Source organism: Streptomyces sp. NPDC001450 (assembly GCF_053597295.1).
The window spans coordinates 1-56,358 of the sequence record NZ_JBSFHY010000044.1 but is presented as its reverse complement, the minus strand read 5'-3'; the positions used below and the strand labels follow the sequence as shown (position 1 = coordinate 56,358).

Annotated in this window: 49 protein-coding genes and 1 pseudogene (1 of these 50 only partly in view); 13 read left to right on the top strand and 37 right to left on the bottom strand. The window is 71.4% G+C overall.

Going from position 1 to position 56,358, the window contains the following annotated elements; all coding sequences use genetic code 11:
* Positions 1–1,618, bottom strand: the 5' portion of a protein-coding gene (locus tag ACWC5O_RS36690; protein ID WP_450590236.1) for a carbohydrate-binding module family 20 domain-containing protein. The gene continues 452 nt to the left of window position 1, outside the view; only the first 1,618 of its 2,070 coding nucleotides appear in the window; it begins with the start codon at positions 1,616–1,618; its stop codon lies off the left edge, out of view.
* A 201-nt stretch (positions 1,619–1,819) separates the two neighbouring features.
* On the opposite strand from ACWC5O_RS36690, the gene pulA reads away from it, so the two are divergent.
* Positions 1,820–7,228 (top strand): pullulanase-type alpha-1,6-glucosidase, encoded by a 5,409-nt coding sequence (gene pulA / locus ACWC5O_RS36685; protein WP_450590237.1) that lies wholly within the window; start codon positions 1,820–1,822, stop codon positions 7,226–7,228.
* Between the two features lie 33 nt (positions 7,229–7,261).
* Complete coding sequence (locus ACWC5O_RS36680; protein ID WP_390772832.1) at positions 7,262–7,624, top strand: 5-carboxymethyl-2-hydroxymuconate Delta-isomerase; 363 nt, start codon at positions 7,262–7,264, stop codon at positions 7,622–7,624.
* A 13-nt stretch (positions 7,625–7,637) separates the two neighbouring features.
* Here the strand turns inward: ACWC5O_RS36680 and ACWC5O_RS36675 are convergent, their stop codons facing one another.
* The 5 genes from ACWC5O_RS36675 to ACWC5O_RS36655 form a co-directional block, all read right to left on the bottom strand.
* Positions 7,638–8,327, bottom strand: a complete 690-nt coding sequence (locus ACWC5O_RS36675; RefSeq protein ID WP_450590238.1) for a TetR/AcrR family transcriptional regulator — start codon at positions 8,325–8,327, stop codon at positions 7,638–7,640.
* A 68-nt stretch (positions 8,328–8,395) separates the two neighbouring features.
* A complete protein-coding gene (locus tag ACWC5O_RS36670; protein WP_450590239.1) occupies positions 8,396–9,418 on the bottom strand; it encodes a PDR/VanB family oxidoreductase in 1,023 nt (340 codons plus the stop codon).
* Positions 9,418–10,314, bottom strand: coding sequence for a metal-dependent hydrolase (locus ACWC5O_RS36665; RefSeq protein WP_450590240.1), 897 nt, complete (start codon positions 10,312–10,314; stop codon positions 9,418–9,420). The genes ACWC5O_RS36670 and ACWC5O_RS36665 overlap by 1 nt, the downstream gene beginning before the upstream one ends.
* A 118-nt stretch (positions 10,315–10,432) precedes the next feature.
* Complete coding sequence (locus ACWC5O_RS36660) at positions 10,433–12,355, bottom strand: hypothetical protein (RefSeq protein WP_450590241.1); 1,923 nt, start codon at positions 12,353–12,355, stop codon at positions 10,433–10,435.
* A gap of 61 nt (positions 12,356–12,416) precedes the next feature.
* Positions 12,417–12,935, bottom strand: a complete 519-nt coding sequence (locus ACWC5O_RS36655) for a tetratricopeptide repeat protein (RefSeq protein WP_450590242.1) — start codon at positions 12,933–12,935, stop codon at positions 12,417–12,419.
* Positions 12,936–13,032: 97 nt separating this feature from the next.
* Between ACWC5O_RS36655 and ACWC5O_RS36650 the strand changes: the two genes are divergently transcribed.
* Positions 13,033–13,425: a hypothetical protein gene (locus ACWC5O_RS36650; RefSeq protein ID WP_450590243.1), complete on the top strand. Its 393-nt coding sequence runs from the start codon at positions 13,033–13,035 to the stop codon at positions 13,423–13,425.
* A gap of 138 nt (positions 13,426–13,563) precedes the next feature.
* On the opposite strand, the gene ACWC5O_RS36645 is transcribed toward ACWC5O_RS36650, so the two are convergent.
* The 7 genes from ACWC5O_RS36645 to ACWC5O_RS36615 all read right to left on the bottom strand — a co-directional run bounded on the left by ACWC5O_RS36645 (position 13,564) and on the right by ACWC5O_RS36615 (position 20,934).
* Positions 13,564–15,087, bottom strand: coding sequence for a DUF1996 domain-containing protein (locus ACWC5O_RS36645; protein WP_450590244.1), 1,524 nt, complete (start codon positions 15,085–15,087; stop codon positions 13,564–13,566).
* 174 nt (positions 15,088–15,261) lie between these two features.
* A complete protein-coding gene (locus ACWC5O_RS36640) occupies positions 15,262–15,915 on the bottom strand; it encodes a response regulator transcription factor (protein WP_450590245.1) in 654 nt (217 codons plus the stop codon).
* Positions 15,900–17,177: a sensor histidine kinase gene (locus tag ACWC5O_RS36635; protein ID WP_450590246.1), complete on the bottom strand. Its 1,278-nt coding sequence runs from the start codon at positions 17,175–17,177 to the stop codon at positions 15,900–15,902. The genes ACWC5O_RS36640 and ACWC5O_RS36635 overlap by 16 nt, the downstream gene beginning before the upstream one ends.
* 31 nt (positions 17,178–17,208) lie before the next feature.
* Entirely contained in the window at positions 17,209–18,255 is a 1,047-nt protein-coding gene (locus ACWC5O_RS36630; protein WP_450590247.1) for an NAD-dependent epimerase/dehydratase family protein, read from the bottom strand.
* 66 nt (positions 18,256–18,321) lie between these two features.
* Positions 18,322–18,909 (bottom strand): winged helix-turn-helix domain-containing protein, encoded by a 588-nt coding sequence (locus tag ACWC5O_RS36625; protein ID WP_450590248.1) that lies wholly within the window; start codon positions 18,907–18,909, stop codon positions 18,322–18,324.
* Positions 18,910–19,234: 325 nt separating this feature from the next.
* Positions 19,235–20,266: a glutamine synthetase gene (gene glnII / locus ACWC5O_RS36620; protein ID WP_450590249.1), complete on the bottom strand. Its 1,032-nt coding sequence runs from the start codon at positions 20,264–20,266 to the stop codon at positions 19,235–19,237.
* Between the two features lie 200 nt (positions 20,267–20,466).
* Entirely contained in the window at positions 20,467–20,934 is a 468-nt protein-coding gene (locus ACWC5O_RS36615; protein ID WP_450590250.1) for a MarR family transcriptional regulator, read from the bottom strand.
* A gap of 69 nt (positions 20,935–21,003) precedes the next feature.
* On the opposite strand from ACWC5O_RS36615, the gene ACWC5O_RS36610 reads away from it, so the two are divergent.
* Positions 21,004–21,870: an alpha/beta fold hydrolase gene (locus tag ACWC5O_RS36610; RefSeq protein WP_450590251.1), complete on the top strand. Its 867-nt coding sequence runs from the start codon at positions 21,004–21,006 to the stop codon at positions 21,868–21,870.
* 3 nt (positions 21,871–21,873) lie between these two features.
* On the opposite strand, the gene ACWC5O_RS36605 is transcribed toward ACWC5O_RS36610, so the two are convergent.
* From ACWC5O_RS36605 to ACWC5O_RS36595, 3 genes and pseudogenes are all read right to left on the bottom strand, one after another.
* Complete coding sequence (locus ACWC5O_RS36605) at positions 21,874–22,632, bottom strand: hypothetical protein (RefSeq protein ID WP_450590252.1); 759 nt, start codon at positions 22,630–22,632, stop codon at positions 21,874–21,876.
* Between the two features lie 119 nt (positions 22,633–22,751).
* The gene (locus tag ACWC5O_RS36600; RefSeq protein WP_450590253.1) at positions 22,752–23,120 is read right to left on the bottom strand and encodes an arsenate reductase family protein; all 369 of its coding nucleotides are present in this window, start codon (positions 23,118–23,120) and stop codon (positions 22,752–22,754) included.
* Positions 23,080–23,562 (bottom strand): annotated as a pseudogene (locus ACWC5O_RS36595) (maleylpyruvate isomerase N-terminal domain-containing protein); the annotation flags it as partial. The gene ACWC5O_RS36600 and the pseudogene ACWC5O_RS36595, both read right to left, overlap by 41 nt.
* Before the next feature lie 230 nt (positions 23,563–23,792).
* Here ACWC5O_RS36595 and ACWC5O_RS36590 point away from each other — a divergent pair.
* On the top strand, positions 23,793–24,107 hold the full coding sequence (locus ACWC5O_RS36590; protein WP_450590254.1) for a hypothetical protein: 315 nt from the start codon (positions 23,793–23,795) through the stop codon (positions 24,105–24,107).
* 49 nt (positions 24,108–24,156) lie between these two features.
* Here the strand turns inward: ACWC5O_RS36590 and ACWC5O_RS36585 are convergent, their stop codons facing one another.
* On the bottom strand, positions 24,157–25,341 hold the full coding sequence (locus ACWC5O_RS36585) for a winged helix DNA-binding domain-containing protein (RefSeq protein WP_450590255.1): 1,185 nt from the start codon (positions 25,339–25,341) through the stop codon (positions 24,157–24,159).
* A 178-nt stretch (positions 25,342–25,519) separates the two neighbouring features.
* Here ACWC5O_RS36585 and ACWC5O_RS36580 point away from each other — a divergent pair, with 178 nt between their 5' ends.
* A complete protein-coding gene (locus tag ACWC5O_RS36580) occupies positions 25,520–26,887 on the top strand; it encodes a DUF2252 domain-containing protein (protein WP_450590256.1) in 1,368 nt (455 codons plus the stop codon).
* 8 nt (positions 26,888–26,895) lie between these two features.
* Here the strand turns inward: ACWC5O_RS36580 and ACWC5O_RS36575 are convergent, their stop codons facing one another.
* Complete coding sequence (locus ACWC5O_RS36575; RefSeq protein WP_450590257.1) at positions 26,896–28,578, bottom strand: alpha/beta fold hydrolase; 1,683 nt, start codon at positions 28,576–28,578, stop codon at positions 26,896–26,898.
* A 90-nt stretch (positions 28,579–28,668) separates the two neighbouring features.
* On the opposite strand from ACWC5O_RS36575, the gene ACWC5O_RS36570 reads away from it, so the two are divergent.
* Positions 28,669–28,938: a hypothetical protein gene (locus tag ACWC5O_RS36570; protein WP_450590258.1), complete on the top strand. Its 270-nt coding sequence runs from the start codon at positions 28,669–28,671 to the stop codon at positions 28,936–28,938.
* Between the two features lie 16 nt (positions 28,939–28,954).
* On the opposite strand, the gene pspAB is transcribed toward ACWC5O_RS36570, so the two are convergent.
* The 4 genes from pspAB to ACWC5O_RS36550 form a co-directional block, all read right to left on the bottom strand.
* A complete protein-coding gene (pspAB, locus tag ACWC5O_RS36565) occupies positions 28,955–29,539 on the bottom strand; it encodes a PspA-associated protein PspAB (RefSeq protein ID WP_450590259.1) in 585 nt (194 codons plus the stop codon).
* A 34-nt stretch (positions 29,540–29,573) separates the two neighbouring features.
* On the bottom strand, positions 29,574–30,491 hold the full coding sequence (htpX, locus tag ACWC5O_RS36560; protein ID WP_450590260.1) for a zinc metalloprotease HtpX: 918 nt from the start codon (positions 30,489–30,491) through the stop codon (positions 29,574–29,576).
* Positions 30,492–30,609: 118 nt separating this feature from the next.
* Positions 30,610–31,980 carry a hypothetical protein gene (locus ACWC5O_RS36555; protein WP_450590261.1) on the bottom strand — a complete coding sequence of 457 codons (1,371 nt, stop codon included), beginning with the start codon at positions 31,978–31,980 and terminating at the stop codon, positions 30,610–30,612.
* A 12-nt stretch (positions 31,981–31,992) separates the two neighbouring features.
* On the bottom strand, positions 31,993–32,250 hold the full coding sequence (locus ACWC5O_RS36550; RefSeq protein WP_450590262.1) for an SCO2583/SCO2584 N-terminal domain-containing protein: 258 nt from the start codon (positions 32,248–32,250) through the stop codon (positions 31,993–31,995).
* Positions 32,251–32,521: 271 nt separating this feature from the next.
* On the opposite strand from ACWC5O_RS36550, the gene ACWC5O_RS36545 reads away from it, so the two are divergent.
* Positions 32,522–32,764, top strand: a complete 243-nt coding sequence (locus ACWC5O_RS36545) for a hypothetical protein (protein WP_450590263.1) — start codon at positions 32,522–32,524, stop codon at positions 32,762–32,764.
* 85 nt (positions 32,765–32,849) lie between these two features.
* On the opposite strand, the gene glnA is transcribed toward ACWC5O_RS36545, so the two are convergent.
* Positions 32,850–34,259, bottom strand: coding sequence for a type I glutamate--ammonia ligase (gene glnA / locus ACWC5O_RS36540; protein ID WP_450590264.1), 1,410 nt, complete (start codon positions 34,257–34,259; stop codon positions 32,850–32,852).
* Between the two features lie 208 nt (positions 34,260–34,467).
* Here glnA and ACWC5O_RS36535 point away from each other — a divergent pair, with 208 nt between their 5' ends.
* Positions 34,468–34,935 carry an RDD family protein gene (locus ACWC5O_RS36535; protein WP_450590265.1) on the top strand — a complete coding sequence of 156 codons (468 nt, stop codon included), beginning with the start codon at positions 34,468–34,470 and terminating at the stop codon, positions 34,933–34,935.
* A 64-nt stretch (positions 34,936–34,999) separates the two neighbouring features.
* Here the strand turns inward: ACWC5O_RS36535 and ACWC5O_RS36530 are convergent, their stop codons facing one another.
* From ACWC5O_RS36530 to lipB, 4 genes are all read right to left on the bottom strand, one after another.
* On the bottom strand, positions 35,000–35,701 hold the full coding sequence (locus tag ACWC5O_RS36530) for a DUF4191 domain-containing protein (protein WP_450590266.1): 702 nt from the start codon (positions 35,699–35,701) through the stop codon (positions 35,000–35,002).
* Between the two features lie 62 nt (positions 35,702–35,763).
* The gene (locus ACWC5O_RS36525) at positions 35,764–35,961 is read right to left on the bottom strand and encodes an SCO2195 family GlnR-regulated protein (protein ID WP_450590267.1); all 198 of its coding nucleotides are present in this window, start codon (positions 35,959–35,961) and stop codon (positions 35,764–35,766) included.
* Between the two features lie 225 nt (positions 35,962–36,186).
* The gene (lipA, locus tag ACWC5O_RS36520) at positions 36,187–37,176 is read right to left on the bottom strand and encodes a lipoyl synthase (protein ID WP_450590268.1); all 990 of its coding nucleotides are present in this window, start codon (positions 37,174–37,176) and stop codon (positions 36,187–36,189) included.
* Positions 37,177–37,299: 123 nt separating this feature from the next.
* Positions 37,300–38,097 (bottom strand): lipoyl(octanoyl) transferase LipB, encoded by a 798-nt coding sequence (lipB, locus tag ACWC5O_RS36515; RefSeq protein ID WP_450590269.1) that lies wholly within the window; start codon positions 38,095–38,097, stop codon positions 37,300–37,302.
* A 238-nt stretch (positions 38,098–38,335) separates the two neighbouring features.
* Here lipB and ACWC5O_RS36510 point away from each other — a divergent pair, with 238 nt between their 5' ends.
* Positions 38,336–39,799 carry a regulator gene (locus ACWC5O_RS36510; RefSeq protein ID WP_450590270.1) on the top strand — a complete coding sequence of 488 codons (1,464 nt, stop codon included), beginning with the start codon at positions 38,336–38,338 and terminating at the stop codon, positions 39,797–39,799.
* Positions 39,800–39,803: 4 nt separating this feature from the next.
* On the opposite strand, the gene ACWC5O_RS36505 is transcribed toward ACWC5O_RS36510, so the two are convergent.
* Together ACWC5O_RS36505 and ACWC5O_RS36500 are read right to left on the bottom strand one after the other, a co-directional pair.
* Positions 39,804–41,168 carry an NAD(P)/FAD-dependent oxidoreductase gene (locus ACWC5O_RS36505; RefSeq protein WP_450590271.1) on the bottom strand — a complete coding sequence of 455 codons (1,365 nt, stop codon included), beginning with the start codon at positions 41,166–41,168 and terminating at the stop codon, positions 39,804–39,806.
* A 216-nt stretch (positions 41,169–41,384) separates the two neighbouring features.
* The gene (locus ACWC5O_RS36500) at positions 41,385–42,278 is read right to left on the bottom strand and encodes a TIGR01777 family oxidoreductase (RefSeq protein ID WP_450590272.1); all 894 of its coding nucleotides are present in this window, start codon (positions 42,276–42,278) and stop codon (positions 41,385–41,387) included.
* Between the two features lie 83 nt (positions 42,279–42,361).
* Here ACWC5O_RS36500 and ACWC5O_RS36495 point away from each other — a divergent pair, with 83 nt between their 5' ends.
* Entirely contained in the window at positions 42,362–42,850 is a 489-nt protein-coding gene (locus tag ACWC5O_RS36495; RefSeq protein ID WP_450590273.1) for an N-acetyltransferase family protein, read from the top strand.
* Positions 42,851–42,856: 6 nt separating this feature from the next.
* Here the strand turns inward: ACWC5O_RS36495 and ACWC5O_RS36490 are convergent, their stop codons facing one another.
* On the bottom strand, positions 42,857–44,050 hold the full coding sequence (locus ACWC5O_RS36490; protein WP_450590274.1) for a MarP family serine protease: 1,194 nt from the start codon (positions 44,048–44,050) through the stop codon (positions 42,857–42,859).
* Positions 44,051–44,247: 197 nt separating this feature from the next.
* Between ACWC5O_RS36490 and ACWC5O_RS36485 the strand changes: the two genes are divergently transcribed.
* Entirely contained in the window at positions 44,248–45,111 is an 864-nt protein-coding gene (locus tag ACWC5O_RS36485; protein ID WP_450590275.1) for a peptidoglycan recognition protein family protein, read from the top strand.
* A 65-nt stretch (positions 45,112–45,176) separates the two neighbouring features.
* Positions 45,177–45,380 carry a hypothetical protein gene (locus ACWC5O_RS36480; protein ID WP_450590276.1) on the top strand — a complete coding sequence of 68 codons (204 nt, stop codon included), beginning with the start codon at positions 45,177–45,179 and terminating at the stop codon, positions 45,378–45,380.
* Here ACWC5O_RS36480 and ACWC5O_RS36475 read toward each other — a convergent pair.
* From ACWC5O_RS36475 to ACWC5O_RS36445, 7 genes are all read right to left on the bottom strand, one after another.
* The gene (locus ACWC5O_RS36475; RefSeq protein ID WP_450590304.1) at positions 45,370–45,888 is read right to left on the bottom strand and encodes a DUF4240 domain-containing protein; all 519 of its coding nucleotides are present in this window, start codon (positions 45,886–45,888) and stop codon (positions 45,370–45,372) included. The genes ACWC5O_RS36480 and ACWC5O_RS36475 overlap by 11 nt on opposite strands.
* Positions 45,889–45,954: 66 nt before the next feature.
* Entirely contained in the window at positions 45,955–46,941 is a 987-nt protein-coding gene (locus tag ACWC5O_RS36470) for a helix-turn-helix transcriptional regulator (RefSeq protein WP_450590277.1), read from the bottom strand.
* A gap of 76 nt (positions 46,942–47,017) precedes the next feature.
* A complete protein-coding gene (gene aceE, locus ACWC5O_RS36465; RefSeq protein WP_450590278.1) occupies positions 47,018–49,729 on the bottom strand; it encodes a pyruvate dehydrogenase (acetyl-transferring), homodimeric type in 2,712 nt (903 codons plus the stop codon).
* A gap of 286 nt (positions 49,730–50,015) precedes the next feature.
* On the bottom strand, positions 50,016–50,639 hold the full coding sequence (locus ACWC5O_RS36460; protein WP_450590279.1) for a GntR family transcriptional regulator: 624 nt from the start codon (positions 50,637–50,639) through the stop codon (positions 50,016–50,018).
* Positions 50,640–50,839: 200 nt separating this feature from the next.
* Entirely contained in the window at positions 50,840–52,606 is a 1,767-nt protein-coding gene (sucB, locus tag ACWC5O_RS36455) for a 2-oxoglutarate dehydrogenase, E2 component, dihydrolipoamide succinyltransferase (protein WP_450590280.1), read from the bottom strand.
* Positions 52,607–52,668: 62 nt separating this feature from the next.
* The gene (gene lpdA / locus ACWC5O_RS36450; RefSeq protein ID WP_450590281.1) at positions 52,669–54,057 is read right to left on the bottom strand and encodes a dihydrolipoyl dehydrogenase; all 1,389 of its coding nucleotides are present in this window, start codon (positions 54,055–54,057) and stop codon (positions 52,669–52,671) included.
* A 290-nt stretch (positions 54,058–54,347) separates the two neighbouring features.
* Entirely contained in the window at positions 54,348–55,874 is a 1,527-nt protein-coding gene (locus tag ACWC5O_RS36445; RefSeq protein ID WP_450590282.1) for a leucyl aminopeptidase, read from the bottom strand.
* Positions 55,875–56,358 lie beyond the last annotated feature (484 nt).

The following is a 56,358-nucleotide window of genomic DNA, read 5'->3' as shown; positions in this document are numbered from 1 at the left end:
ACCAGATCGGGTAGCCGGAGGACGACAGCTGGACCGCCTTCGAGGTGTCCCAGCCGCCCAGCGCCGAGATCGAGCCGACGACGTAGACGTTGGTGCCGGACGTGGTCGACGCGTACTCGTCGAAGGTCGCGCTCACCGTGGACGCCGAACCGCCGCCGCCGGTGTCGTCGCAGCCCACCGTGCAGGTGTAGGACGCGTTGTAGAAGGCGACCGCGCCCTTCGCCGGGACGGTGATCGACGCGCTGCCGCCGGAGACGGTGACCTTCGTCGCGCCGCCGTCGACGACGTTGCTGTACGTGCCGTCCGCCATGCCCGTCGCGAAGGTGTACGTCGCCGACGACGAGCCGTTGTTCAGGGCGAAGAAGCCGGCGCCGCTGCGGCCGAAGCCGATCACGGAGGAGGACTTGGTCTGCCAGTTGGAGACGGCGGCCGTGTCGACCGCGTTGTGCCAGGCCACCATGCCGACGACGGCCGTGTCGCGGTCCAGGCAGTACCAGCCGTTCGAGCAGTCCGTGCCGGTCACGAAGCCCGACGAGTTCGGCGGGGCCTGGTCGCTCTGGGTCCACTCCCAGCTGGCGTACACCGTCGGCGTCGACCACTTGTAGGCGAGCTGGAAGAGGTTGGCGAGCTTGTAGGTGTCGCCGTCCTTGTACGACATGTGCAGGCCGTTGCGCTCGGTGTCGTGGTTCGTCACGAAGGACACCGAGTTGGCGGCGGGCAGGATGCCGGAGGAGGACAGGGACTCCAGGTCGCTCACGTTGCCCTGGAACGCCGACTTCAGCTTGCTGGCGTAGGTGAAGTCCAGGACGTCACCGGAGGCGTAGTAGTCCGACGGCTGCGGGGTCGAGCCCGGGTACACCTCCTGGAAGACGTACGGCGCCGAGCCCGACGTGGTGTTCGTCAGCTTGGACTCGATCGCCGCCAGGTCGGCCTCGGGGATGTGCTTGGCCGCGTCCACCCGGAAGCCGTCGACGCCGAGGGCGAGCTGGCTGTTGAGGAAGTTCGCGATGCCCGCGCGGACCGTGTCCGAGCCGGTCTTCAGGTCGGGCAGGCCCAGGAGTTCGCAGTTCTGGACCTGGGTGAGGTTCGAGTAGTCCTGGATCGTCAGGTCGGAGGTGGGGCACGACGTCGAGTCGTGGTAGTCGGCGCGGTCCCAGTCGGGGGTGTCGTACTTGCTGGTGACCGTCGTGCCGCTGTAACCGGTGCCGGTCTGCGCGGAGGTGTGGTTGATCACCGCGTCCGTGTAGACCTTGACGCCGGCCTGGTGGCAGGCGGTCACCATCGACGCGAACTTCGCCGCCGAACCGAAGCGGCTGTTCAGGTTGTAGGAGTACGGCTGGTAGACGTCCCACCAGTAGTAGTTGGTCTGCTTCAGGGACTCGGCCGGCGGGGCGACCTGCACCGCGCCGTATCCGGCGGGGCCCAGGACGTCGGTGCACTCCGAGGCGACGGAGTCCCAGTTCCACTCCCACAGGTTGGCGATGACGTCGCCCTTGGTGGTGGTGTCCGCCTGCGCGGGTGTCGAGGGCAGGGCTATGGCTCCCGCCAGTGCGAGGGCGCCCGCGGCCGCGGCGGTCGCGGTGCGGCGAAGGACACCCGGGGGTCGGTGTCTGCTCATGTGCGGCTCCGAAACGAACTTCGAGAGAAGGAGACAGAGTTCAACAACCCGTGAGCGTGGGGCAGTTGAGAAGGAGACGTCAAGGTTGACGCTGAAACTTCTTGCTATGAATTTCAAGGGTCTTGCTGTAAACCTTTCGGCAGCGGTACGGTCGCGCGGGGTCGGACCCAAGAGAGCCGCAATCGCAAGGAGTTCCCGCCTGTGATACCGAGATGGCCGGCGCCCTCGACGCGCCGTACCGCCCACGTCAGACGGGTCGCGGCCGTCACCGTCGCCGCGCTCGCCGCCGCCCTCGTGACGCCGCTCGCGGCCCACGCGGACACCCCGCCGCCCGCGCCGCCCTCGGACGCCAAGCTCGCGGCCCAGCCCGCCCGGCACGACGACACCCGCGAGCAGTTCTACTTCGTCATGCCGGATCGTTTCGCCAACGGTGACAGGTCCAACGACCGGGGCGGCCTGACCGGTTCACGCCTCAGCACCGGGTACGACCCCACCGACAAGGGCTTCTACCAGGGCGGCGACCTCAAGGGCCTGACCAAGCGGCTCGACTACATCAAGGGCCTCGGCACCACCTCCATCTGGATGGCGCCGATCTTCAAGAACCGTCCGGTGCAGGGCACGGGCAGCAACGCCTCCGCCGGCTACCACGGCTACTGGATCACCGACTTCACCCAGGTCGACCCGCACTTCGGCACGAACAAGGACCTCCAGACCCTCATCTCCAAGGCGCACGCCAAGGGCATGAAGGTCTTCTTCGACGTCATCACCAACCACACCGCCGACGTCGTGGACTACAAGGAGAAGTCGTACGACTACCTGTCCAAGGGCGCCTTCCCGTACCTGACCAAGGACGGGCGGCCCTTCGACGACTCCGACTACGCCGCCGGGAACAGGAAGTTCCCGGCCGTCGACGCGGACTCCTTCCCGCGCACGCCGAGGGTGACCAGCCAGAGCAAGGTCCCGGCCTGGCTCAACGACCCGACGATGTACCACAACCGGGGCGACTCGACGTACGCCGGCGAGTCCACGACCTACGGCGACTTCTCCGGCCTGGACGACCTGTGGACCGAGCGTCCCGAGGTCGTCCAGGGCATGGAGAAGATCTACGAGCGGTGGGTGAAGAACTTCGGCGTCGACGGCTTCCGGATCGACACCGTCAAGCACGTGAACACGGAGTTCTGGACCCAGTGGGCCACCGCGCTCGACAAGTACGCGGCCGCGCACGGGCGGAAGAACTTCTTCATGTTCGGCGAGGTCTACTCGGCGGACACGTCCATCACGTCCCCGTACGTCACCCGGGGCCGGCTGGACGCCACCCTCGACTTCCCCTTCCAGGACGCGGCCCGCTCCTACACCTCCCAGGGCGGCAGCGCCCAGCGGCTGGCGAGCGTCTTCGGTGACGACTACAAGTACACGACCGACAAGGCCAACGCGTACGAGCAGGTCACCTTCCTCGGCAACCACGACATGGGCCGCATCGGGTACTTCCTGAAGCAGGACAACCCGAAGGCCGACGACGCCGAGATCCTGCGCAAGGACCGGCTCGCCAACGAGCTGATGTTCCTCAGCCGCGGCAACCCGGTCGTCTACTACGGCGACGAGCAGGGCTTCACCGGCTCCGGCGGCGACAAGGACGCCCGCCAGACGATGTTCGCCTCCAAGGTCGCCGACTACCTGGACGACGACGAGATCGGCACCGACCGCACCCACGCGAGCGACGCCTACGACACCAAGGCGCCGCTCTACAAGGAGATCGCCGCTCTCTCCAAGCTCCGGAAGAACAACCCCGCCCTGACGGACGGAGTCCAGACCGAGCGGTACGCGGCCGACGGCGCAGGCGTCTACGCCTTCACCCGTACGGACGCGAAGACGGGCGCCGAGTACGTGGTCGCCTTCAACAACGCCGACAGCGAGAAGTCCGCGGCCTTCTCCACCGGCTCGGCGGACATGGCGTACCAGGGCATCTACGGGACCTCCGACACGGTGAAGTCCGACAACGACCGCAAGCTCACCGTCACCGTCCCGGCCGGTTCCGCCGTGGTCCTCAAGGCCACCGGCGCCCTCGCCGAGCCCGCCGCCAAGCCGACCGTCACCCTGAAGGCTCCGGCGACCGGAGCCACCGGCACCGTGGACGTCACCGCCGACGTCGACGGCGGTCAGCTCAACCGCGTGGTCTTCGCAGCCCAGGTCGGCAACGGCGCGTGGAAGACGCTCGGCTCCGCCGACCACGCCCCTTACAAGGTCACCCAGGCCATCGGCAAGGACGTACCCGCCGGGACCGCCCTGCGCTACAAGGCGGTCGTGATCGACTCGGCCGGGCGCACCGCGAGCGCGCTGGCGAGCAGCACCACCGGCACCCCGGCCGCACCCGAGGTCCCCACGGCCTCCTCCCGGGACTACGCGATCGTCCACTACAAGCGCACCGACGGCGACTACGCCGACTGGGGCCTGTACGCCTGGGGCGACCTCGCCGACGGAGAGTCGACCACCTGGCCGAACAGCCACCCCTTCGTCGGCCGCGACGCCTACGGCGCCTTCGCCTACGTCAAGCTGAAGCCGGGCGCCTCGAACGTCGGCTTCCTGGTCATCGACAAGGACGGCAACAAGGACGTCTCCGCCGACCGGTCCATCGACGTCACCAAGACCGGTGAGGTCTGGGTCGAGCAGGGCAAGGCGGACGTCCTCACGCAGCGGCCCGACTATCCCGCCCAGGACAAGACCAAGGCGGTCATCCACTACCACCGCGCCGACGGCGACTACGACGGCTGGGGCCTGCACGTCTGGACGGGTGCCGCGAACCCCACCGACTGGTCGAACCCGCTGAAGCCGGTGAAGACTGATGCCTATGGCGCGGTCTTCGAGGTACCGCTCACCGAGGGTGCCACCAGTCTCAGCTACATCATCCACAAGGGCGACGACAAGGATCTCCCCGCCGACCAGTCACTCGACCTCAAGTCCAACGGCTACGAGGTGTGGCTGTTGAACGGCCAGGAGAAGTACCTGCTGCCGCAGCCCGCGGGCAGTGCGGCCGCCCTCGACCTGACCACGTCCAAGGCGGTCTGGATCGACCGGAACACCGTGGCCTGGAACGGCTCCGACGGCGCCGCCTCCACCCAGCTGCTGTACTCCCACGACGGCTCCATCGCCGTCAAGGACGGTGCGCTGACCAGCGACGACGAGCGCTGGCTGCGGCTGACGAAGACCACGCTCACCGACGCCCAGAAGGCGAAGTTCCCGCACCTGAAGGACTACACCGCCTGGTCCGTCGACCCGCGTGACCGGGACCGGGTCCGCTCGGCGCTCGGCGGACAGCTCGTGGCCTCGCAGCGCGCGGCGAACGGTGCCGTGCTGGCCGCGACCGGGGTGCAGATCGCCGGCGTGCTGGACGACCTGTACTCCGGCGCGACGAAGAGCAGCCTCGGCCCGGTCTTCCACGACGGGAAGCCGACCCTCTCCGTGTGGGCGCCGACGGCACAGTCGGTCCACCTCGACCTCGACGGCACTGCCGTGAAGATGCACCGGAACGCCACCACGGGCGTCTGGTCCGTCACAGGCCCCGCGTCCTGGAAGGGCAAGCCCTACCGCTACGTCGTGAAGGTCTGGGCGCCCAGCGTCCGCAAGGTCGTCACCAACAAGGTCACCGACCCGTACTCGGTCGCGCTGACCGCGAACTCCGAGCGCAGCCTGGTCGTGGACCTGGACGACAGGTCCCTCGTCCCGAGCGGCTGGGCGGGTCTGCACAAGCCCAAGGCCGTACCGCTGAAGGACGCGCAGATCCAGGAGCTGCACATCCGGGACTTCTCGGTCGCCGACACGACCGTCCCGGCGAAGGACCAGGGCACCTACCTGGCCTTCACGGACAGGAACAGCGACGGCTCCAAGCACCTGCGGCAGCTGGCGAAGTCGGGCACCTCGTACGTGCACCTGCTGCCCGCCTTCGACATCGCCACCATCCCGGAGAAGAAGGCCGACCAGGCGAGAACCGACTGCGACCTGGCCTCGTACGCGGCCGACTCCGACAAGCAGCAGGAGTGCGTGGCGAAGATCGCCGCGAAGGACGCCTACAACTGGGGCTACGACCCGTACCACTACACCGTCCCCGAGGGCTCGTACGCCACCGACCCGGACGGCACCGCCCGCACGGTCCAGTTCCGCAAGATGGTCAAGGCGCTCAACGACGACGGCCTCCGGGTCGTGATGGACGTCGTCTACAACCACACGGCGGCCAGCGGCCAGGCGGACACCTCCGTCCTGGACAAGGTCGTGCCCGGCTACTACCAGCGGCTCCTCGCCGACGGCAGCGTGGCCAACAGCACCTGCTGCGCCAACACCGCGCCCGAGAACGCGATGATGGGCAAGCTGGTCGTGGACTCGATCGTCACCTGGGCCAAGGAGTACAAGGTCGACGGGTTCCGCTTCGACCTCATGGGTCACCACCCGAAGGCCAACATCCTGGCGGTCAGGAAGGCCCTCGACGCGCTGACCCTGGAGAAGGACGGCGTCGACGGCAAGAAGATCATCCTGTACGGCGAGGGCTGGAACTTCGGGGAGGTCGCGAACGACGCCCGGTTCGTGCAGGCCACGCAGCAGAACATGGCCGGTACCGGGGTCGCCACCTTCTCCGACCGTGCCCGTGACGCCGTGCGCGGCGGCGGCCCCTTCGACTCGGACCCCGGCATCCAGGGCTTCGCGTCCGGGCTCTACACCGACCCCAACGGATCGGCGGCGAACGGCACCTCGGCCGAACAGAAGGCCCGGCTGCTGCACTACCAGGACCTGATCAAGGTCGGTCTGACCGGCAACCTGAAGTCCTTCGCCTTCACCGACACCGACGGCAAGGAGGTCAAGGGCTCCGAGGTCGACTACAACGGCGCGCCCGCCGGCTACGCGGACGCACCCGGCGACGCCCTCGCCTACGTGGACGCGCACGACAACGAGTCGCTGTTCGACGCCCTCACCTACAAGCTGCCCAAGGACACCCCGGCGTCCGACCGGGCCCGGATGCAGGTGCTGGCGATGGCCACGGCCGCCCTCTCGCAGGGGCCGTCCCTGTCCCAGGCGGGCACCGACCTGCTGCGTTCGAAGTCGCTGGACCGCAACTCCTTCGACAGCGGCGACTGGTTCAACGCCATCCACTGGAACTGCGGCGACGGCAACGGCTTCGGACGGGGGCTGCCCATGGCGGCCGACAACCAGTCCAAGTGGACCTACGCCAAGCCGCTGCTCGGCGCGGTGAAGGTCGGCTGCCCGCAGATCACCGGCTCCTCGGCCGCCTACCAGGACCTGCTCAGGATCCGTACGACGGAGAAGGCGTTCTCCCTCGGCACGGCCGCGCAGGTGCAGGACCGGCTGTCCTTCCCGCTGTCCGGCAAGGACGAGACGCCGGGCGTGATCACCATGAAGCTCGGTGACCTGGTCGTGGTCTTCAACGCCACCCCGCAGCAGCAGGACCAGCGGATCGGCGCCCTCGCCGGCACGGCCTACCGGCTGCACCCGGTACAGGCGGCCGGTACGGACGCGGTGGTGAAGACCTCTTCCTACGCCGCCGACTCGGGCACGTTCACCGTTCCCGCGCGGACGGTGGCGGTCTTCACGCGGGCGGCGACGTAGGGTCGGCCCCGTCGCCGTAGAACAGGAGTGCTCATGCCGCAGATCACCGTCGACTACTCGAACACGATGGAGGCCGCCTTCGACCGCGCCGGTTTCGCGCGGGCGCTGCACGAGGCGACCGTGGAGATCGCGGCGGCCAAGCCGGAGGCCTGCAAGACACAGTTCCGGCCGAGCGCACTCACGGCGTACGGGTACGAGGACCCGGCGGAGCACGGGCACGCCATCGTGCATGTGACCATCGGGCTCCTCGCCGGCCGCAGCGACGAGACGAAGGCGAGGCTCACGGAGGCCGTGCTGGATCTGCTCCGGGGGCATGTGGCGGACAAGCGCTTCGCCCTGCACGCCTCCGCCGAGATCCGCGACCTGGATCCGTCGTACCGGAAGTTCGACCGGTAGCGGTCCTCGCCCCTCAGGGCGCCAGGGACATCAGCCGGCCGACGAGCTCCGCGAAGGGCCCGTCGGCCGGCTCGTCCTTGACCATGGTGCGCAGCAGGGCGGCCGTGTCCGCGTCGTAGGCGGCGCTCACCGCCACCAGCACGGCGAAGTCGTGCACGAGCTGCAGCTCCAGTTCGGCGCGCGGGATGCGCCGGCCGTCCAGCCAGATCAGCGCCGTCGACTCGGCGAGCGAGATCCAGGAACGGACGACCAGTTCCATGCGCGCGGATGCCTCGGTGACGCCCAGGTGCGCGAGGATCTGCTCGTAGGCGGCCTGCCGTACGGAGTCGATGAGGGCGTTGGTCGTCGAGGAGCCGACGGCCGGGCCGCCGCGCATCAGGGCCGAGAAGCCGGGCCCGTGCTCGTCCACGAAGTCGAAGAAGCGGCGCATCACGCGCAGCAGCCTGGCCCCGAGCGAGCCCTGGTGCGGCTCCGCGAAGCGGCCTGCCAGATCCTCCGAGGCACGCTTCAACGCGGCTTCGTACAGGCTGAGTTTGCCGGGGAAGTAGTGGTAGACCAGCGGGCGCGAGATGCCCGCCGCCGACGCTATCTCGTCGATGGAGACCTCGTCGGGCGAACGGCGGCTGAACAGGTCGAGCGCGACACCGATCAGCTGCTGCCGCCGCTCCTCGACGCCCATCCTGCGGCGAACCCCGGTACTCATGCGAACACCTTACCGATCGAATCCGGCCCGGAACGGGCCGGACCGGCGCCGGTGTTCACATGAGTCCGTCACATATCCAGCACAAGTCGCTCACTTCTGGCCCGTGAGACACAGATCAGCATCGAGTCGGCACGCTCCGCATCCGTCAGCAGCTCGTCCCGGTGATCCACCTCACCCTCCAGCACCCGCTGTTGACAGGTCCCGCAGAAGCCCTGCTCGCAGGAGTAGGCGGTGTCGGGCAGCTCGCGGCGTACGGCGGCCAGCACGGTGGAGTCGGCGGGGACCGACAACGTCGACCCGCTGCGGCGCAGTTCGACCTCGAACGCGTGGTTGCCGTCGGCCGAGGTGCGCGGTGCGAACCGCTCCAGGCGGACCTGCGGGAAGCGTTCCTCGACGGCTGCCATGAGCCCCTCCGGCCCGCAGCAGTAGACGATGGCTCCCTCCGGCACATGCAGTGCGTCGAGATCGGGCTGCCCCTCCACCACGGTCACCCGGTCCCGGCCCAGCTTCTCGACCTCCTCCAGGAACGGCATCGACGCCCGCGTCCGACCGGCGTACAGCAGCCGGAAGTCCGTGCCTTCGGGAAGCGCCCGCAGCATCGGCAGCAGCGGGGTGATCCCGATCCCGCCGGCGACGAAGACGTACGACGGCGCCCCGACCAGCGGGAAGCGGTTTCGTGGTCCCCGCACCTCCAGCTCCATACCCTCCGTGACGTGCTCGTGCACCTCGCGCGAGCCACCCCGCCCGTCCTCGACGAGCCGGATCGCGACGGTGTACGACGAGGTGTCCTCCGGGTCGCCGCACAGCGAGTACTGCCGCACGAGCCCCGACGGCAGGACGACGTCGAGATGCGCACCGGGCTCCCAGCGAGGCAACTCCGCGCCTTCGAGCCGGAGTTGTGCGACCCCGTCGGCCACCGTCTCGTGCGAGGTCACCAGCAGCCTCAGCGCCCGTGAGCGAGGCCGGCCCGAGGTCGGTTCCTCCAGCGCGGGCATCGGCCACAGCGGCGAGGCCTGTATGCGGCGGCGCAGGGCCCGCCGGGTCAGCAGGGCGGCGCCCGCGACGAGCGCGACGGTGCGTAGCTTCGGCATCACGACCCCGTCTTCTCCGCCGCGAGTGCGGCGGGGGAGGAGGCCAGGTAGGCGACCGCCTGGGCGGTCGAGCCCTCCTGGGAGGGGTGGTAGGCGTGGCTGAGGTAGCGCGGGATGGACCTGAGCATGGCGCCGGTGGTGGGCAGGGTGCCGCGCCGGCCGCTCCGGTGGAAGTCCTTGAACGAGGCCTTGCCGTCCACGAGGGTGGGGTCGTTCTCCATGAAGAAGCGGGCCCCGCGCTGCCACAGGAAGACCAGCGCGCTGAAGGCCGTCGCCCAGGTGCGCACCCGGCGCCGGTAGCTGCCGTCGACGTGCAGGAACAGGTCGAAGGCGACGGAGCGGTGCTCGACCTCCTCGGCGCCGTGCCAGCGCAGCAGGTCCAGCATGGTCGGGTCGGCGCCGCGCCGGTCCAGCTCGGTGGCGTTGAGCACCCAGTCGCCGAGGAAGGCGGTGTAGTGCTCGATGGCCGCTATCAGCGCGACCCGCTCCAGCAGCCACCAGCGGCGCGCCCTGCCCGGCGGCAGCGTGCGGTCGCCGAGCAGCTTCTCGAAGAACCAGTCGACCTGTGCGGTGTACGGCGTCGGGTCGAGCCCCTGCTCCCTCAGGTGGGGCAGGACCTCGTCATGGGCCTGGGAGTGCATAGCCTCCTGCCCGATGAAACCGACGACGTCCTCGCGGAGCCGGTCGTCCCGGATGAGTGGCAGCACCTGCTTGTACACGTGCACGAACCACCGCTCACCGGCGGGCAGCAGCAGGTGCAGCACGTTGATCGTGTGCGTGGTGAACGGGTCGCCGGGCACCCAGTGCAGCGGTGTGTCCTCCCAGGAGAAGGACACGTTGCGGGCCTTGAGCGGTATGCGCTCGGACTCCACCGGCCGGGCCTGCGTGTTAGACATGGCGTCAATGTACTGACGGGTAGGTCATCTGAGAACCCCCGTGCGACACCTTGTTGACGCGAGTGTCAGCTAGGTCCTGTCGTCAGACGGGCGGACGACGGGAGTTTGACGACAGGACTTAGTGCAGGCCGCTGATCGACCTGCCGTCCGTCAGGGTGGCCTTCAGCTGCGCCTGCGCCCCCTGCTTGGCCCGGGCCACCAGCAGCGGTCCCGGACCGGACGCGGTGACCCCGCCCGTCGCCCGGATCGACGCGGTGTCCTGGCTGCCCGCGGCCAGCAGGTACCAGTTCCCGGCGCGGGACTTCCACAGCACCCCGGCCAGGACGTGCGGGTCGCGCGGACCGCAGGCCCGTACGTCCTGGCCCTTGGCCACGACCGCCCCGACCGGCCCGCCCGGCGTCCGGAACTGGGCCAGGGCGGCCGTACCGTCGCCGCGCCAGGTCTCGGCCCTGGTGCACACCCACCCGGCCGCCCCGCTCCCGTCGGGCAGCGGCTGGTCCGCGAACGCCCAGGCGTTGACGCTGCGGACCCCCGCGGAGCGTTCCGCGGACAGCGAGCAGGCGAACGGCGCCCAGGCGCGCAGCCCCTGCGCGCCGGACACCTCACCGGTGGCGCCCGGACGTCCGGCGGTGAGATGGGCCGGGACCAGCTCGCCGAGATCCGTGGTGAGTTGCGTGCCGTCGGCGTCGGTCAGCTGGAGCACGTTCCACGAGGTGCAGCTGCCGGGCTGCAGGGCGGAGCTGGCCATCGGTGTGGTGACGCCGTCGGTGACGGTGAGGGGCGCCGCGGCCGCGCCCGGCTTCATCAGGTCCCGCTCGGCGGCCTTCTTCACCCAAGGGGCCGTCAGATAGCGGACGTTGCCGTCGGAGCGGCCGAGCACCAGCGCGCTCGCCTCGGCGCCGGTCGCGCCGTCGACGCGGGCGAAGTCGAGGGCGGCGCCCGCGTCGTCGTCCTTGGGCTCGGCGTAGCGGGCGACGCGCAGGCCGTCGTAGAAGAGCGCCACGCGCGCGTTGTCCACCTCACCCGCGTACAGCAGCTGGGGCGGGCCGGCCGGGGCGCCGGTCTGGGTGCCGGGGGTGGCCGAGACGCGGACCGTCTCTCCGGGGCGAGCCCAGACGGCGAGGGCGCGGCGCAGCAGGGCCTTGTCGCCGGTGAGCGGGCCGCGTGCGGGCCACACGGAGAAGTCGCTGCGGGCCGCCGACTCCCACGCCGTCGGGGCGACGCGGGTGAGCTTGCCGGGGTCCAGGGCCGCCTCGGCCGCCGGGTTCTCCGCGTAGACGGGCGCGGCCGCGCCGTCGGGGCCCCAGCCGCCGCCCGGCACGGCCACCAGCGCCCCGCACACCGCGAGCGCGGCCGCCGCGGCGAGCGCGGCCTTGGTGTGCTGGCGGCGGCGCATCAGGTCGGTGGGCCGGGCCTGCAGGCAGCAGGGGTCGAACTCGGGGGAGGTGAGCAGCGCGTCCTGGGCGGGCACCCCGTTGGCCTCCGCCAGCGCGGACTCGGGGTGGTCGACCCCGGCGGACTTGAGGATCCTGCGGATGTCCGGGTCGGGCAGCTTCTCCAGGCCGCGCAGCACGTACGCGGCGCGGGCCGGGCCGGACAGGGCGGACAGCCGCTGGTCCAGGGCCAGCTCGTCGGCGCCGCCGGAGCGCGGGAACAGGCGCAGCCCCCACACCTGCGGGAGCAGCGGCGGCAGCTGGGAGAGCCGCGGCCGGCCCTTGCGGGGGCGGGTCGCCTCCAGCGCCGTACGCAGGACCCGGAGGCGGAGGAAGGCGTACCCGGGGTCGACCGCCCGGCCCGTGGACTGGGCCGGGATCACGGACGTCGGCTTGCGGCCCCGGGGCAGGGCGCGCTGGACGAGGGCGTGGGCCGTCAGCACCCGGCGGGTGCGGCCGAGGCCCGGCGGCAGTACCAGGTGGGCGAGCCGGACCAGCCGTGGGTAGTGCTCGACGAGCGCGGCCTCGGCCTGTTCGACGTTGACGACCGGGCCGGTGGCCCCGGCGGAGGAGGGCACGTGACGCTGGGCTACATCCTGTGACTGCACGTCCGGGAAAACGAGCGAGCCGTTGGTTGGTCACCGGCGTGCTTGTCCGCCCACGGGTGACTCACGCCTCCGGTTCGACCAGCAGGCGCGCGTAGTTGGCCATCGACCGCTGGTAGCGCGGCAGATGAGGGGCGAGGGCGCCGAGCACGAGGGAGAGGCCCTCGCGGTCGCGGCCGAGGCTGGACAGGCACAGGGCGAGACAGGCCCGTACGGCGTCGTCCAACTCGTCCGAGGGCGCGTCCAGTTCGGGGGTGAGGAGCTTGACGCCCTCCTCGGCCTGCCCGGTGTTCCGCAGGGAGGACGCCAGCTGGATCCTGGTCCGGCGCCCCTTGTAACCGCTCAGCCCGCGCGCCAGCGCCTCCTGGTACAGCGGCACCGCCTTGTCCGAGTGCCCCGTGGAGTCCCAGGCGCAGGCCTGCTCGAACGGGGCCAGCGCACTGCCCTCGGGCAGCTCGGCGACCAGCTCGTCGATCACGGCGCGGAACTCGGCCGCCCGCTCCTCGGGGTACTCGTCGAAGGTCGCCCAGGCGGCGGTCACGCGGTCTTCCCAGTCTCGGTTCACCGGGTCACCCTCGCACACCCGTGCCCACCTCGGCGCGGGATTTGAGCGCGCCACGTCCCGGAGCCGTATCCGAGGGGACTGGGGCATGCTTGGCCCACCAGGACCGGAGGATCGGATGAGGTTGACGCGACTGATGATCGGCGCCGCGGCGGTGCTGACGCTGGCGGGCTGTGGCTCGGGCGGCGGCGCGAAGGCGGTGCCGCCCACCGCCACGGGCAGTCTGGAGAGCCTGGCCGCCGAGGTGAAGTGCAAGCCGAACATGCAGACCGACGCCGACGAGATCCGCCAGGCCATCTGCAAGAACACCGACGGTCGGTTCATCCTCGCCACCTTCGCCACCGACCGCGGCCAGCGCGAGTGGATCAACGACGCGAAGGACTACGGCGGCTTCTATCTCGTCGGCCGCAAGTGGGTCGCCGTCGGCGACGACGGGGTCGTCAAGGCGCTGCGCGGCACGCTCGGCGGCGACGTCGAGGTGGGCACGAACCACCACGCCCACAGCGGCTGACCTGTTCGGAGCGCAGGAGGAGCGGAGCACAGGAAGAGCGGAGCACAGGAACAACGGAGCACAAGAAAAGCGGGCGGTGGGAGATTCCCACCGCCCGCTTTCCCAGGGGGTTTTCACTACACGGTCACTACGCGGTCACTACGCGCACCGCTGACCGTTGTTGATGCAGTTCGCGATCTTGTTCGCGAGGCCGCCGGTCGTGACGCTGATGAAGTCGTCGTGGTCGGTGGCCGGCTTGTGGAGCTGCTCCGGGAAGCCGTCCACCGCGTAGGCGTTCTTCACCTGGCCGTTCTGGATGGTCGGCGGGGTGATGTTGTACACCAGGCGCATCGTCAGCTGCGGGATCGCCTTGAAGCCGTTCCCGCAGACACCGCTCGCCGGGTCGGCGAAGGCCACGTGCGTGCGGTGGTTGGCGCTGTCGATGTTCTGGCCGTCCCAGCAGCTCTGGAAGGCGAACGTACGCACCACCTTGCTGCCCTGCGGGCAGATCGGGTACTGCGTCGTCAGCTGCACCTTGTTCTCGAAGCCGGTGCAGCTCCAGTGCGCGTTGGCGTTGGCCAGACCGTTGGTCGTGGTCTTGGCGTCACCGGTGATGATGCGCAGGAACTGCGGCATCGCGACGACCTTGCTGGCCGGGCTGCCGACGTACTTGATCTGTGCCGAGACCGGCGTCAGGATCTTGCCGACATTGCCTTCCTTGCCACCGCCGTCCCTGTTCTGGTCGAAGTCCTGCGTGCCGTCCTGGATGCGGACCACCGGCCAGTAGTACGACGACAGGTCGTTCCGGTTCTGGCAGCTGGTGCCGCCCTGCAGGAACGTCTGGTTGCTGGAGAACGCGTTGACCTTCTGGTTGCCGACGTAGTCGTGCAGGTGGTGCGCGCCGTTGGCCACGCCGGGCGCCACGATCACGTTGTCGGTGTTGTGGTTCTTGTTCGCGTTCACACCGCAGCGCGTGGTGAACGAACCGTTCGAGGCGTTGCCGGTCCTGGCCGGCTTGCCCTGGACGTTCGGCGCGACCTTCGTGATGTCCACGAAGTCGGCCGCGGCCGGGCCGTTGCCGGCCTGCCCGCCGACGTTCTGCTGCTGACCGGCGTTGCCCTGCTGCTGCCCGCCGTTCTGCTGCTGACCACCGGTGTTCTGCTGCTGGCCGCCGTTCTGCTGCTGACCACCCGCGGTGGTCTGGTTGGCGGTCTGCGTCGTACAGGCGGCGAGCTGCTTGAGCGAGTTGTCGAAGGAACCGCCGACCCGCTGGACGTCGATCCTGATCCGGTCGATCGTCGCGGCCCGCTTCTCCTTGAGGGGGCCGACGATCGCGTTCTGCACGAAGCTCGGATCGTTCGTCTGCGACTGCCGGGTGGAGGCGAGCCGGGAGTAGGCCTCGGTGATCTGCTTGTCGAGGTTCGCCAGCTCCGCCGCCACGCCCTGGCGGGCCTGGTTCGGCACGTTCGTCAGCTTCTGGCCGACGTCCGGGCAGGAGATCGTCGCGACCTGCGCCGTCGCGGCCTTGGTCTGGTTGCCTCCCCACGACTGGTTGTTCGACTCGTGCGCCGAGGCGTAGAAGTTCGCCCAGATCAGCCCGCCCCCACCGAGCGCTAGGGCCGCCGATGCGGCTATGGCCTTGGTGGCCAGCGGCGTACGGCGTTTTCGTGTGTTGCGTCCCATGGAACTCCTCTGACTTCCTTGCGGGGCAGCATCGAGGCGCCCGACAGGAGTGAAGCGGCGTCCATCCATACGGACACCGCCCCAGAGGTGTTCAGCCGTCTCACGAATTAGTCAGAGGTTTACCCCGCGATCGGGGCTCAAATGCCCGCTGAGCAGCGGAAGTTGCATTCAGGATCAGCGGCCGTGATCGAGGTGGGCGAGCACGGCCAGAACGCGGCGATTGTCGTCGTCCGACACCTCAAGGCCCAGTTTGCCGAAGATGTTGGAGGTGTGCTTGGCGATGGCCCGTTCCGTCACCACCAGTTGGGCCGCGATCGCCGCGTTCGACCGGCCCTGCGCCATCAGCTCCAGCACCTCCCGCTCGCGCGGGGTGAGGTTGCCGAGCGGCCGGTCGTCGGCCGCCCGCCGCGACAGCAGCTGCTGGATCACCTGCGGGTCCATCGCCGTACCGCCCGCGGCCACCCGTCGTACGGCGTCCACGAACTGGTCGGCGTCGAAGACCCGGTCCTTGAGCAGATAGCCCACCCCGCCGCTGCCGTCGGCCAGCAGCTCCCGCGCGTACAGCTGCTCCACGTGCTGGGAGAGCACCAGCACCGGCAGCCCGGGCCGCTCCCGCCGCGCCCGCAGCGCGCACTGCAGCCCCTCGTCGGTGTGCGTGGGCGGCAGGCGTACGTCGACCACGGCGACGTCCGGCTCCAACTCGGCCAGTGCCCGGGTGAGTTCCGGCCCGGACTCGACGGCCGCCGCGATCTCGAAGCCGTGGGCCTCCAGCAGCCGGACCAGTCCGTCGCGCAGCAGGAAGAGGTCTTCGGCTAGGACAACACGCACGGGATCTCCATGGTCACCAGGGTGGGACCGCCCGCGGGGCTGCTGACGGCCAGGACGCCGTCGAATGTACCGAGCCGCCGCTCGACCCCGGCGAGCCCCGAGCCCCCGCCGATCACGGCGCCGCCCCTGCCGTTGTCGGTGACCGTGATCCGCAGCGTGTCGCCGGCGTGGTGCAGGTCCACCCAGAGCCGGTCGGCACCGGAGTGCTTGACGGCGTTGGTGAGCACCTCGCTGACCGCGAAGTAGGCGGCCGACTCGACGGGCGCGTCCGCGCGGCCGGACAGCTCCACGCTCACCTCGCTCGGCACGGGCAGCCGCAGCGCCAACGCCCGCACGGCGTCCCCGAGTCCGCGCTCGGCCAGCACCGGCGGATGGATGCCGCGGACCAGGTCGCGCAGTTCCTCCAAGGCCTCCACCGAGTTCCGGCGGGCCTGGGAGAGGAGCTTCTTCGCCTGGGCCGGGTCCTTCTCCAGCAGCATCTCGATCGTGCCGAGGTCCATGCCCATCGCGACCAGCCAGGCCTGCGCCCCGTCGTGCAGGTCCCGCTCGATGCGGCGCAGTTCGGCGGCCGAGGTGTCCACGGCGTCGCGTCGGGTCTCGGTCAGCACGCGGACGCGTTCGACGAGTTCGCCCCGGCCGGTGTCGAGCACGGCTCGGGTGAGCCGGAAGTGCGCGGTCAGCATGCGCGGGACCAGACGGTGGGCGACGACGAGGAGCACGGCGGCGAGCGCGGCCGCGCCGAAAGCGCTCGTCTGGTCGGAGACCGGCACGAAGGCGTACCAGTAGGTGCCGCCGGAGGCCGGCACGTACGCCCGCCACAGCCCGGCCGCCAGCAAGAGTCCCTCGACCGGGTAGAACACCAGCACGGCCGGGAGCAGCGCGGTCACGAAGCCCGCCGTCATGTCCACCGGCAGCCACAGCACGTCCCGCCGGACCTGCGGGTCGCGGAGCAGGTGGAAGGTGCGGGTCCACGGCTTGGCACCCGGGGGGACGGGCCGGTACGCCGCGGGTATCCGCACCCCGCACCACTCGGCCGCGAGCCGTCTGCGGACGTCGGCCAGGGCCCGTACGCCGGTCAGGATCGCCGGGGTCGTGAACAGCCCGATGCCGAGCGGGACGAAGGCGACGGAGACCAGGGTCAGGACGAGGAACGCCACACCGCAGGGGAGCACGGCCACGGCCAGTGTCAGGCCCTGTACGGCGGCCAGCAGGACCTCTCGCGCACGGGTCCGCACCGCGCCACGCTTGATGTCGGTGTTCATGCGGCAAGTCTCGCCGACGCCCGAGCCCGGGTCAGTCGTCGGAGGTCCCCTCTTGGGGGGTGGTGTCAGGTACACCCCCCGCCCTGGCCAGCACCTTCGCCTCCACCTCCGGGGCCAGGCCCTTGGCCGTCCGGTCCGGCCGCTGCGGTGCCGTACCGCCGATCCCGGTCAGCCACCGCCAGGTGTCCGCGACGGTCTCGGCCACCGGCCGGCACACCAGTCCCGTGGCCAGCGCACGGGACACGTCCGCGCGGTGCACGGCGTCGTACATCTCACCGCCCGGCGGCACCCACACCGGCAGCTCGGTCCACGGCTCGATCCCGGCGTCCAGGATCACCTCCGGGTCTGTCCAGCGCAGTTCGGCGTCCGCGCCGGTGGCGTCGGCGCACGCCCGCAGCAGTTCACCCATCGTGGTGTGGCCCGGCGGGCTCACCAGGTTGTACGGCCCGCTCAGCTTCTGTTCCACCGCCCCGATGAGCCAGTCGGCGAGGTCGCGCACGTCGATGTACTGCACCGGCAGTTCGCGCGGCCCGGGTGCCAGGACCGAGCCGCCGCGGGCGATCCGGGTCAGCCACCAGGGGAGCCTGCCGACGTTCTCGTAGGGGCCGAGGATCAGCCCGGCCCGCACCAGCAGCGAGCCCTCCGTGCCGAAGGCCTCGACGGCGGCCAGTTCACCGCCCCGCTTGTCCCGCGCGTAGTCGGTCGCCTCCGCGTCGGCCGCGGCGCCCTCGACCAGCGGAGTGTCCTCGCGGGCTCCCGGGGGCCAGGGCCAGGCGTACACCGACCGGCTGGAGACGTACACGTACCGTCCGGCACGGCCCCGCAGCAGTCGTGCCGCCTCGTGTACGGCGCGGGGCGCGGCCGACCAGGTGTCGACCACGGCGTCCCAGGCGCCGTCGTCCCCGGCGAGGGCGGCCAGACCGTCGGCGGCGGTGCGGTCGCCGTGCAGCGACCGCACCCCCTCGGAAGGCCGGTGCCGTCCCCGGTGCAAGACGGTCACCTCCCAGCCGCGCCCGAGCGCGGCCTCCACCACGGCCCGCCCCACGAACTCCGTTCCGCCCAGCACGAGAAGTCTCATGCGGGGGAGCGTGCCCGGTACCGGCCCGGGAGAAAAGGCCTGTCTGCCGTAGGCAGACAGCCCAGGTCAACGCCCGGTCGGCGGCGTGTACTTGTAGCCGACCCGGCGCACGGTCTGGATGGTCCGGCGGTGCTGGGTGCCCAGCTTGCGGCGCAGCCGGGCGACGTGGACGTCGACGGTGCGGCCGTCGCCGACGTGGCCGTACCCCCACACGGTGGTGACCAGCTGGTCGCGGGTGTGCACCCGGTGCGGGTGCGCCACCAGGTGCGCGAGCAGCTCGAACTCCAGGTAGGTGAGGTCGAGTTCGCGGCCGTCGACCGAGGCGGTGCGCTGCGCGGCGTCGATGCGCACGAGGGGGTCGCCGGTGTCACCGGCGACACCGGGGTGGTCGGCCGGCACGGTGTGCGGGCGCTCGGCCGGGATGAGTACGAGGTATCCGACCATCGGCGGCCTGCCCGGCAGCGCGGGCAGGGTGTGCTGGGGCGCGGGCAGCCAGGTGGCGCCCGGCGGCAGGAAGTCCGCGACGTCGTTGCCCAGGCTCTCGACTTCGTTCGAGCCGGGGAGACCCCAGCCCTCGTCGGGGTCGACGGCGCGCAGCCGGTGCGGGGCGGGGGAGGTGGCGGGGACGGAGGACAGGGAACGAGTGGTCGCCATGAGAGGTCAGCTCTTTCGCGCGAGAGGTTCGTCTGGGGACGTACGTCGTGCGCGCTGGCCGAAGGCCGGGGTGTACGGCTTCAGAGGGCCGGCGCGTTCGTCGCGCGGCAACACACCCGGTCGAAGTCGTGGTGCTGACGGGACGGCCAGAAGGGCTCCAGGTCATGGCGACCCGTAGCGCGGTACTTCCGGAAGCTGGCCATGGACCCATTGAAGCAGACGAGCCGCCCGGGCAGGAGCCCGCTCTCACTCCTCGGACGCCGGCCAACACACAAGGGGCGCCCGCCAAGACGGCGGACGCCCCTCGTGGAAGCCGCTGGGCGGATCAGACCTGGCCGGCCTTCTCCAGGGCGGAGCAGCAGGTGTCCACCAGGAGGCGGGTCACCACGTACGGGTCGACGTTGGCGTTCGGGCGGCGGTCCTCGATGTAGCCCTTGCCGTCCTTCTCGACCTGCCACGGGATGCGGACCGAGGCGCCGCGGTTGGAGACGCCGTAGGAGTACTCGTTCCACGGGGCGGTCTCGTGCAGACCCGTCAGACGGTCGTCGATGCCGGCGCCGTAGTTCTTGACGTGGTCGAGCGGCTTGGAGCCCTCACCGAGCGACTCGCAGGCGGTGATGATCGCGTCGTAGCCCTCGCGCATCGCCTTGGTGGAGAAGTTGGTGTGCGCGCCCGCGCCGTTCCAGTCGCCCTTGACCGGCTTGGGGTCGAGGGTGGCGGAGATGCCGAAGTCCTCGGCGGTGCGGTAGAGCAGCCAGCGGGCCACCCACAGGTGGTCGGAGACCTCCAGCGGGGAGACCGGGCCGACCTGGAACTCCCACTGGCCGGGCATGACCTCGGCGTTGATGCCGGAGATCGCGAGCCCCGCCTTCAGGCAGTTGTCCAGGTGGGCCTCGACGATCTCGCGGCCGAAGATCTCGTCGGCGCCGACACCGCAGTAGTAGCCGCCCTGGGGGGCCGGGAAGCCGCCCTCGGGGAAGCCCAGCGGGCGGGCGCCGTCGAAGAAGGTGTACTCCTGCTCGATGCCGAAGATGGGCTCCTGGGCGGCGAACCGCTCGGCGACCTCGGCCAGCGCGGCACGCGTGTTGGAGGAGTGCGGGGTGAAGTCGATGTCCAGGACCTCGCACAGGACGAGGATGTCGTCGCCGCCGCGGATCGGGTCCGGGCAGGTGAAGACCGGCTTGAGCACACGGTCCGAGGAGTGCCCCTCGGCCTGGTTCGTGGAGGACCCGTCGAAGCCCCAGATCGGCAGCGCGTCGAGACCGGCGGGGGAACCCGTGATGATCTTCGTCTTGGAACGCAGCTTGGCCGTCGGCTCGGTGCCGTCGATCCAGATGTACTCAGCCTTGAAGGTCACGGGGCCACATCCTTCGGGGGTGGGTGCGGGTGCACTCGCGGGTGCTTGCGGCGCTGCGGCACTGGGGCGCCGCGTCGATCTGCGGGGCAGCCTGTCAACAGGCGATTTCCCGGCCATTGCTCTCGTGTGAACCCCGTGTTACCTGGTGGTTCTGTGTCCCGGCTCACGTTGTGAGGGCCGCACCCGCGGGGTATGGGCGCTCACGCGCGGCCCTCGGCGGCGGCCTCCCGAACTCCGCCCAGGAATCCCCGGATCGCCGCCAGCTGCCGCTCGTCGTACCCCCGCAGCAGCTCCAGCGACCGCTCGATCAGCGGGCCGAAGAACGCCTGGCCCAGCTCGACCGCGCGCTCCTCCACCTCCACCACGACCCGCCGCCGGTCCCGCTCCGCGCGCACCCGCCGCACCTGCCCGGCCCGTTCCAGCCGGTCGACGAGCGCGGTGGTTCCCGCAGAGTTGAGCCCAAGCTCGGCCCCGAGCCGCCCGGCGGTCGTCTCCTCGCCCGCGCGCCGTGCGTCCATGAGCGCGATCAGGGCGCGTACGTCGGTGGGATGCATGCCGTTCTGGTTCGCGAACCGGCCGCTGTGCAGGCCGAGTTCGACGGCGACGGCCCGCAGCAGGTGGACGATCTCCATCTCGGGCGCCGCGTCGGGACGGGGCTGGGTCGGCATGCGGGTCCTCCCGGCGTACTATCTCGCTCAACAAGTATCTTGCTGGGCGAGATAATAGGGGGTTCCTCCGTGCCGTGGACGAGCGTGTACGACGCCGACGCCTTCCGGGTTGCGTACGACAGGGTGCTGGCGAAATGGCCGGCGGACCGCGAGGCGCTGACCGTCGCCACGCCCTTCGGCGACACCCGGGTCAACGTCTGCGGCCCGCGCGAGGCGCCCCCGCTGCTCCTGCTGCCGGGCGGCGGCACGGCGACCTCCGCGTCCTGGTACGCCCAGGCCGCCGACCTGGCCCGCGTCCGGCGCGTCTACGCCCCCGACCTGATCGGCGCCCCCGGCCTGAGTACCCCGGCCACCGACCGCCACCCCCGTACGGTCGCCGACCTGGCTTCCTGGCTGGACGCCCTGCTGGACGGCCTCGGAGTGACGTCGGCCGACGTGGGCGGGCACTCGTACGGTGCCTGGATCGCCCTGCATCACGCCCTGCGCGCACCCGCTCGGGTACGCCGCCTGTTCCTCCTCGATCCGACCCTGTGCTTCGCCGGATACAAGGCGGCGTACCTGCTCCACGCCCTGCCGATGCTGCTGCGACCCGCACCCCGCCGGGTCCGCGCGTTCCTGGAGTGGGAGACCGGGGGAGCGAACCTCGACCCCGACTGGCTGGGCCTCCAGGAGGCGGCCGCGAGCTTCCCGTCCGCGAAGCCGGTGACGGGCCCCCGCCCGGCACCGGACGCGCTGCGCGCCCTGGAGATACCGGTCCTGCTGCTCGCGGCGGCGAACAGCAGGACCCATGACCCCATCACGGTGACGAGCCGGGCCGCGGCAACGCTGCCGCACGTGGAGGCCGTCGTACTGCCCGGTGTCTCCCACCACGCGCTGCCGCAGGCAGCCTCACCCGGCCTGGCCCGTCACCTCACCGATTTCCTGTCCGGTGGCTGAACCTCACCCCACCTTCTCGATCACCGCGCGGCGGATGAGGAACTTGCCCGGCTCCCGGACCTGTTCGAAGGCCGCGTTGTTCAGCAGCACACAACTGCCGGAGACCGAGGTGACCTTCACCGTCGTGGACTTGTTGTTGTCCAGGTTGGTGACCTTCAGGGTCGTACCCGCCGGGAACTGGCTGCTGGACGCGGCCGGGGCACCGCCCTCGCCCGAGAGCGTGACCGTGGAGCCCTTGCACACCTGCTGACCGGAGGCCGCGGCAGCGCCACCGCCGTTGTTCCCCGCGCCGCCGGCCTGCTGGTTGCCCTGCTGACCGGCGTTGCCCTGCTGGCCCGCGTTGCCCTGCTGACCGGCCTTGCCGTGCTGACCGGCCTTGCCGTGCTGACCGGCCATGCCCTGCTGACCGGCCGTGCCCTGCGCCGCCTGGGAGCCCTGAGCCGATTCCCCAACGGTGCATCCGGCAGCCTTCTGCTGGACCTCGATCTGTTTGATGACCGCCTCACGGTTGGCGATCCGGGCCGCCGACTGCGCGTCCGGTTTCGCCTTCTGGTCCGCGATGAACTTGTCGTTGTTGCCGTGGGCCGTGGCCAGCCCCTGGCAGACGGTCGAGTCCCCGGCGGACAGCGTCTTGGCGTTCTGCGGGCTCTGCGCGGCGTTCGAGGTGGACGCCAGCGCGAAGGCGCCGCCGCCCGCCACCGCCGCGGCGCTGACGAGCAGCGCGATCTTCTTCTTCGTGCCGAGAGTTCTCCTGCGCGACATCCGCGCCTCCTGAAGAGGTAGGGGAGCGTACGCCGCTATGTACGAGATCCCGAACGAGGTTACTCAGTGGTTGCGGGAGTTTGCCGAAGTAACCTGCGTCACAGGGGAGTTGAGCCTGCTCAGCTCTTGTTCCGGGAGAGCGCCTCCTGCACGGCCTCTTCGGTACGGGCCACCAGCGCGGTTCCGTCGTCGGCCGTGATGATCGGGCGCTGGATGAGCTTGGGGTGCTCGGCGAGCGCCGTGATCCACCGGTCCCGCGAGGTCTCGTCGCGCACCCACTCCTTGAGCCCCAGCTCCTTGGCCGCGGCCTCCTGGGTGCGGGTGATGTCCCACGGTTCGAGCCCGAGCCGGTCGAGTACGGCCCTGATCTCGTCCTCGCCGGGCACGTCCTCCAGATAACGGCGGACGGTGTAGTCGGCCCCCTCGGCGTCGAGAAGGCTGAGCGCGCTACGACACTTCGAGCAGGCCGGATTGATCCAGATTTCCATGCGGCCCACGGTACGCGAACCCTGCTCCCCACCTGGGAGCGAACGGTCCGCTCGGCCGAGGACGAGCGGAAGCCTCTCGGCGAGGTCGCCCGGAGCGGCCTTCTCCGCGTCGGCCGGCGTGCGGCTCGGCGGCCGACGGCAGATGCGCGATCAGGCCGAGGTGGTGCAGGGTCCACTCGAGCACGGACGCGCACAAGTAGTCGCCGACGGTCAGCACCTTGTCCTGGCTACCGACGCGGGCGGCGGGATCGGCGAGTGCGGCGGCGCGGCCCGCGGCGGAACCGACGTCGGCCAGGTGGAACGTGAGTCACCGCGGCTCGCCGTACGCGGCGGCCGGTCGCGGGATCAGCGCGCCGAGCGGGTCGTCGTCGGCCGGGAGCTCGGTGAGGAGGTCCCAGTAGGTGACCGCGTCCACGGGCGGTTCGGTGCCGGCGGGCGTGAGCGGCACGGTATCGCGGACTGCCCTCACTCTCGGTTCTGTTCGAATTTCCGCCACCTCAGGCGCACCTCCCGAACCTGCGGTGACGGGATGGCAATTTCCCTGCTGACCTGGAGCTTTGACGGACCCTCTGGGCTCCCTCATTGTCAGTGCCCAGCAGTAAACTGGAGGCAGTGTTCGAGGGAATCACCGGAGCCTTCCGGTGCTGCCCTGACCGCGACAGGAGGATGCCTGTGCCCGCTGCCGCCCTGAAGTCCAAGCCGTTGCCGACCCAGTCCACCGCCAAGCGTTCCGTCCAGCTCGACTCGCCCTACGTGCCCATGGAGAAGCGTGCCCTGCCGGCCGGGCGGCCGCGCGAGTGGTACGTCACGCACAACCGGCGCCTGAAGGCCATGCGCCTGGCCATAGCCCTGCTCGACCTTGGCGTCTACCTGCCCGACCAGGCGCGCAACGAGACGATCCGCAGCACCGCGGAGAAGATCGGCGTGCACCCGCCGTCGGACACGACGTGCCACATGGTGCGGGCGTTCATGCGGTACTCGCGCTGAGCCGTGGTGCCGGGTGCCCCGTGCGCGTCCGTGCGGGGCACCCGGCACCTCACGCCGACAACTCCCGCTCCAGGGGCGTCCGGAAGCGCGGAGTCACCTTCGTCGCCCCCACCCATGAGCGCAACCGCTCCGCCTCCGCCGCGACCGCCGCCTCGGCCTCCCGGCGTACGCCCGCCTCGGGGATGCGCCAGACGATCTCCCCGTCCGCCCGCTGGGCCCAGCCGCCCACCACCCTGCCGTCCCACCACACCGTCGGGCCCACGTTGCCGCTGCGGTCGAAGAGGTGCGGGCGCAGGTCCGCGGCGAGGTACCAGTCGCGCTGCTGCCAGGCCATGGCCGTCGGGTCGAGGCCCGGGAGCAGGGCCGCCCAGGGTTCTCCAGGGGCCGGCACCGGGTCCGCGTCGCCGTCGGTGACGTAACCCGTGCCCTCGTCCAGGGAGACCTCCAGCGCGCCGATCGCGGACAGGGCACGCCGGACCTCGGTGACTCGCCACCCGGTCCACCACTTGAGGTCCGCCTCCGTCGCCGGTCCGCAGGCCCGCAGCCAGCGGCCCAGCAGGTCCGCCTGAGCCCGCACCGCGTCCAGTTCGGGGTGCTCGGGGGCCGGCGCCCAGCGGAACTGGCTGGACGTCCAGGAGCCGAGCGGGCGGCCGCGGACCACCTTGCCCTCGACGCCGAGCACGCGCAGCAGGCGGGAGGAGACCGTGTGGACGCCCTCGTAGCTCTTCCCGGCCGCGTACACGAACTGCTCGCGCAGGCGCGGCTCGTCCGCCGTCAGCTCCGCCGCCGTCGCCTGGCCGCGCCGGGCCAGCGCGGCCAGCGCGGACGCCTCGACCTCCGCCAGCCAGCCCGCGTCCGGGGCGCCCGCCTTGGCCATGTCCTTGAGCAGGGAAACCCGTTCGCGGGCGGCCACCGTCAGACCCGTCGACGCGTGGACGACGGCCGTCAGCTCGGTGGGGAACACGAACACCGTGTGCCGCATGCCGTGCATCCGGACCAGCGTGCGGTCCTCGTACAGCGCCCGCTCCGTCTCCGGCACCGCCTTCGCCGGGTCGGCGAGCCGCGCCGCCACCGCCAGGTACACCGTCGCCGGGTCCGTGCCGTGCAGGGCCACCAGCGAGGCGGCGACCTCCTCCGGCCGCGCCGCCCGCGCCGTACCCGCCAGGCGGTGCCGCAGGGCGAGCCGGGCCCGCCGCTCCGCCACGCCGATGTGCCGCCGCCGTCCGTCACCCATGCCGACCTCCCCGTCGCTCACCATGCCTTGCCTTCATCGTCGCCGACGCCACTGACAGTCGGCCCCGTCACCCGATCGCCGTGCCCGGCATGCGCACGCCCACCCCCGCGGCCTTCACTGCGAACAGCAGGTCAGGAGGTGACGGGAAGGGTGAGGCCCCCGTAGAGAGAGGCTGCCGATGAGCATCCCCGAGGACCGACTCAGGCGCGGTACCCCCGAGGACCGGGCCCGGCACGGCAAAGAGACCCGTAAGCACGCCCCCCGCTCCGCGCACGCCCTCTGGCTCCCGTCCGCCGACCGGCGCGACCCCGTCGCCGTACTGGAGCGGCAGGGCCGGGACCGGCTGCCGGAGCTGCTGCCGATCCGGTACGGGCGGATGGCCGGCTCGCCGCTGGCCTTCCTGCGCGGCGCCGCCGCGGTGATGGCCGCCGACCTCGCCGCCCAGCCGCACACCGGGCTCAAAGTGCAGCTGTGCGGCGACGCACACCTGCTCAACTTCGGGCTCTACGCCTCCCCGGAACGCAGCCTGCTCTTCGACCTCAACGACTTCGACGAGACCCACCCCGGGCCCTTCGAGTGGGACGTCAAACGGCTCGCGGCCAGCGTGGCCGTCGCGGCCCGGGAGAACGGGCACACCAAGGCCGGGGAACGGGCCGCGGCCCGGGCGGCCGCCACCGGGTACCGCACCGCGATACGCCGCATGGCCGGACTTGGGGAACTGGCCGTCTGGTACGAGCAGGTCGACGCCGAGAGCCTGCTGCCCCTCGTCCGCTCCGCCCGCCGCCGGCGCCGCCTGGAGTCCACCCTCACCCGGGCCCGCCGCCGCACCAGTCTCCAGGCGCTCGGCAGCCTGACCGAGGTGGTCGACGGGCGGCGCCGGATCATCCACGACCCGCCGCTGCTGGAACCCGCCGGCGTGCCGGACATGGCCTCCCTGCGCAAGATCTTCTGCGACTACCGCTCCACCCTCGCCGAGGAGCGCCGCCACCTCCTCGACCGCTACCGCTTCGTCGACGCCGCCCGCAAGGTCGTCGGCGTGGGCAGCGTCGGCATCCGCTGCTTCATCGTGCTGCTCGCCGGGCGCGACGCCGACGACCCGCTGTTCCTGCAGATCAAGGAGGCGCGGTCCTCGGTGCTCGAGGAGTACCTGCCGAGCGGGCCGTACGTCCATCCCGGGCACCGGGTGGTCGCCGGGCAGCGGCTGCTGCAGTCCGCCACCGACATCTTCCTCGGCTGGATGAGCGGGCCGCAGGGCCGCTCCTTCTACTGGCGCCAGCTGCGCGACATGAAGGGCTCCGCCGAGCTCGCCGGCCTGGACCCGGCCGGCCTGCTCGCCTATGCCCGGCTGTGCGGCACCACCCTGGCCCGCGCCCACGCCCGCTCCGGCGACCGCATCGCCATCGCCGCCTACCTCGGCGCCGCCGACACCTTCGACCACGCCGTCGCCGACTTCGCCGTGGCCTACGCCGACCGGACCGCCGCCGACCACGCCACCCTCGGCGCGGCCATCGCGGCGGGCGTGGTGCCGGCCGAGCCGGGGGTGTGACCGGCCGCTCAGCCGTAGCGCTCCAGCAGCCCGCGCACATACGCCTCCAGCCGCCCGCCCAGCACCTCCGGCGTCAGATCCGTGCGCCCCAGCTCACGCCACGGTCCGGCCAGCTTCTGCGCGTCGGGGGAGTAGGCCAGGGCGTCGAGCAGCCGCCAGTACAGGTGGTCCGGCCCGTCCGCGAGCCCGGCGCCGCCCCGCTCCTCGTACCGGTCCCGGAAGGCGAGTCCGTACGCCGGGCCGTGCAGCAGGGCCAGGGCCGTCGAACAGTGGGCGACGTCGAGGTCGGCGGGGCCCCACGAGGTCTCCACCCAGTCCACGACCCCGGTGACCCGCAGTCCGTCCCCGGCCCCCGTGAAGAGCACGTTCCCCGGGTGGTAGTCCCGGTGCAGGAAGCGGCCTTGGTACGGCGGCGGGTCACGGCGGATCACGTCCACCGCCCGCTCCCACATCCCGCCCCCCGCGGTGCGGGCCAGCTCGGGCGAGGTCCACGCCTGGTACGGCCGCGGCCGCTCCTTCGGTACGACCGCGTGGATCCGCACCAGCTGGGCGGCGAGCAGGTCCAGACGCCGGTCCAGGGCCTCCGGGTCCTCGTCGTCCACCCGCACCAGACCCGGCAGCCGGGTCATCAACAGCGAGGGATGGTCACAGTGTTCGCCGGTCGCGTCCACGGCGACCAGCGCCGGGGCCGGGACGCCCTCCTGCCCCGCCAGCAGGCCGAGAACGGCCGCCTCCCGGGACAGCAGGCCCGGGGCGTGCCGCCGGAAGAAGGGCTTCACGAACGTGCGCAGCACCAGCTCCTCCCCGTCGTCCAGGGTGAGCCCGCGCATCTGCGAGGACCACCCCCCGGACAGCGGGCGGGAGTCGGCGACCGTACGGCCCTGCGGAAGCCGCCCGGCCACCCACCGCCGCGTCGCCGCCCAGCCCTGCTCCTCGAGCCCGCCCAGCAGGGCCGCCACGAACTCCCGCCGGTCCTCGGCGTGGTCGCGGAACCACAACCCCAACCGGTGGTCGGCGTCCGGGAGTTCGAAGCGGGTGTACTGGGCGCGCGCCGCCAGAGCGTCCTGGACGGCCTCCGTCACCTCAGGCGGGATGACCGCGTCGGTGCCCGGTATCGCGAGCACCGCCCGGCCCTCGTACGCTCTCAGGGCCGTCAGGGCGGGAGAGTTCCGCCAGCTGCCGGGCGTACGGATGATCTCGCTGAAGCTGCCTCCCCCACTCTCGGCTTCGCTCGAGCGGGAGGGACCCCCATCGCCCCCGAAGGGCACGTCATGCGCCTCCGGCGCGTACACGGCGGGCGCGCACAGCCCCACGGCGGCCACCCGCGGGCCGTAGTGCCGTACGAGATCCGCCACCGTCTGCCCGCTCATGCTGAACCCCACCAGGACCAGCGGGTCGTCCGCCGGAGCGTGCGCGTCGAGCACCGCCACCGCCTGCTCGAACCGCCGGCGCAGGCTCAACTCCGCCAGAGCGCCGGAGCTTTCGCCGTGCCCGGAGAAGTCGAAGGCCAGGGCGCGGCAGCCGTGCGCGGCGGCCTCGGTGAGCAGTGGCAGCAGCCGCTCCTTGCTGCCGTTGCCCGCGCCGTGCAGGAGGACCACGGTGGCCCGGCCGGGACCGCCGCTGTGCAGACCGCTGAGGCGTTCACCGTCGTATTCGTGAGTGAAGGAGATCGGCTCGCTCATGACACCCATTCACTCACGGAAATCGGGATGCACTCCGAGTGACCACATCCCTACGCTGGATTCACGCCGATCACACATCCACGCGAACGGAGGACCGTCATGGGCACCGTCGTCCTGTCCGGGACCGCCGTCCTGGTGATCCTCGGATTCGGAAACCACACCTGGTGGCTCGCCGCCGTCGCCGTGCTCTACCTGTACTTGCGGTACGGGCGGGGCGAAACCCCGTCCGCCGGGGGAGGGCAGCCGGGCGCGCCCACCACCTACCAGGCCTACCGCGAGCGCCGTGACCGCCAGGCCAAGTGGGAGCGCCGCTACCGTCGCGAGCGCCCCTTCGAGGCCCGGCGCCAGGAGCGCGAGAAGAGCGGGTGAGCAGGGGAGCCCCCGGTCACAGGCCGGGGGCTCCCCACACCGGGAACCAGCGGCTCAGGTCCTGCTCGACCCTGAGTTCGTTCGCGAGCACGGCCTTCACCTGCAACTCCAGTGCGCTGTCCCGGCGTTCGGCGGCGCCGGACAGGGGCGCGAAGGGGTAGAAGGTGCCACGCTTGTAAAGGTAGACGAGGGCCAGGCGCCGTGCCCGCTCGTCCTGGAACGCGGCGAGGGAGCACAGCAGCTGCGGCCCGAAGCCGTTGACCTCCATCGAGCTGTTCACCGCGTGCAGGTCGTTGACCAGCTGGGGCAGTTGGTCGGGGGTCCGCCGGGAGACCAGCCAGGAGTAGCCGTAGTTGTCCTGGGTGAGTTCCACCGGGGGGCCGCTGCGATCCGCGTCCGCGTCGAGCAGGGCCTGGACCTCGCGGTGGGTCTGTTCAAAGGCCGCGCCCTCGACCGTGGCGAAGCACACCGCGCCCTCGCCGGTCGGCGTGAACCCGGCCGCGACCTGGAGCGTCACGGCCGCCGACGGCAGCGCGAACAGCTGGTCGAGGTCGGGCGCGACGGGCTTCGTCCGCCCGAGCAGGATGTCCAGCAGCCCCAAGGTTCAGCCCGCCTTCCGCAGCCGTCTCACGTGTTCAGCCCGCCCCTCCGGGAGTGGCCGCCTCGCCCAGCTCGGCGGAGATCCGCCCGAGCTGCTCCAGCCGCTGCTCCAGCGTCGGGTGGGTGGAGAAGAAGCGCTCGATGCCGGGCTCCTTGCCCGTCGCCGGGGTGAAGTAGAAGGCGTTGAAGGCCTGCGCCGTGCGCAGGTCCTTGGTCGGGATCCGGGCGATGTCCCCGGAGACCTTGGTGAGCGCCGACGCCAGTGCCGAGGGCCGGCCGGTGAGCAGCGCGGCCGCCCGGTCGGCCGCCAGCTCCCGGTACCGGGACAGGGCCCGGATCAGCAGGAAGCTGATCGCGTACACGGCCGCCGAGACCCCCATCACCGCCGCGAACACGACGGCGGTGTTCTGGTCCCTGCGGCCCCCGAAGAGCTGCGAGTAGAAGGCGAACCGGACGATCAGTCCGGCGAGCACCCCGAGGAAGGACGCGATCGTGATCACGGCGACGTCCTTGTGCGCCACGTGCGACAGCTCGTGCGCGAGGACGCCCTCCAGCTCGGCGGGCTCCAGCCGCCGCAGCAGCCCCGTGGTCACACAGACCACGGCGTGGTCGGGATTGCGCCCGGTCGCGAACGCGTTCGGCATGTCCATGTCGGAGACGGCGACCACCGGCTTCGGCATGTCCGCGATCGCGCACATCCGGTCGACCACCGCGTGCAGCTCGGGATACTCCTCGCGCTCCACGACCTGCGCGTGCATGGCGAACATCGCGATCCGGTCGGAGAACCAGAACTGCGCCACGAACATCGCCCCGACCAGGACCACGACCATCAGCCAGGACTTCAGCAACACGATCAACGCGGCGACGAAGGCCACGTACAGCAGCCCGAGCAGGAACATCGTGACCGTCATCCGCACGGTCAGACGCCGATCGCTCCTAAAGCGGCTCTGCATCTTGCATCACCCCGCAGTCAGGCACTCGTCCCGCTGTCCAGTGTGCACCTGCGGCATCCCATAAGGAGGTCGCGAGCAGACCTAGGAGCGGCAAAGGCCTCCTATGGGTCCGGGCGCCTCAGCCCAGCTGGGCACGGGCCCGGGCGAGCAGCTCCGCGACCTCGGCGTCCGCTCCCCACGGCCGGACCCGCCGCACGGTCAGCTCGGCCCGTGTACGCAGCCGCTCGTCCGCGTCACCGAGCAGCGCCACGGCCGCCCGCAGCCGTACGAGGTCTCCGTGCGCGTCCAGCAGCCGGTACGCCGACACCCGTACCCACCGCGGCCGCCCCACCGCCAGCCGCTCCGCCAGCCATGCCTCGGGCAGCAGCCCGGCCGAGGGGAGAAGGGCGAGGGTGGCCTCGCCGACGACCCCGGGTGCCGGATCGTCCAGCAGCCGCCGCATGCGCGGTACGTCCGTCACGTCCAGCGTGCGCAGTCCGGCCACCGCCCTGGCCCGCACGCCGGGCACCGGGTGGTCCAGCAGCGGCCACAGCAGGGCGGCGTCCGCGTGGGTCCCGCACTCCGCGAGCCCGATCGCGGCACCTGGCGGCAGCGCCGGGTCACCGGGGTCGGCGCACCGGTCCCGGTACCAGGGCAACGGATCGGTCCCGTACTGCCGTACGACATACCGGGCGCAGGCCCGCACCAGCGCGGACCGGTCCGCCAGGAACCCGATGGCCTGCTTGTGCCGCTCCAGACGCCGCAGCGCGGTCACCCCGGCGGACCGGGCCCGGGGACTGCGGGCGCGGAGCAGCAACCCCAGCACCTCCTCCGCGTCCTCCTCCGTTACGGCGGCCAGGGCGGCCTCGGCGCACAGGCCCTGGACGACGGCGTCGTCGTCCAGGGCGGCCGCGCGGGCCAGCTCGGCGGCAGAGAGACGCCCCTCCTCGACGGCGAGGCCGTACGCGAAGCGGCGCACCCGGCGATCGACGGAGGCGAGGAGGGGCTCCAGCCGCTCGCCGGGCGCCCGCCGCAGCACCTTTCCGAGCAGGCCGAGGGCGAAGTCGCCCCGGTGGCGGTCGGCGAGGCGCCGGACCAGCGGGGCGAGCCGTGCGGCCGCCTCCGCGTCCAGCGCCTCGGTCAGCCGCTTCCTGGCCCGCTCCCGCACCGGCCGCGCCCAGTCCGCGCACCGCACGGCCACCAGCGGCAGCAGTGCCGGATGCCCGGCGACCCGGCCCAGCGCCCGGTGCCGGATCCGGCCGTCCCGGTGACACAGGGCGAGCACCAGCTGCTCCTCGGTGAGCGGGCCGTCGGCGCGCAGGGCGGCCGTCAGCGATCGCCCGCCGGGCGTCTCCTCCCAGGCGGGGACGCCGTACGGAGGGAAGTACCACTCGTCGGCCCGCACCTGCTCGTCCAGCCACAGCCAGGCGCCCGGGTCGCTCGTGTCGATCACGTCCCGCAGCACCGAGCCCTCGGCCAGCCGTTGCGCGGCCCCGGTCCCCTCCCGCATCCCCTGAACCCCCTAGTACGGAGAGCGCATCTGCGCGTACCCGAGCAGCACTATCACCGCGGCCACGCAGCCCAGCACCACGACCGTCGACACCCACGACGACCGCCGCGGCGTCACCGGCTCCGGGTCGGCACGGAACGGCGCCGGGTCCGGCGGGTTCTCCTTCCAGCGGGCGGCGAGCATCCGGGCCCGTGCGGAGGGCTCCTTGTGCTCGGCGGAGTTCGCCCACCTGTGATCGAACTCGCGCTCCCAGTCGTCCTGTTCGGTCATCCCCGTTCAACCTCTCTCGTCGGACAGAACCAGGAGGATGATCCCCCGAGAGTAGGAAGCATGGGAAGCGGCAAAGGTTGCCCAGGATGCCGGGTGGCCGCCGGGCGGCTAGCATTTTCGGTGAGAGCCGCACCGCAGGGTGTCCGACGTCGTCTGCCCTGCACGTACTTGTGCGGCAGCCCCTACCCGCGCCGGACTTTTCACTCCGTGGTCGCGGCCATCCGTCTCGTGCTCGGAAAGCCGCACGAGGGGTGGAAGGAAGGTGGATCCCATGAATGCACATCGCGCGAGGCGTCTCGCCGCAGTGTCCGCCGTCGGCGTCCTGATGCTCGGCGGAGCCGCGATCGGCACGGCAGGTACCGCGTCGGCAGCCACCCCCACCCAGGTGTCCACCAACCATGGCTGCTTCAACAACTGGAACTGCTTCAACCGCAACGGCTTCTTCGGCTTCAACAACGGGTTCGGCTTCAACAACGGGTTCAACACACCCGTCGTGGTCGTGGTCGTGAGCTGACGGCCGAGGGTCGCAGAAAACGGCGGAGGGCCGCCACCGGGGAGCGTTCCCGGTGGCGGCCCTCACATGCTGTGGGCAGCGTCGATCACACGTCGAAGTAGAGCTCGAACTCGTGCGGGTGCGGACGCAGCTGCAGCGGCGCGATCTCGTTGGTGCGCTTGAAGTCGATCCACGTCTCGATCAGGTCCGGCGTGAACACGTCGCCCTGGAGGAGGAAGTCGTGGTCGGCCTCGAGCGAGTCGAGGACGGCCGGCAGCGACGTCGGGACCTGGGCCACGTTCGCGTGCTCCTCGGGAGCCAGCTCGTAGAGGTCCTTGTCGATCGGCTCGGCCGGCTCGATCTTGTTCTTGATGCCGTCCAGGCCCGCGAGGAGCAGGGCCGAGAAGGCCAGGTACGGGTTGCCGGAGGAGTCGGGGGCGCGGAACTCGACGCGCTTGGCCTTCGGGTTGGAGCCCGTGATCGGGATACGCATCGCGGCGGAGCGGTTGCGCTGCGAGTACACCAGGTTGATCGGCGCCTCGAAGCCCGGGACCAGACGGTGGTAGGAGTTCACCGTCGGGTTGGTGAACGCCAGCAGCGACGGGGCGTGCTTGAGGATGCCGCCGATGTAGTAGCGGGCGGTGTCCGACAGGCCCGCGTAACCGGCCTCGTCGTAGAACAGCGGGTCGCCGTTGCTCCACAGCGACTGGTGCACGTGCATGCCCGAGCCGTTGTCACCGAAGATCGGCTTCGGCATGAAGGTCGCCGTCTTGCCGTTGCGCCAGGCGACGTTCTTCACGATGTACTTGAACAGCTGCAGGTCGTCGGCGGCGGCGAGCAGCGTGTTGAACTTGTAGTTGATCTCGGCCTGGCCCGCGGTGCCGACCTCGTGGTGCTGGCGCTCGACCTTCAGGCCCTGCTTGTCCAGCTCCAGGGAGATCTCGGCGCGCAGGTCGGCGAAGTGGTCGACCGGCGGGACCGGGAAGTAGCCACCCTTGTAGCGGACCTTGTAGCCACGGTTGTTCTCCAGGGCGCCGGTGTTCCAGGCACCCGCCTCGGAGTCGATGTGGTAGAAGGACTCGTTCGCGCCGGTCGCGAAGCGGACGGAGTCGAAGACGTAGAACTCGGCCTCGGGACCGAAGTACGCGGTGTCCGCGATACCGGTCGACGCGAGGTAGGCCTCGGCCTTCTTGGCCACGTTGCGCGGGTCACGGGAGTACTGCTCGCCCGTGATCGGGTCGTGGATGAAGAAGTTGATGTTGAGGGTCTTGTCGCGGCGGAACGGGTCCACACGGGCCGTGCTGAGGTCGGCGCGCAGGGCCATGTCGGACTCGTGGATGGCCTGGAAACCACGGATCGACGATCCGTCGAAGGCCAGCTCCTCGTCCGGGTCGAACGCCTCGACGGGCACCGTGAAGTGCTGCATGACGCCCGGCAGGTCGCAGAAGCGGACGTCGACGAACTTGACGTCCTCGTCCGCGATGAACTTCTTGGCCTCGTCGGCGTTCTGGAACATCCAGCTCCTCCTACTCCCGACCGTCCCGCCGGGGTGGTAGATCGTTCGTGCGGCCAGTGCGGTGGCACACGCTGCCTCCGACCCTAGGGACGGGTGATTTCTCGGGCGTGACCCGTTTGTTTCGCAGAAGTTAACCGGCCACGGTTCCACGGTAGCGCCGACACACCCCTGTGCGCCCTGCCCGATTCCGGGCGCGTACCGTGGACGGGTGGACAACAGGCAAGCAATGGGATCGTGGCTTTCCGGGCCGCGCGCGGCCATGGAAGAAGCCGGCGCCGACTTCGGGTACCGGGGCGAGCAGCTCGGCCTCCCGGAGGAGGGACCGAACTCGATCGCACGGCCCGGCAGGCGCCTCGGTGCCCTGGCCGTGGACTGGGGTCTGTGCGTGTTGATCGCATACGGCCTGATCACGCACGGCAACAGCCCCGCCACCAGCAACTGGGCCCTGCTCATCTTCTTCGTGATGAGCGCGCTCACGGTCGGCACGATCGGCTTCACCCCGGGTAAGCGCCTGTTCGGCATCCGGGTGGTGGCCCTGCAGACCGGGACGGTCAACCCGCTGCGCGCCCTGCTGCGCACGCTCCTGCTGTGCCTGGCGATCCCCGCCCTGATCTGGGACCGGGACGGCCGCGGCCTGCACGACCGGATCGCGAAGACCGTGGAAGTACGGAGCTGAACGTCGTACGACGAAGGGGGCGCCCGGCCATTGGCCGGGCGCCCCCTTTCTCGTACGAGGGGGACTAGCGGGCCTTCGGCCCGCCCTTCGGCATCCGCATGCCCTTCGGCATCGGACCCTTCGGCAGCGGCATGTTGCTCATCAGGTCGCCCATGGCGCGCAGCCGGTCGTTGGTGGCGGTCACCTGGGGGCCGGTCAGCACGCGCGGGTACTTCAGCATGGTCGTGCGCAGCTTCTTGAGCTCGATCTGGCCCTCGCCGTTGCCCACGATCACGTCGTGCACCGGCACGTCCGCCACGATGCGGTTCATCTTCTTCTTCTCGGCGGCCAGCAGGCTCTTCACCCGGTTCGGGTTGCCCTCGGCGACCAGCACGATGCCGGCCTTGCCGACCGCCCGGTGCACCACGTCCTGGCTGCGGTTCATCGCCACCGCCGGAGTCGTCGTCCAGCCCCGGCCGATGTTGTCCAGCACGGCCGCGGCGGCGCCCGGCTGGCCCTCCATCTGCCCGAACGCGGCCCGCTCGGCGCGGCGGCCGAAAACGATCGCCGTCGCCAGGAAGGCCAGCAGCAGGCCCAGGATGCCGAGATAGACCGGGTGGCCGATCAGGAAGCCGATCGCGAGGAAGACACCGAGGGTGCCGATACCGACGGCCGCCAGCACAAGACCGATCTTCTTGTCGACCTTGCTGGTCATCTTGTACGTAAGGGCGATCTGCTTCAGTCGCCCTGCGTTCGCGGCGTCCGCCGCGGTTTCCTTCCTCGCCATGCCACGAAGTCTACGTGCCCCCGGGAGTGCCCACGACGGCAGTGCCCGGTGGGGGAGAGGTTTCAGGAGCGGGTGGCGGCCTGCTCGAGCACGCGCTGCGCCTCGACCCGGTCCTTGGCGCGGCGGCGGTCCTCCAGCACGGAGGTCCAGGCGTTGCGGCGGGCGGTGCGCTGGCCGCCGCTCATGAGCAGGGACTCGACGGCGCGGAGCGCGTCGGCGAAGGACGGAATGGCGGTGGCGCGGACGGGCGCGGCCTGCATGATCGAGGTCCCCCCTCGGTCGGGTGTACGTCGCGTGATATCAGAGTCACTGATTGGTGTTACCAGGGCGTGACCGACCGGTCAAACGCCAATGAAGCCTTGATACGGAGCGCCGAAACACCTACGCGGCCCTGACGTCGCCCTCATCAGCGAGGACGGTCAGGACCGCGTGGACTCGGCCATTACTGGCCAGTAATAGCTTGTGCGTGAATTCACACAGCCTGATCACACAGCCTGGCCGGCGACGTACGAGACGCCCCTCTGCGGAGCGGCTGACTGACGCTGTTCGATCGCCATCTGGTACAGGCGTCCGGCGCGGTACGAGGACCGGACCAGCGGACCGGACATCACACCGGAGAAGCCGATCTGCTCGGCCTCCTCCTTCAGCTCCACGAACTCCTGCGGCTTCACCCAGCGCTCCACCGGGTGGTGGCGCACGGAGGGGCGCAGGTACTGGGTGATGGTGACCAGCTCGCAGCCCGCCTCGTGCAGCTGCCTGAGCGCCTCGCTGACCTCCTCGCGGGTCTCGCCCATGCCGAGGATCAGGTTGGACTTGGTGACCAGGCCGAAGTCGCGGGCCTCGGTGATGACCTTCAGCGAGCGCTCGTAGCGGAAGCCGGGGCGGATCCGCTTGAAGATCCGCGGCACGGTCTCGACGTTGTGCGCGAAGACCTCGGGACGGGAGGAGAAGACCTCGGCGAGCTGCTCGGGGATCGCGTTGAAGTCGGGGGCCAGCAGCTCGACCTTCGTGCGGCCGGCCTCGCGCCCGGCGGTCTGCTGGTGGATCTGGCGCACGGTCTCGGCGTACAGCCAGGCGCCGCCGTCCTCCAGGTCGTCGCGGGCGACGCCGGTGATGGTGGCGTAGTTCAGGTCCATGGTGACCACGGACTCGCCGACGCGGCGCGGCTCGTCACGGTCGAGGGCTTCGGGCTTGCCGGTGTCGATCTGGCAGAAGTCGCAGCGCCGGGTGCACTGGTCGCCGCCGATGAGGAAGGTCGCCTCGCGGTCCTCCCAGCACTCGTAGATGTTCGGGCAGCCGGCTTCCTGGCAGACGGTGTGCAGACCCTCGCTCTTCACGAGCTTCTGCATCTCCGTGTATTCGGGGCCCATTTTCGCCCGGGTCTTGATCCACTCGGGCTTGCGCTCGATGGGGGTCTGGCTGTTGCGGACCTCCAGGCGCAGCATCTTGCGTCCGTCGGGTGCGACTGCGGACACGACCGGCTCCCTGCTGATTGCTTAGACGTAGTCTTCGATTCTTCGGCGTACACCAGCGTACGCCCGTGCTAACTGAGCCCTACTCGTGAGGTCAACCTCACAGCCATGGGGCGCATTCCCCGATCAGGCCGGCGCCTTCTCGATCACTCTCGGCTTCGGTTCCGCGTTCTCCAGGATGTCCCTCAGGTGGCGCTCCACCACCGGCAGGACCTCCTCGATGGTGATGTCGCGGCCCAGCTCGCCCGCCAGGGAGGCCACGCCGGCGTCCCGGATGCCGCACGGGATGATCCGGTCGAACCAGCGGTTGTCCGGGTTCACGTTGAAGGAGAAGCCGTGCATCGTGACGCCCTTGGCGACGCGGATGCCGATCGCGGCGATCTTGCGGTCCTCGCGGCGCTGGCCGGCGTTGGAGGGGGCGTACTCCGGGCCGTTCAGGCGGGGGTCGAACTCCTCGTCGTGCAGCCGCGGGTCGAAGTCGAGGGAGAGTCCGCCGAGGGCCGGCCGCTGCTCGACCGGGTCGCCGAGCACCCACACGCCGCTGCGGCCCTCGACCCGGGTGGTCTCCAGGCCGTACTCGGCGCAGGTGCGGATGAGCGCCTCCTCGAGGCGGCGCACGTGGGCGACGACGTCCACCGGGCGGGGCAGCTTCTGGATCGGGTAGCCCACCAGCTGACCGGGACCGTGCCAGGTGATCTTGCCGCCGCGGTCCACGTCGATGACCGGGGTGCCGTCCAGCGGACGCTCGCTGTCCTCGGTGCGGCGGCCCGCCGTGTACACCGGGGGGTGCTCCAGGAGCAGCACGGTGTCGGGGGCCTCGTCGGCGAACCGGGCCGCGTGCACCCGGCGCTGCTCGTCCCACGCCTCCTGGTAGTCGACGGCGTCCGCGCCGAACCCCATGTGGACGAACCGCAACTCACTCACGGCAAGCGCCTCCCTCAGCGATGGGTGTGTCAGGCACGTAACGCGCCCACGCCACTGTACGTCCGACCCGCGAACGTCAGCCCTGGAGGCAATCCTCACACGATCGGATGAATGCGTGGCGAAGCATGTGATCGTCTACTCACCCTCCGCTACATTCGCGCCGTCCACGAGGCCATAAGGGCTGCTCACAGGCAATCCCGGCACTTCAGGCGCCGGAAGGCAGGAGACCGCACCGCAGATGACGGACCGACCCGCGCAGCGCACCCCCAACCGCCAGCTCGCCGCGCTCATCGCAGAGGCGGGGTTCTCCAACGCGGGTCTGGCCCGTCGCGTCGACCAGCTCGGTCTGGAGCACGGGCTGGACCTCAGATACGACAAGACCTCGGTCACCCGCTGGCTGCGCGGGCAGCAGCCCCGGGGCACCACCCCCGCCCTGATCGCCGAGGTGTTCACGCGCCGGCTCGGGCGCCGGCTCACGGCCCAGGATCTCGGCCTGGACGCCTGTGCGCCGGTCTACGCCGGGCTCGAGTTCGCGGCCACCCCCGAGGAGGCCGTCGACATCGTCAGCGGGCTGTGGCGCAAGGACTCCGGCAGTCACGCCGAGCTGCGCAAGATCGCCTTCACCCCGGCCGGGCTGGTCGTGCCCAGCCGGGACTGGCTGATCGGCAAGGCCGACGACAGGGTGGCCCGGGAGCCCGCGCCCCGGGTGCCCGCCCAGGCTCGCCCCGCCGCCAGGGACCGGCCGGAGGCCGTACCGGCCCCGCCCCGGCCCCGCGGACACGCCGCGCGTGCCCCCGGCCACAAGGTCACCGGCGGTGACATCGCCGCGCTGCGCTCGGTCGGCGAGCTGTTCCGCACCCTCGACGACGCCTATGGCGGCGGCCACGCCCGGCAGGCCCTCGTGCGCTACCTGGAGCACGAGTGCGAGCCGATGCTGCGCGGCGCCTACGACGAGCAGACCGGCCGCCGCCTGTTCGCCGCGGCCGCCGACCTCACCCGGCTGGCCGGCTGGACCTCGTACGACATCGCGGCGCACGGACTCGCCCAGCGCTACTTCGTACAGGCCCTGCGCCTCGCCCAGGCGGCCGGTGACCGGTCCTACGGCTCCTACGTGCTGGTCACCATGAGCCGTCAGGCCGTCTACCTCGGGCACGGCAGGGAGGCCGTACAGCTGGCGCGAGTGGCCCAGCAGGGCGTCGGCACAGGCGCGACGCCGGTCGTGCAGGCGCTGCTGCACGCCTCCGAGGCCCGCGCGCACGGGGTGCTCGGGGAGGTGCGGGCGTGCACCGGGGCGCTGGTGCGGGCCGAGCGCGCCCTGGAGGCGGCCCGGCCCGGGGACGAGGTGCCGTACTGGGCCCGGTTCTTCGACGAGGCGCAACTCGCCGACGAGTTCGGGCACTGCCACCGCGACCTGCAGCAGTTCCGGGCGGCCGCCCAGCACGCGGAGCGCTCCCTCCAGCTGCGCGCCCCCTCCTACGCCCGCAGCCGCCTGTTCTGCCGGGTCGTCCTCGCCACCGCCCGGCTCGGCCTCGGCGAACTCGACCAGGCCTGCGTCCTGGCCGCCGAGGCCGCCGGCCAGGCGGCGGAGATGCGCTCCGCGCGCGCGATCGAGTACGTCAAGGACTTCGAGCGCCGCCTGGAGCCGTACAGGGACGCGGCACCAGTGAGGGGGTACCGGGAGAAGGTCGCCGCGCTGGGCTGAGCGCCTAGGCCGCTCGTGGCAGCGTGGGTGCCGGATCCGCCCTGTGCATCGGGCCCGCCGCTCCCAGGTCCGCCAGGATCGCCGCCGCGGCCCGGTGGGCCGAGTGCAGGGCGCCCTGGACGGTGCTGGTGTCGCGGTGGTCGCCGCAGACGTACAGGCCGGCCAGCAGGCGCACCGGGCGGCGCAGGTCGTGCGGGGGACGCATCGCCGGTACCGCCTGCGGGGTGTGGTGCACGGCGAGCGTCTCCCAGCGGCGCGTCGAGGCGCCGTAGAGCCGCGAGAGGTGGATGCGGACGGCGGTGTCGACGTCGCCGGGCGGGGTGCCCAGCACGGTCGACGAGATCAGCACCCGGCCGGCCGGCGCGCGGCTCGGGTCGACGTTGCTGAGCACCGCCGTGTGCGCGACCGGTCCGCCGCGGTCGGCGTCCAGCAGCAGCGACGTGCCCGTCGCGAGGACCGCGGCCGGCTCGTCCGTGGTGTGGTGAACGACCGTCATCGGGTGGAAGTCCGGCACCCTGAGCCCCGGCAGCAGCTCGGCCGCGGCCCGCGCGTCGGTCGCCAGCAGCACCGCACGGCAACGGATCTCACCGTGCTCGGCCGTGGTCACCGAGGTCGTGGACACGGAGGTGACCCGCACCCCGGTGCGCACGGTCCCGGGCGGCAGCGCGCCGGCCAGCAGCTCCGGCAGCACCTCCGCACCGCCCTCCGGCACGCACAGCCGGCCACTCGCGAAGGAGTGCAGCGCCAGGTCGGCGCACCGGCTGGACGTGGTCAGCTCCGGGTCGCACAGCAGCGCGGCGAGCAGCGGACGCAGGAAGCCGTCGATCGTCCGGGCGGGCACCCCGCGGGCCGCGAGGGCCTGTGCGGCGGGCAGTTCGGGCCGGGACAGCAGGCGTTCGACGGGGGTGGCGGCGATCCGGCCCAGGGCGGTGCCCAGGCGGGCCTGGTCGACCGCGCCGCCCACCGGCGCACCGGCCCGGCCCGGCGCGGCCGCCGGGCCCCTGGGGGCGCTCGCCAGGGCGCGCACCACATGGAGTGCGCCCCTTGCGCTCCTTCCGGTCGCCGGTGCGCCCGCGCGGTGGGTGCGCCCGTCGCGGTGCAGCAGCACGCCCGGCGCGAAGCGGCGCAGGGTGAGTGAGCCGAGCCCCGCGGTGCGGCGGAGCTCGGGATAGGACGTGGACAGCAGCTGTCCGATGCGGTCGAGCCGGAAGCCGTCGACCTTCTCGGTCGACATGCGGCCGCCCACGTAAGGGGCGGCCTCCAGGACTGTGGTCGTTACTCCTGCGCTGGTGAGCCGATGAGCCGCCGAGAGTCCGGCGATTCCGGCTCCCACGATGACGACGTCCACCTGGTACGCGGGCTCAAGCACGAGGCCCCTCCTGTGGTTGCGCGGCCGGTGGAGACGTCATGCCCCCAACAGGCTCCAGGGATACCCGAGTTCGGGTCGAGGTTAGGGCCGCGATCGGTCAGGAACAGTCGCGCATCAACAGGGCACGGTCGCACGACGGTCGCATACGCTCACAAGAGGTCGCAGGAGATCCCAGGAGCTTCCTGACGTCATGTCAGCCGAGTGGACGGCGTCCTCTCAGGCCGCGCGGATCGCGTCCTCGATCCCTGGGAACGCGAAGGTGAACCCCGACTCCAGCAGCCGCTTCGGCACCACCCGCAGGCTGCCCAGCACCTCCCCGGCCATCTCGCCCAGCACCGTCCGCAACACCGGCTCCGGGACGGCGAACAGCGTCGGCCGGTGCAGCACTCTCCCCATCGCCTCGGTGATCTCACGGTTCGTCAGCGGCTGGGGCGCGGTCAGGTTGAACGGCCCGGACAGCGTGTCGTGGTCGACGAGATACCGGATCGCGGCGACCTCGTCGTGCAGCGCGATGTACGACCAGTACTGCTGTCCGTCGCCCATCCGCCCCCCGAGCCCCGCCTTGAACAGCGGGAACAAGCGCCCCCAGGCCCCGCCGCCGCGCGCCACCACCAGCCCCGTGCGCGCGAACACCGTCCGTACGCCCGCCTCCTGCACGGGCGCCGCCGCCTCTTCCCACTCCACGCACAGCGACGGCAGAAACCCGTCCCCGGGTGGCGTGTCCTCGTCCACGGCCCGGTCACCGGTCTCGCCGTAGATGCCGATCGCGCTGCCGCTCACGAAGACCCGCGGCGGTGTGTCCAGCGAGGCCACCGCCTCCGCCAGCGCCGCAGTCCCGAGCACCCGGCTGTCCCGGACCAGCCGCTTGTACTCCGGTGTCCAGCGCCGGTCGCCGATTCCCGCACCCGCGAGGTTGACCACCGCGTCACAGCCGGCCAGCCCGGCCGCGTCCACCTGCTGCCGCTCGGGGTCCCAGCGGACCTCGCTCCCGTCCCGGGGCGCACGGCGGACCAGACGCACCACCTCGTGCCCGTCCGCGGTCAGGGACCGTACCAGGGCGCTGCCGATGAGACCGGACGCACCGGCCACGGCGATTCTTGAAAGTTCCATGACCCCAGCATGCGCCGCAGACCTGCAGGATGCGCGTAAAACGCGTGGGTCGGGGCGTCATCCGCCGTCATAGGGTGGCCGTCATGCCGGAGCCGTCCATACGCATCGCCCTGCCGGCCGACGACGAGGACCTGACCCTCCTCGACAAGGCCACGTGGTCCACCCTGCACGCGGTCATGCCGGAGCCGCAGCCGCCGTACGACCCCTTCTTCAGCGAGCGGCACAGCCCCGAGGACACGCTCGTCGCCGAACTCGACGGACGCCTCGTCGGTTATGTCCGCCTCGGCTTCCCGACCTCGCTCGCCGTGAACGCGCACGTACGGCAGATCCAGGGACTCGCCGTCCATGCCGACGCCCGCGGCAGGGGCGTCGGCCGGGCGCTGGTCCGGGCCGCGATCGAGGAGGCGCGCAGGCGCGACGCACGTCGCATCACCCTGCGCGTGCTCGGGCACAACACCCTGGCGCGCAGGCTCTACGAGGCCGAGGGGTTCGTGGTCGAGGGCGTCCTGCCGGAGGAGTTCCTGCTCGACGGCGTGTACGTCGACGACGTGTTCATGGGTCGTGCCCTGTGAGCCGCCCTACGACGTGACCAGCCGGCCCGTGTCCACCGGAGCGGTCGCCGTGGCCGCGCGCCCGGCGTCGCTCGCCACCTCGGCCGCCGTCAGCACGTACCCCGTCTCGGCGTCCGAGGTGGAGCGGGCGAAGACCACACCGAACACCCGCCCGTCGGTGGTCAGCAGCGGGCCGCCGGAGTTGCCCGGCCGGACCGTCGAGCGGATCGAGTAGATCTCCCGGGTGACCGTGTGGTTGTTGTAGATGTTCTGGCCGGTCGCACGCACCCGGTTCGCCACCGTCGCCGCCTGCAGGTTCAGGCTCCCGTCCTGCGGATAGCCCGCGACCACCGCCGAGTCCCCGCGCGTGGCGTTCCGGTCGAACCGCAGCACCGGGGCGCGCAGTTGGGGCACGTACAGCACCGCCACGTCCCGGTCCGCGTCGAAGAGCACCACCCGGGCCTCGTACGACCGCCCGACCCCGCCCACCCGCACACTCGGGTGGTCGATGCCCGCCACCACGTGGGCGTTCGTCATCACGTGCCGCGGCGTGTACACGAAGCCGCTGCCCTCCCGGCCCTCGGTGCCGGAGGCGCCCTCGATCTTCACCGTGCTCCGCTTGGCGGCCTCGGTCGCGGCCGGCGTGACACTGTCGCCCGTGGGCCGGGGCACCTGGGCCGTCGACTCGTTCTCGAACGGGTTGAAGACCTGCGGGAAGCCCGCCTCGGTCAGCGCGGACGTCGCCCGCGAGAACCACACGGGGGTCGTCGCCGGCATCGTCTGCTGCACCGCGCCCAGCAACGCGGAGTTCCGTATGGCCGTCGTCAGGGTCTGCGACGAGGAGGCGCCCAGCACGCTCGCCGCGACCCAGGCCACTATCAGCACCGCGACCGAGTTGGCCGCCGCACCCCCTATCCCGTCCGCCACCCGCAGCGGACCCCGGCCCTCCCGGTCCAGCTCCCGGCGCAGCCGCAGCGCCAGCCGGCCCGCCAGCTCATGCCCCACCACCCCCGGCACCAGCACCGTCAGCACCGCCAGCACGGTCGCGGCCGCCGACCCGCGCGCCACCATGCCGGTCACCCACGGCAGCACCCACACACCGACGACCGCGCCGCCCACGAACCCGGCCAGGGACACGCATCCGGCCACCAGCCCGCGCCGGTAACCGGACGCCGCGTACACGAGGATCACCAGTGCGAGCACCAGGTCGAGCAGGTCCACGGAGCCGCCTTTCTCTCGGATCCCCTCATACGGCCGGGACGGGCCCGATGATCAGTCACGCGCGCGAGAGCGGCCACCGGGCGGCGAACCGGCCACGTGTGCGTGTATCCCCAGAAACGTCCTCCACGAGGACGATGGTTCCACCGGGTGGCACAGCACACATCGCGGGCACGGCGGACCGGCCCGACAGTGGGCTCATGCCTGTCTTCCGAAGATCGCGTGGGGCGCGGAAGCGGCGGGCCGTGCGCGTGCCCGGCGCCGTACTGGTGGTGCTGGGATGCCTGCCCGGCCTGACCGCCGTCCTCACGCTGGTCCTGTGCGCCCGCGGTGTCGAGCGCCCTGTCACGGTCCGGCTCGGCCGGCCCGCGGCGGACCGGCCCCAGCAGGCCCACCACGCCCCGCGGCCGCGGATCGTGCCCCGCTCCGCCTGGCTGGACCGCACCGCGGCCAGGCGCAGCCAGCCGCCCCCGCGCTACGACGACAAGGTGGTCGCCGTCTTCGTCCACCACACCGACTCGCCCAACCGGTACGCCTGCGCCGAGGCACCCCGCATCATCCGCGACCTGTACGTCGGCCAGACCGGCCCCCGCCGCTGGGACGACATCGGCTACAACTTCCTCGTCGACCGCTGCGGCACCATCTACGAGGGCCGCGCCGGAGGCGTCGAGCGGCCCGTCACCGGCGCCCACACCCAGGGCTTCAACCACCGCACCACCGGCATCGCCGCCCTCGGCACGTTCACCGCCGGCGTCCCCGTGCCGCAGGCCATGACCGACGCGATCGCGGCCCTCACCGCCTGGAAGCTCGGCCTCGCCGACGTCGACCCGCGCTCCCGCACCCGCCTGGTCTCCAGCAACGGCCTCAGCCGCTACAAGGCCGGCAGCACCGCCACGCTGCCCGCCGTGGCCGGCCACAACGACGGCTTCATGACCAGTTGCCCGGGCGCCGCCCTGACCGCCCGGCTCCCGGAGATCAGGCAGACCGCGGCCCGCCTCCAGGGCCGTGTCCCGCCCGGACGCGTGCCCACAGGAACGCCACAGGCGGCTCACCGCACCCCCTGAGGTCGCCGCCCTACCGTCGAGGCACGCACTCAGCGGGAGATGCGCCGACTGGAGGTGGGGAGACGATGAGCGGTCGTACACGGCAGCGGGACGAGCAGGCCCGGCGGTCCGGGCCCGCGGCCTCCGTGTGGGCCCGGGCGGTGCGCCGCCCCTGGACCGTCGTCTGCGTGGTCGCGGCGGTCGTGGTCGGACCGGCCGCCGCGACGGCCTCGGCACTCGACCGGGCCAACGCCGCGCCGCCGTTGCACGCGCCCGGAGTCAGCTCTTGAAACGCGCCGAAAGCCGGGGATACAGCTCGGCGAGGGCCGCCTCGTTCTCGAAGTCGATCGGGGTGCCCTCCGGTTCGGCGGGAGCGGCCGAGATGCCGAGGTCCGGGGCGACGGCGCCGGTGAGCTGCTCGTACGCCTCGTCCGCGGCGTACCCCAGCTCCTCGCCGTCGCCGTCGATCTCCTCGTCGAAGTCCTCCAGCAGCTCCGCCAGCGAGTCCGGGCTGTGCAGGGCGCCCTCGAAGACCTCCCGGCCCTGGCCGATGAGCCAGCAGCGGAAGTAGTCGAACGCGTCGTCGCTGGCCCCGCGCAGCAGCACCCAGGCGGCGCCCCACAGGTCCCAGTGGTAGGCGCGGTTGTAGCGGGACTCGAAGTGACGGGCGAAGTCCAGGACCGTCTCCGGGTCCAGCTGGAGCAGCCGGTCCACGAGCAGGTCGGCCTGCTCCTCGGGGTCGCCCTCGGCGGCCTGGCGGGTGGTGTCGATCAGCTCCCAGAACTCCGACTCTTCCATCACGGGTCCAGCATCGGGCCTGAGCCGGTGGGGCGCACGCGGAGTCGCGCGGAGTGCAGCGGATCGTTATGAGATGTCCCTCCGGCCGTAGCGCGCGGCGAGCCGGGCCGCGTCCGCCGCGCACCGCTCCCGCAGGCTTTCCGGCGCCAGCACCTCGGCCTCCGTGCCCAGCGCCGTCAGCTGGGTGTGCGCGACCTCCTCCGACTCCACCGGCACGGTCAGCGTCACCCACCCCTCGGCGTCCGGCTCGCCCACGCTCGTGAGCGCCTCGCGCGCGGAGAGCGGGTCGACGGCGTACGGCAGCCTGCGCACGCCGTCCGGGGACAGCCGTACGACGACCTCGGCGCGCAGGATCGACCGGGCGAACCGCTCGGCCTGCTCGGCCCAGTAGCGGGGCAGGTCGAACTCCGGATCACGGCTGAAGCGCTCGGCGCGGGCCTCGACGGCGTCGAAGCGGTCGATCCGGTACGTCCGGAAGGCGCCGCCGTCGGCCACCCGCGCGCACAGGTACCAGACACCCGCCTTCAGCACGAGCCCGTACGGCTCCAGCTCCCGCTCGACGGCCGCTTCCCCGCGCCGGTAGACGGCCCCGATCCGCCGGTCGTTCCACACCGCCTCGGCGATCACGGGCAGCAGCGCGGGTGTCTCCGGCTCCCGGAACCAGGCGGGCGCGTCCAGATGGAAACGCTGGGCGGCGCTGTCCGGGGCGTCCCGCAGGGAGGGCAGCAGCGCGGCGGAGACCTTCAGCCGGGCGGCGGAGGCGACGTCGTCCAGCCCCATCTCCCGCAGCGCCCCCGGCACCCCGCTCAGGAACAGGGCCTCGGCCTCGCTGCGCGCCAGCCCCGTCAGCCGCGTGCGGTACCCGCCGATCAGCCGGTACCCGCCGGCCCGCCCCCGGTCGGCGTACACCGGCACCCCGGCCTCCGACAGCGCCTGCGCGTCCCGCGTGACCGTCCGCTCCGACACCTCCAGCTCCCGGGCCAGCTCGGCGGCGGTCATGGAGGGCCGGGACTGGAGAAGGAGCACCATCTTGATGAGCCGCGCGGCACGCATGCGTTTCATGATGCCGGGAGCCACTGACAAAGAAGGGGTACGGCAACAGCCGTACCCCTTCCATGAACTCAGGTGACTACAGCCCGTACTTCTCCCGGGCTTCCTTCACCGCCGTCGCCTTGACCTCGCCGCGCTTGGCGAGCTGGGCCAGGGCCGCGACGACGATCGACCGGGCGTCGACGCCGAAGTGGCGGCGGGCCGCCTCGCGGGTGTCGGAGAGGCCGAAGCCGTCGGCGCCCAGCGAGGACCAGTCCTGCTCGACCCACTGCGCGATCTGGTCCGGGACCTGGCGCATGTAGTCGGAGACGGCCAGGACCGGGCCCTCCGCGCCCTGCAGCGCCTGGCGGACGAACGGCACGCGCTCCTCGCCGCGCAGCAGGGCCGCGTCGGCCTCCATCGCGTCGCGGCGCAGCTCGGACCAGGAGGTCGCGGACCACACGTCGGCGGCCACGCCCCACTCCTCGGCGAGCAGCTGCTGCGCCTCCAGGGCCCAGTGGATCGCCGTACCGGAGCCGAGCAGCTGGATGCGCGGGGCGTTGGCCGGGGCGGTCACGCCCGCGGACTCCGCCGTGTTGAAGCGGTACAGACCCTTGACGATGCCCTCGTCGATGCCGAGCCCGGCCGGCTTGGCCGGCTGCGGCAGCGGCTCGTTGTAGACCGTCAGGTAGTAGAAGACGTTCTGGTCCTCGCCCGGCTTGGCCTCGCCGTACATCCGGCGCAGACCCTCACGGACGATCACCGCGATCTCGTAGGCGAAGGCGGGGTCGTACGTCAGCGCCGCCGGGTTGGTGGCCGCGATCACCGGGGAGTGGCCGTCGGCGTGCTGGAGGCCCTCGCCCGTCAGGGTCGTACGGCCCGCGGTCGCGCCGACGAGGAAGCCGCGGCCGAGCTGGTCGCCGAGCTGCCACATCTGGTCGGCCGTGCGCTGCCAGCCGAACATCGAGTAGAAGATGTAGAAGGGGATCATCGCCTCGCCGTGCGTGGCGTACGCGCTGGACGCGGCGATGAAGTCGGCCATCGAACCGGCCTCGGTGATCCCCTCGTTGAGGATCTGGCCGTTCTTGGCCTCCTTGTAGTACATCAGCTGGTCGCGGTCGACCGGCTCGTACGTCTGGCCCTTGGGGGAGTAGATGCCCAGGGACGGGAAGAGGCTCTCCATACCGAAGGTGCGCGCCTCGTCGGGGACGATCGGCACCCAGCGCTTGCCGGTCTCCTTGTCGCGGACCAGGTCCTTGACCAGGCGGACGAAGGCCATGGTGGTGGCCACGTTCTGGGAACCGGAGCCCTTGTCGAAGGAGGCGAACGCCTTCTCGGCGGGCGCGGGCAGCGGGGCCAGCGCGTGCGTGCGGCGGGCCGGGGCCGGGCCGCCGAGGGCCGCGCGGCGCTCCTGGAGGTAGCGGACCTCGGGGGAGTCGGCGCCCGGGTGGCCGTAGGGCACCACGCCGTCGGCGAAGTCGCTGTCCTTGATCGGCAGCTCGAGCAGGTCCCGCATCGTCTTGAACTCGTCCACCGTCAGCTTCTTCATCTGGTGGTTGGCGTTCTTCGACGCGAAGCCCTCGCCGAGGGTGTGGCCCTTGACCGTCTGGGCCAGGATCACGGTCGGCGCGCCCTTGTGCTCGACGGCGGCCTTGTACGCGGCGTAGACCTTGCGGGCCTCGTGACCACCGCGGGAGAGGTGGAAGCACTCGAGGATCTTGTCGTCGCTCAGCAGCTTCGCCATCTCGGCGAGCGCCGGGTCCTTGCCGAAGAAGTCGGCGCGGATGTAGGCGGCGTCACGGGTCTGGTACGTCTGGATCTGCGCGTCCGGTACCTCGCGCAGGCGGCGTACCAGCGCGCCGGTCGTGTCGAGCTGGAACAGCTCGTCCCAGGCCGAGCCCCACAGCGTCTTGATGACGTTCCAGCCGGCGCCGCGGAACTGGGCCTCCAGCTCCTGCACGATCTTGAAGTTGGCGCGGACCGGGCCGTCGAGGCGCTGCAGGTTGCAGTTGATGACGAAGGTGAGGTTGTCCAGCTCCTCACGGGCGGCGAGCGCGAGGGCCGCCGTCGACTCCGGCTCGTCCATCTCGCCGTCGCCGAGGAACGCCCACACGTGCGAGGCGGAGACGTCCTTGATGCCGCGGTTGGTGAGGTAGCGGTTGAAGCGGGCCTGGTAGATCGCCGACAGCGGGCCGAGGCCCATCGACACCGTCGGGAACTCCCACAGCCAGGGCAGGCGGCGCGGGTGCGGGTAGGAGGGCAGGCCGTTGCCGCCGGACTCCTGGCGGAAGTTGTCGAGGTGGCCCTCGTTCAGCCGGCCGTCCAGGAAGGCGCGGGCGTAGATGCCGGGGGAGGCGTGGCCCTGGATGTACAGCTGGTCCCCGGAGCCGGCGGCCTCCTGGGATTCCTTGCCCTTGAAGAAGTGGTTGAAGCCGGTCTCGTAGAGCCAGGCCGCGGAGGCGAAGGTGGCGATGTGGCCGCCGACGCCGTACTTCGAGCCGCGGGTCACCATGGCGGCCGCGTTCCAGCGGTTCCAGGCGGTGATCCGGGCCTCCATCGCCTCGTCACCGGGAAGGCCCGGCTCGGCGGCGGTGGGGATGGTGTTGACGTAGTCGGTCTCGAGGAGCTTCGGCAGCGCGATGCCGCCCGCCTCGGCGCGCTCCAGCGTGCGACGCATCAGGTATGCGGCGCGGTGCGGCCCGGCCTCCCTGGCGACGGCGTCGAGGGAGGCCTGCCATTCGGCGGTCTCCTCCGGGTCGCGGTCGGGGAGCTGGTCGAGCGCGCTCGGCTGGATGGCGTTGGGGTCGGTCATGTCGCCGCCTTCCTCAGTCGAAGGGGGTTTCCCTCATCGGTAAGGGTTCGGGGGTGCCCTTGGTCTTTGGCAGGACAGGGCGGGCGGACTTCGGTGGCGGTGTCGATCTGCGACTCCGTCGCGTGTCCGTCGGCGACTGTAACTCCCTGATCGATGATCGATCAAAGGGTTCCGGGGCAAAACTTCTCGATTCCGAGAAAGTAGGCACCGGGTGCCTTTGAAATGGGCACCCGGTGCCGCATCTGACCGGGGTTTTCGCAGGTGAGCGACGGTGTGCTCGGGTGAATCAGGCCCTCGGGGCGCAGCCCAGGACGTGGGCCTTCACCAGCTCGGCGATGCGCGGATCCCGGCGCTTGAAGGCCTGCACCAGCTCCTCGTGCTCCTCCGCGTACGACTGCTGGACCGTGCCCAGCCAGCGGATCGACAGCGCCGTGAAGACCTCGATGCCCAGGCCCTCCCAGGTGTGCAGCAGCACCGAGTTGTTCGCCGCGCGGACCAGCTCGCGGTGGAAGCCGACCGTGTGGCGGACCTGGGCCGTGCCGTCGGCGTCGCGGTCGGCCTCGTACAGGGCGAGGACGTGGGGTTCCAGGGCCGAGCAGTCCTCCGCCAGGCGGTCGGCCGCCAGCTCCGCCGCGATGGCCTCCAGGCCGGCTCGGACGGGGTAGCTCTCCTCCAGGTCGGCCGCCGTCAGATTCCGTACGCGCACGCCCTTGTTCGGCGCGGACTCGATCAGCCGCAGGGACTCCAGCTCGCGCAGGGCCTCCCGGACCGGCGTCTGGCTGACCTCCAGCTCGGTGGCGATCCGTCGCTCCACGATGCGCTCGCCCGGCTGCCAGCGACCGCTGACGATTCCCTCCACGATGTGCTCGCGGATCTGTTCGCGCAGCGAGTGGATGACGGGGGCGGTCATGAGGGCTCCTTCGGGAGGGGCTGACGTTTAGACAATACGGCGGGTTCGCTCCGCGGGTAGGGCGCGTGGGGGTGCTTTGGTGCAGGTGAGACGAGGCTTACACGGCGGCAGCCGGGCAAGGAGCGCCTGACACGCAAACGTCGGTGCCCTTGCCCGGAACTTCCGGACAAGGGCACCAGTGTGTTGCGGCGGGGCGGCGACTACAGGCCGAGCTCGACCTCGAACTCGCCAGCCTCCAGGATCGCCTTGACCGCCGTCAGGTAACGGGCCGCGTCGGCGCCGTCGACCAGGCGGTGGTCGTAGGAGAGGGTCAGGTAGGTCATGTCGCGGACGCCGATGACCGTGCCCTCCTCGGTCTCGATGACGGCCGGACGCTTGACCGTGGCACCGATGCCGAGGATCGCGACCTGGTTCGGCGGCACGATGATCGTGTCGAACAGCGCGCCACGCGAACCGGTGTTGGAGATGGTGAAGGTCGCGCCGGACAGCTCGTCCGGGGTGATCTTGTTGGCGCGGACCTTGCCCGCCAGGTCGGCCGTGGCCTTGGCGATGCCGGCGATGTTCAGGTCGCCCGCACCCTTGATGACCGGGGTCATCAGGCCCTTCTCCGAGTCCACCGCGATACCGATGTTCTCGGTGTCGAAGTAGGTGATCGTGCCCTCGGCCTCGTTGATCCGGGCGTTGATGACCGGGTGGGCCTTCAGCGCCTGGGCGGCGGCCTTGACGAAGAACGGCATCGGGGAGAGCTTGACGCCCTCACGGGCCGCGAAGGAGTCCTTCGCCTTGGCGCGCAGCTTCATCAGGCGGGTGATGTCGACCTCGACGACCGACGACAGCTGGGCCTGCTCGTGCAGCGCCTTGACCATGTTGTCGCCGATGACCTTGCGGATGCGGGTCATCTTGACGGTCTGGCCGCGCAGCGGGGAGACCTCCAGCGCCGGGGCCTTCTTGGCGGCGGCATGGCCTCCGGCAGTCACGGCGGCCGGAGCCGGAGCAGCGGCGGCGGCCTTCGCGGCCTCGGCGGCGGCGATGACGTCCTGCTTGCGGATGCGGCCGCCGACGCCGGTGCCCTTGACGGTGGCCAGGTCGACGCCGTTCTCGGCGGCGAGCTTGCGCACCAGCGGGGTGACGTAGGCGCCCTCGTCGGTCGCCTGGGCGGCGGCCGGAGCGGCCGGAGCCGGGGTGACCGGAGCCGGAGCCACCGGCGCGGGGGCCGGGGCGGCGGCGACCGGGGCGGGCGCCGGAGCGGCCGGGGCCGGGGCGGCCGGAGCCACGGGGGCGGCCGGAGCCGGGGCCGGGGCAGCCGGGGCCGGAGCCGGCGCGGCGGGGGCCGGAGCGGCGGCCGGAGCCGCACCCGCGGCGCCGATGACGGCGAGCTTGGCGCCGACCTCGGCGGTCTCGTCCTCGCCGACCACGATCTCCAGCAGCACGCCGGAGGCGGGCGCCGGGATCTCGGTGTCGACCTTGTCCGTGGAGACCTCGAGCAGCGGCTCGTCGGCCTCGACGGACTCGCCGACCGACTTCAGCCAGCGGGTGACGGTGCCCTCGGTGACGGACTCACCGAGCGCGGGCAGGACCACGTCCGTGCCCTGGGCGCCACCGGCCGGGGCGGCCGCGGGGGCGGCCGGGGCCTCGGGGGCCGGGGCCGGAGCGGCGGGGGCCTCGGCGACGGGGGCCGGGGCCGGAGCCTCGGCGGCCGCGGGGGCCGGAGCGGCAGCGGGCGCGCCCGTGCCGTCGTCGATGACCGCCAGCTCGGCGCCGACCTCGACGGTCTCGTCCTCGGCGACCTTGATGGAGGCCAGCACGCCGGCGGCGGGCGAAGGGATCTCGGTGTCGACCTTGTCGGTCGAGACCTCGAGCAGCGGCTCGTCGGCCTCGACGCGTTCGCCTTCGGCCTTCAGCCAGCGGGTGACAGTGCCCTCGGTGACGCTCTCACCGAGCGCCGGAAGGGTTACGGAAACCGCCATGGTTTCGGTTTCTCCTTACGAATTTGCGGAAGTCTGTGTCGTCGCGCCCGTGGACCGAAGGCTCAGTCGTGGGAGTGCAGCGGCTTGCCGGCCAGCGCCAGGTGCGCCTCGCCCATCGCCTCGTTCTGCGTCGGGTGGGCGTGGATGAGCTGGGCGACCTCGGCCGGCAGCGCCTCCCAGTTGTAGATCAGCTGGGCCTCGCCGACCTGCTCGCCCATGCGGTCGCCGACCATGTGGACGCCGACCACGGCACCGTCCTTCACCTGGACGAGCTTGATCTCGCCCGCGGTGTTGAGGATCTTGCTCTTGCCGTTGCCCGCCAGGTTGTACTTCAGAGCGACGACCTTGTCCGCGCCGTAGATCTCCTTGGCCTTGGCCTCGGTGATACCGACGGAGGCGACCTCCGGGTGGCAGTACGTCACCCGCGGGACACCGTCGTAGTCGATCGGGACGGTCTTCAGACCGGCCAGACGCTCCGCGACCAGGATGCCCTCGGCGAAGCCGACGTGCGCGAGCTGGAGCGTCGGGACGAGGTCACCGACGGCGGAGATGGTCGCGACGTTGGTGCGCATGTACTCGTCGACGAGGACGTAACCGCGGTCCATGGCGACCCCGGCCTCCTCGTAGCCGAGGCCCTGGGAGACCGGGCCGCGGCCGACGGCGACGAGGAGGACCTCGGCCTCGAACTCCTTGCCGTCGGCGAGGGTGACCTTCACACCGTCCTGGGTGTACTCGGCCTTCTGGAAGAAGGTGCCCAGGTTGAACTTGATGCCGCGCTTGCGGAACGCGCGCTCAAGAAGTTTGGAGGAGTTCTCGTCCTCGACCGGGACGAGGTGCTTGAGGCCCTCGATGACCGTGACGTCCGAGCCGAAGGACTTCCACGCCGAGGCGAACTCGACGCCGATGACACCGCCGCCCAGGATGATCGCGGACTTGGGCACGCGGTCCAGGACGAGGGCGTGGTCCGAGGAGATGATCCGGTTGCCGTCGATCTCCAGGCCCGGCAGCGACTTCGGCACGGAGCCGGTCGCCAGCAGGACGTGGCGGCCCTGGACGCGCCGGCCGTTCACGTCGACGGAGGTCGGGGAGGACAGACGGCCCTCACCCTCGATGTAGGTCACCTTGCGGGAGGCGATGAGCCCCTGCAGACCCTTGTACAGGCCGGCGATGACACCGTCCTTGTACTTGTGGACGGCCGGGACGTCGATGCCCTCGAAGGTGGCCTTGACGCCGAACTGCGCGCTCTCGCGAGCCTGGTCGGCGATCTCGCCCGCGTGCAGCAGGGCCTTGGTGGGGATGCAACCCCGGTGCAGGCAGGTGCCGCCGACCTTGTCCTTCTCGATCAGGGCGACGTCCAGGCCCAGCTGCGCCCCGCGCAGGGCCGCGGCGTAACCACCGCTACCACCGCCGAGGATCACTAGGTCGAAAACGGTGCTGGCGTCGTTCGCCACGTCACGTCCTCCATGCATGTGCGCCGTACGCCGGTCTCCGATGACCGGCAGGCGGCTGGTGTCCGGCCGCTTGATGCTTCGGCCCTTCGGTGGGGGCCCTGTCCTGCCGGGCTCCATCTTTGCACTTGTTCGAGGCGGACGAGACGCCGGGCTGGAGTGTGAGACACCCCACGCTCACCTGAAAGGAAGGCTCGGGGCAGCCCGCAAAAGGGGCGCGGGGAACCGTGCGACCAGCCCCCACGCCCCGAAAGCCGTCGTACGACAGCCGGAACCGAGCCTTCAGGCGAACATCAGCCCAGGTCACCCGCGGCCGTGAGCTCGGCAAGCCGGACCAGCGTCCGCACGGCGGAGCCGGTACCACCCTTCGGCGTGTACCCGAACGCACCGCCCTCGTTGAACGCGGGGCCCGCGATGTCGAGGTGCGCCCAGGTGATCCCCTCGCCCACGAACTCGCGCAGGAACAGACCGGCGACCAGCCCGCCACCCATCCGCTCACCCATGTTCGCGATGTCGGCGACGGTGGAGTCCATCCCCTTGCGCAGGTGCTCCGGCAGCGGCATCGGCCACGCCGGCTCGCCCACATCCTCCGCGGCCTCGTACACCGCGGTACGGAAGGCGTCGTCGTTGGCCATGACACCGAACGTCCGGCTGCCCAGCGCCAGCATCATCGCGCCGGTCAGCGTGGCCACGTCCACGATCGCGTCCGGCTTCTCCAGCGAGGCCGCCCACAGCGCGTCGGCCAGGACCAGCCGGCCCTCGGCGTCGGTGTTGAGCACCTCGACGGTCTTGCCGCTGTACATGCGCAGCACGTCACCCGGACGCACGGCGGAGCCGGAGGGCATGTTCTCGGCCAGCGCCAGCCAGCCGGTGACGTTGACCTCCAGGCCGAGGCGGGCGGCGGCGACGACCGCGGCGAACACGGCGGCGGCACCGCTCATGTCGCACTTCATCGTCTCGTTGTGGCCGGCCGGCTTCAGCGAGATGCCGCCCGAGTCGTAGGTGATGCCCTTGCCGACGAAGGCCAGGTGCTTCTCCGCGTTCGGGTGCGTGTAGGTCAGCTTGACCAGGCGTGGGGTCGCGGCCGAACCGCCGCCGACGCCCAGGATGCCGCCGTAGCCGCCCTTGACCAGGGCCTTGTCGTCGAGCACCTGCACCTTGAGGCCGTGCTCCTTGGCCGCGGCCTGCGCCTCGGCGGCGAACGCCGCCGGGGTGAGGTCGTTCGGCGGCATGTTGATCAGGTCACGGGAGCGGTTCAGCTCCTCGGAGACCGCGACGGCCCGGGCCACGGCGCTCTTGTGGGCCGCGTCCCGCGGCTTGCCGCCGAGCAGCGCGGCCTCGGCCAGCGGCGCCTTGCCGTTCTTGGCCTTGGCGTCCTTGCCGGAGTCCTTGTACGTGTCGAAGGCGTAGGCGCCGAGCAGGACGCCCTCCCCGATCGCGCCGACGGCGCCCGGGCCGTCGACGGGCAGCGCGAACGCGGCCTTCTTGGACCCGGCGAGCGCCCGGGCGGCCACGCCGGCGGCCTTGCGCAGCGCCTCGGCGTCGTACCCGGCGTCCTTCTCGGGCTCCGCGCCCAGGCCCACCGCCACCACGAGCGGCGCCTTGAAGCCGGCCGGGGCGGGCAGCTTCGTCAGCTCGCCCTCGGCACCCGAGGCACCGAGGGTCTCCAGGACGCCGGCCAGCCTGCCGTCGTACGCGTTGTCCACGGCGTCGGCGCCCGGCGCGACGACGGGTCCCTTGGCGCCCTTGGCGACACCGATCACGATCGCGTCGGCCCGGAGGCCGGGCGCCGCGGCGGTGCTGAGAGTCAGAGCAGTCACGGTGGTGAAATCTCGCTTCCGATGTGAAGTTGCTGTGGCCGATGAGGGGTGGGTCGACCGGTCCCGAGAGCCGACCCTAGGTGCAGGCCTGGGGGCATGAGGCAACCGGGGCCTTCACCCTGTCGGCGAACACCCGTGACGAGACTACGCGCGTACGGCCGTTCGCTCATGCCTGCGGGTGTTCGCCTGTGCGTGGCGTCGTGGCCACTTCTCACCCCCGGAGGTCGGTGAGCTGAGTCACACTCATCAGGTTCCGGTGGGCCTGCTGTCCGCGGATTCGCATGATTTCCGCCGACCCTCCACGGTTTCGCCGCCTCGACGGACGTACGGAGCAACTCGCCCTCTCCGCAGGAGAGTTACGGCTTCGTTGCCCAGCCCCGCAGCGGCTTCACACGCTACGTCGACGTCTCCGTGCCCGGCGGCGCCGCCGGGCACGGCTGAGGGGGGGTGGGATTCACCCCCACCGCAGCACGGAGGCGCTGGT

Excerpts from the sequence above, each read along its gene's own strand:
- ACWC5O_RS36680 (WP_390772832.1), top strand. The coding sequence starts at position 7,262 with ATGCCGCAGATCACCGTCGACTACTCGAACACGATGGAGGCCGCCTTC.
- ACWC5O_RS36675 (WP_450590238.1), bottom strand. The coding sequence starts at position 8,327 with ATGAGTACCGGGGTTCGCCGCAGGATGGGCGTCGAGGAGCGGCGGCAG.
- ACWC5O_RS36670 (WP_450590239.1), bottom strand. The coding sequence starts at position 9,418 with ATGCCGAAGCTACGCACCGTCGCGCTCGTCGCGGGCGCCGCCCTGCTG.
- ACWC5O_RS36665 (WP_450590240.1), bottom strand. The coding sequence starts at position 10,314 with ATGTCTAACACGCAGGCCCGGCCGGTGGAGTCCGAGCGCATACCGCTC.
- ACWC5O_RS36650 (WP_450590243.1), top strand. The coding sequence starts at position 13,033 with ATGAGGTTGACGCGACTGATGATCGGCGCCGCGGCGGTGCTGACGCTG.
- ACWC5O_RS36645 (WP_450590244.1), bottom strand. The coding sequence starts at position 15,087 with ATGGGACGCAACACACGAAAACGCCGTACGCCGCTGGCCACCAAGGCC.
- ACWC5O_RS36635 (WP_450590246.1), bottom strand. The coding sequence starts at position 17,177 with ATGAACACCGACATCAAGCGTGGCGCGGTGCGGACCCGTGCGCGAGAG.
- ACWC5O_RS36630 (WP_450590247.1), bottom strand. The coding sequence starts at position 18,255 with ATGAGACTTCTCGTGCTGGGCGGAACGGAGTTCGTGGGGCGGGCCGTG.
- ACWC5O_RS36625 (WP_450590248.1), bottom strand. The coding sequence starts at position 18,909 with ATGGCGACCACTCGTTCCCTGTCCTCCGTCCCCGCCACCTCCCCCGCC.
- ACWC5O_RS36615 (WP_450590250.1), bottom strand. The coding sequence starts at position 20,934 with ATGCCGACCCAGCCCCGTCCCGACGCGGCGCCCGAGATGGAGATCGTC.
- ACWC5O_RS36605 (WP_450590252.1), bottom strand. The coding sequence starts at position 22,632 with ATGTCGCGCAGGAGAACTCTCGGCACGAAGAAGAAGATCGCGCTGCTC.
- ACWC5O_RS36600 (WP_450590253.1), bottom strand. The coding sequence starts at position 23,120 with ATGGAAATCTGGATCAATCCGGCCTGCTCGAAGTGTCGTAGCGCGCTC.
- ACWC5O_RS36585 (WP_450590255.1), bottom strand. The coding sequence starts at position 25,341 with ATGGGTGACGGACGGCGGCGGCACATCGGCGTGGCGGAGCGGCGGGCC.
- ACWC5O_RS36580 (WP_450590256.1), top strand. The coding sequence starts at position 25,520 with ATGAGCATCCCCGAGGACCGACTCAGGCGCGGTACCCCCGAGGACCGG.
- ACWC5O_RS36575 (WP_450590257.1), bottom strand. The coding sequence starts at position 28,578 with ATGGGTGTCATGAGCGAGCCGATCTCCTTCACTCACGAATACGACGGT.
- ACWC5O_RS36570 (WP_450590258.1), top strand. The coding sequence starts at position 28,669 with ATGGGCACCGTCGTCCTGTCCGGGACCGCCGTCCTGGTGATCCTCGGA.
- htpX (WP_450590260.1), bottom strand. The coding sequence starts at position 30,491 with ATGCAGAGCCGCTTTAGGAGCGATCGGCGTCTGACCGTGCGGATGACG.
- ACWC5O_RS36555 (WP_450590261.1), bottom strand. The coding sequence starts at position 31,980 with ATGCGGGAGGGGACCGGGGCCGCGCAACGGCTGGCCGAGGGCTCGGTG.
- ACWC5O_RS36550 (WP_450590262.1), bottom strand. The coding sequence starts at position 32,250 with ATGACCGAACAGGACGACTGGGAGCGCGAGTTCGATCACAGGTGGGCG.
- ACWC5O_RS36545 (WP_450590263.1), top strand. The coding sequence starts at position 32,522 with ATGAATGCACATCGCGCGAGGCGTCTCGCCGCAGTGTCCGCCGTCGGC.
- glnA (WP_450590264.1), bottom strand. The coding sequence starts at position 34,259 with ATGTTCCAGAACGCCGACGAGGCCAAGAAGTTCATCGCGGACGAGGAC.
- ACWC5O_RS36530 (WP_450590266.1), bottom strand. The coding sequence starts at position 35,701 with ATGGCGAGGAAGGAAACCGCGGCGGACGCCGCGAACGCAGGGCGACTG.
- ACWC5O_RS36525 (WP_450590267.1), bottom strand. The coding sequence starts at position 35,961 with ATGCAGGCCGCGCCCGTCCGCGCCACCGCCATTCCGTCCTTCGCCGAC.
- ACWC5O_RS36510 (WP_450590270.1), top strand. The coding sequence starts at position 38,336 with ATGACGGACCGACCCGCGCAGCGCACCCCCAACCGCCAGCTCGCCGCG.
- ACWC5O_RS36500 (WP_450590272.1), bottom strand. The coding sequence starts at position 42,278 with ATGGAACTTTCAAGAATCGCCGTGGCCGGTGCGTCCGGTCTCATCGGC.
- ACWC5O_RS36495 (WP_450590273.1), top strand. The coding sequence starts at position 42,362 with ATGCCGGAGCCGTCCATACGCATCGCCCTGCCGGCCGACGACGAGGAC.
- ACWC5O_RS36485 (WP_450590275.1), top strand. The coding sequence starts at position 44,248 with ATGCCTGTCTTCCGAAGATCGCGTGGGGCGCGGAAGCGGCGGGCCGTG.
- ACWC5O_RS36480 (WP_450590276.1), top strand. The coding sequence starts at position 45,177 with ATGAGCGGTCGTACACGGCAGCGGGACGAGCAGGCCCGGCGGTCCGGG.
- ACWC5O_RS36475 (WP_450590304.1), bottom strand. The coding sequence starts at position 45,888 with ATGGAAGAGTCGGAGTTCTGGGAGCTGATCGACACCACCCGCCAGGCC.
- ACWC5O_RS36470 (WP_450590277.1), bottom strand. The coding sequence starts at position 46,941 with ATGCGTGCCGCGCGGCTCATCAAGATGGTGCTCCTTCTCCAGTCCCGG.
- aceE (WP_450590278.1), bottom strand. The coding sequence starts at position 49,729 with ATGACCGACCCCAACGCCATCCAGCCGAGCGCGCTCGACCAGCTCCCC.
- ACWC5O_RS36460 (WP_450590279.1), bottom strand. The coding sequence starts at position 50,639 with ATGACCGCCCCCGTCATCCACTCGCTGCGCGAACAGATCCGCGAGCAC.
- sucB (WP_450590280.1), bottom strand. The coding sequence starts at position 52,606 with ATGGCGGTTTCCGTAACCCTTCCGGCGCTCGGTGAGAGCGTCACCGAG.